A 57037-nucleotide genomic window follows, 5' to 3' on the forward strand; every position below is an offset into this window, starting at 1 on the left:
CCGAGCCCGGCCGCAGCTCCGCCATGGAGATCACCTGCCCGGGCCCGGAGGCCGCGCTCGCCCTCGTCGGCAGCGCCCGCCGCCTCGGCGTCGCCGCCAAGGCGCGCGAGGTCCGCGGGGTGGACCGGGTCGTCGTCCGCGACGGCGACGCCATCGGCGCCCTCCTCACCCGGCTCGGCGCGCACGACGCCGTCATGGTCTGGGAGGAGCGCCGCATGCGGCGCGAGGTGCGGGCCACGGCCAACCGCCTCGCCAACTTCGACGACGCCAACCTGCGCCGCTCCGCCCGCGCGGCCGTGGCGGCCGGCGCGCGCGTCGAGCGGGCGCTGGAGATCCTCGGCGACGACGTCCCGGACCACCTCCTCGTCGCCGGGCGGCTGCGGGTCGAGCACCGCCAGGCCTCGCTCGAGGAGCTGGGCGCCATGGCCGAGCCGGTCATGACGAAGGACGCGGTCGCCGGCCGGATCCGTCGGCTGCTCGCCATGGCCGACCGCCGCGCGGTCGAGCTCGGCGTCCCCGGCACGGAGGCCAACCTCACGCCGGACATGCTCGACGCCTGACGGCACCGCACCGACAGAGCCTGTGGCCCAGATCACAAACGGCGGCGGGTCGGCCAGCGGACGACGGGGCCGATGTCCTAGGCTCGGGGCTGCGAAGGAGCCGACCCCGGCCACCCGGCCGGGGGACGACGCCGACGGCCCGCCGCTCGCGGGCCCCCTCCGACCCCCCAGGGAGACCCTGTCGTGACGATCCGCGTGGGCATCAACGGCTTCGGCCGCATCGGCCGCAACTTCTTCCGGGCCGCCGCGGCCTCGGGCGCCGACATCGAGGTCGTCGGCCTCAACGACCTCGGCGACAACGCCGTGCTGGCGCACCTGCTCAAGTACGACTCGATCCTCGGCGTCCTGCCGGGCGAGGTCACCGCCGACGCCGACGGCATCACCGTCGACGGCAAGCACATCCGCGTCATGTCGGAGCGCGACCCCAAGGACCTCTCCTGGGGCGAGCTCGGCGCGGACGTCGTCGTCGAGTCCACCGGCTTCTTCACCAAGGCCTCCGCCGCCCGCGCCCACGTCGACGCCGGCGCGAAGAAGGTCATCATCTCGGCGCCCGCCACCGACGAGGACGTCACCGTCGTCATGGGCGTCAACCACGACGAGTACGACGCGGCGAAGCACACGATCATCTCGAACGCGTCCTGCACGACGAACTGCCTCGCGCCGATGGCCAAGGCCATCCACGACGCGTTCGAGATCAAGCAGGGCCTCATGACGACGATCCACGCGTACACGGCCGACCAGAACCTCCAGGACGGGCCGCACAAGGACCTGCGCCGCGCCCGCGCGGCCGCCCTCAACATCGTCCCCACGTCGACCGGTGCGGCGAAGGCCATCGGCCTCGTCCTCCCGGAGCTCAAGGGCAAGCTCGACGGCTACGCGCTCCGCGTCCCGGTCCCCACGGGCTCGGCGACGGACCTCACCGTCACGGTGGGCCGCGAGACCTCGGTCGACGAGGTCAACGCCGCCGTCAAGGCCGCCGCCGAGGGCGCCCTCGGCCCGTACCTGCGCTACAGCACCGCGCCGATCGTCTCCTCCGACATCACCCAGGACCCGGCGTCGTGCATCTTCGACGCGCCGCTCACCAAGGTGATCGGCGACCAGGTCAAGGTCGTCGGCTGGTACGACAACGAGTGGGGCTACTCCAACCGCCTCGTGGACCTCGTCGGTCTCGTCGGCGCCGACCTGTGAGGACGGTCGACGAGCTCGCCGCGGAGGTCGACGGCCTCCGCGGCAAGCGCGTCCTCGTCCGCAGCGACCTCAACGTCCCCCTCGCCGAGCGCGACGGGGGCCGCGAGATCACCGACGACGGCCGCATCCGGGCCTCGCTGCCCACCTGGCAGCGGCTGCTCGACGAGGGCGCGCGCGTCGTCGTGTGCGCCCACCTCGGCCGTCCGAAGGGCGCGCCGGAGGAGCGGTACTCGCTGGCACCGGTCGCCGAGCGGGTCCGCGAGCTGCTCCCCGGGGTCACGGTCCGCTTCGCCACCGACACGGTGGGGGAGTCCGCGCAGGAGCAGGCGGCCGCCCTGGCCGACGGCGAGCTGCTGCTGCTCGAGAACCTCCGGTTCGAGCCGGGCGAGACGAGCAAGGACGACGACGAGCGCGGCCGCTTCGCCCGTGACCTCGCCGACCTCGCCAGCGCCTACGTCGGCGACGGCTTCGGCGCGGTCCACCGGAAGCACGCGTCGGTCTACGACGTGCCGCGGCACCTGCCGTCGGCCGCCGGCGGCCTCGTGCTCGCGGAGGTCGAGGTGCTGCGGCGCCTGACGCAGGACCCGGCGCGGCCCTACGTCGTCGTCCTCGGCGGCTCCAAGGTCTCCGACAAGCTCGGCGTCATCGACGCCCTGCTCGGGACGGCGGATCGCATCCTCGTGGGCGGCGGCATGGTCTTCACCTTCCTCGCGGCGCAGGGCCACGACGTCGGCACGAGCCTCCTCGAGGCCGACCAGCTCGACACCGTCCGCGGGTACCTCGCGACGGCCGCCGAGCGCGGCGTCGACGTCGTCCTCCCGACCGACGTCGTCGCGGCCACCGCCTTCTCGGCCGACGCCGAGCACGGCGTCGTCGCCGCGGACGCCATCCCCGCCGACCGCATGGGCCTCGACATCGGCCCGGAGTCGGCGACCGCCTTCGCCGCGGCGCTGGCCGACGCGGGCACCGTCTTCTGGAACGGCCCGATGGGCGTGTTCGAGATGGCGCCGTACGCGGCGGGCACGCGGGCCGTGGCCGAGGCGCTGGCCGGGTCCTCGGCGTTCTCCGTCGTCGGCGGCGGCGACTCGGCGGCCGCGGTGCGGTCGCTCGGGCTCTCCGAGGACGACTTCGGGCACATCTCGACGGGCGGGGGAGCGAGCCTGGAGTACCTCCAGGGCGACGAGCTCCCCGGCCTCCAGGCACTGGAGGGCTGACGCGTGGCCACCACCACGAGCAGGACCCCGCTCATGGCGGGCAACTGGAAGATGAACCTCGACCACCTGCAGGCGGCCTCGACGCTGCAGAAGCTGGCGTGGACGCTCCAGGACGCGAAGCACGACGCCGCGGCCGTCGAGGTCGTCGTCCTGCCGCCGTTCACCGACCTGCGGACGGTGCAGACGCTCGTCGACGGCGACCGCCTCGAGCTGCGGTACGGCGCCCAGGACCTCTCCCCGCACGACAGCGGCGCCTACACGGGCGACGTGTCCGGGGCGATGCTCGCGCGGCTCGGGTGCTCCTACGTGGTCGTCGGCCACAGCGAGCGGCGCGACGGCCACGGGGAGACCGACGAGGTCGTGGCGGCGAAGGCCGCGGCGGCGCTGCGGCACGGCATCACGCCCGTCGTCTGCGTCGGCGAGGGCCTCGACGTCCGCCAGGCCGGCCGTCAGGTCGAGCACGTGCTCGCGCAGGTGGACGGGTCGCTCGCCGGCCTCGACGCCGACGCGGTCGCGGGCCTCGTCGTCGCCTACGAGCCCGTCTGGGCCATCGGCACGGGCGAGGTGGCGACCCCGGCGGACGCGCAGGAGGTGTGCGGCGCGATCCGTGCCCGCCTGCGCGAGACGCACGGCGACGCCGCGGCGGACGGCGTCCGCGTCCTCTACGGCGGCTCGGTGAAGCCGTCCAACGTCGCGGCCGTCATGGCCGAGGAGGACGTCGACGGCGCCCTCGTCGGCGGCGCGAGCCTCGACCCGGCGGACTTCGCCGCCATCGCGCGCTACCAGCACCACCACGGCGGCAGCTGACCGCCCGACGGACGGCCCTCCCGGGCGGCGCAGCGCCGTCGGGGAGGGCCGTCCGTCTGCCGGGACCCCCTCCGGGTGGCACCGGCCGGCCTCCGTCGGCCCGGTCTGCCCCCCGTGGGTGGCTCGTCCCTTACCCTGTGCAGGCGTCGTCCGCCACGCGGACCCCCGGCCGTCCCGGCACCCCGCCGACCGGCCCGACGCCCAGGTCGTCCGAACGTCCCCGAGATCCACCGAGGAGCCCGTCCCGTGATCGACGTCCTGAGGATCCTGCTCCTGGTCCTCCTCGGCATCACCGGCCTGTTCCAGGTGCTCCTGGTCCTGCTCCACAAGGGCAAGGGCGGTGGCCTCTCGGACATGTTCGGCGGCGGCATGTCCGCCAGCGTGGGCAGCTCCGGCGTGGCCGAGCGGAACCTCAACCGCCTCACGGTGGCCATGGCCCTCCTGTGGGCCGCCGTCGTGGTGCTGCTCGGCCTCGTCGAGCGCTTCGACCCGAGCATCTGATCCCCGCCGGCCCCGCGCCGGCACCCACCCGCACGCAGATCGAGCGGCGGCCGCCCCGGCGGCGCGTCGAGGAGGAGGACCCGTGGCAGGAGGCAACGCCATCCGCGGCAGCCGTGTCGGCGCCGGCCCGATGGGCGAGGCGGAGCGGGGCGACAGCGCCCCCCGTGTCGTCGTGCAGTACTGGTGCGCCAACGGCCACGAGACCCGCCCGAGCTTCGCGCAGGACTCCGGCAGCCCCGTCCCCGAGACCTGGGACTGCCCGCGCTGCGGCTTCCCGGCCGGCCAGGACCAGGCGAACCCGCCGCAGCCGCTGCGCAACGAGCCCTACAAGACGCACCTCGCGTACGTGAAGGAGCGTCGCAACGACGCCGACGGCGCCGTCATCCTCGAGGAGGCGCTCGCCTCCCTGCGCGCCCGGCGGCTCGTGCCCTGAGGCCCCGCCGGGAGCCCCGGCAGACGCCACGGGCCGGCAGCGACGTCGTCGCTGCCGGCCCGTCGTCGTCCGTGGTGGTCAGCCCTCGGCGGAGGCCCCCGTGAGCCGTGACGCCGCGGCCCGGTCGACCAGCCACGTCGTCGCCAGGCGACCGCGCGCCAGCACCGCCGGGGTCCGGGCGGCGTCCTCGGCGGGGTCGAGACCGCGGGCCACGGCCTGCGCCTTGTCGTCGCCGGCCACGACGAGCCAGACCCGGGCCGCGGCGCGGACGGCGTCCACGCCGAGGCTCAGCCGCAGCGGCGGCGGCTTGGGCGCGTCCGTCTCGACGACGACCGGCACGCCCCGCTCGCCGAGCGTGCTGCTGCCGGGGAAGAGCGACGCGACGTGGCCGTCGGGGCCCACGCCGAGCATCAGGACGTCGAAGGCGGGCACGCCCGCCGTGCCGGTCGTCCCGCCCTCGCCCAGGTCGTCCGCCGCCGCGGAGAGGTCGGCGGCGTAGCGGGCGGCGGCCTGCCCGGCCTGGTCGGCCGGGCTCCCCGCCCCGTCCACGGGCGCCGGGAAGCGGTGCCACCGGGCGCCGTGCAGCGCCGGCGCCGTGAGGAGTGCGCCCTCGGCGAGGACGTCGTTGCGCTCGTCGTCGCCGCTCGGGAGGAAGCGCTCGTCGCCGAACCAGAGGTGCACGCGCCCCCAGTCGAGGCCCGCCGCCTCGCCGTCGGCGGCGGCGGCCGCGACGGCCTCGAGCGTCTTCCCGCCGACGCGGCCGCCCGTCAGCACGACGTGCACCGGCGCCGGGGCCGGCCGCTCGTCGAGCGACGCGGCCACCTGCGCCAGGAGGAGCCCGGCGACGTGCCCGGCCAGGGCGTCGGCGTCGTCGAGGACGACGACCTCCGGCTCCGGCCGGCCCGTCGCGTCGTCCGCGGCCGTGCTCACGGCGTCACCCCGCCCTCGGTGGTACCGGTCGGGGTGCCGGCGGCGGGCAGCCGCGGCCCGTCGGTGACGACCTCGGAGTCGTCGGTCGGCTCGTGGACCGGGGGCGCGTCGGCCGGGGCGGCGCCCCGGTCGGGGGCGGGCGCCGTCGGGGACGGTGCCGCGTCGGCCGCGGCGGCGCGCGCGGCCGTCGCCCCGACACCGCCGGCGTCGGCCCGCGCCTCGGAGACCCGGCGGGAGCGGCCGAGCCGGGGGAGGCCCTGCGTCAGCACCTCCCCGTAGACCTCGTCGGGGTCGAGCCGGCGCATCTCCTCGGCCAGGCACTCCCGCACGCTGCGGCGGGGGAGGGCCACGCGGCGCTCCGGCTGCCCCGGGGCGGTGAGGACCGCCGTCGAGGCGCCGTCGGGCCGCACGAGCTCGACGTCGCCGCCGGGGCGGACGAGCCGCACCCCGACGACGCCCGTGCCGTCGTCCGTGCGGACGCGGGTGACGGGGCAGTCGAGCGCGGTGCCGAGCCACGCCGCGAGGAGGTCGGTGCTGGGGGAGTCCCCCGCCCCGGTGACGACCGCCTCGGTGACGCTCTCGAAGGGCGGCTGGTCGAGCGCCGCGGCGAGCAGCCCCCGCCACAGCGTGAGACGGCTCCACGAGAGGTCGGTGTCACCGCCGGCGTGGCCGGCGGCGAGGGCCTGCAGCGTCCGCGCGGGACGCCGGGCCGCGCCCGCGTCGGTGATGCGGCGCTGGGCCATCGCGCCGATGGCGTCCTGCGAGGGCACCGTCGGGGGCTCGCCCGGCCACCACGCCACGACGGGGGCGTCGGGGAGCAGGAGGGGCACGACGACCGCGTCGCCGTGGCGCGCCAGCTCGCCGTAGAGGCGGGCGACGACGACCTCGCTCGCGCCGGCGTCGCCGCCCACGCGGATCTGGCCGTCGAGGCGGCTGACGCCCCGGCGGGTCCCGGTGACGACGACGAGGACGCGGCACGGGTGCTCGCGGCTCGCGTCGTTGGCGGCCGCGATCGCCGCCTCCGCCTCCTCCTCGCCCGTGCAGATGACGAGCGTGAGGACGCGACCCAGGGCCACGGCCCCACCGGTCTCGCGGAGGTCGACGAGGCGCCGGTTGAGGGCGCTCGTCGACGTCGAGGGCAGGTCGATGATCACGGGCGCCTCCACTCCCGGCCGTCGCGGGCCATCATGGCGAAGGCGCTGGGCGGGCCCCAGCTGCCCGAGGGGTACGTCTCCGGCGGTCCCTGCGTCGCCCAGTGCTCGATGACGGGGTCGAGGATCTGCCAGGACAGGTCGACCTCCTCGTGCCGCGGGAAGAGCGGCGGGTCGCCCAGCAGGACGTCGAGGATGAGCCGCTCGTAGGCCTCCGGGCTGGACTCGGTGAAGGCGTGGCCGTAGCCGAAGTCCATCGTGACGTCGCGGACCTGCATGACCGTGCCCGGCACCTTGGAGCCGAAGCGGAGGGTGACCCCCTCGTCGGGCTGCACGCGGATGACGAGCGCGTTCTTGCCGAGCTCCTCGGTCGCCGTCTGCTCGAAGGGCAGGTGCGGCGCCCGCCGGAAGACGACGGCGATCTCGGTGACGCGGCGCCCGAGCCGCTTGCCGGCGCGCAGGTAGAACGGCACGCCCGCCCAGCGGCGGGTGTCGATCTCCAGCGCGACGGCGGCGAAGGTCTCCGTCGTGGAGTCCGGCGAGATGCCCTCCTCCTCGGCGTAGCCCTTGACCTCGCGGCCGCCCTGCCAGCCGGCGGCGTAGCGCCCCCGGGCCGTCGAGGCGTCGAGGCCGGCGGCCGGGTGGCGCACCGCGGACAGCACCTTCTCCTTCTCCGCGCGCAGGTCCGCGGCGTCGAAGGAGACGGGCTCCTCCATGGCCGTGAGCGCGAGGAGCTGCAGGAGGTGGTTCTGGATGACGTCGCGAGCCGCGCCGATGCCGTCGTAGTAGCCCGCGCGCCCGCCGATGCCGATGTCCTCGGCCATGGTGATCTGCACGTGGTCGACGTGCTGGGCGTTCCAGATCGGCTCGAACATCTCGTTGGCGAAGCGCAGCGCCAGGAGGTTCTGGACCGTCTCCTTGCCGAGGTAGTGGTCGATCCGGAAGACGGCGTCCGAGGGGAAGACCCGCTCGACGACGCCGTTGAGCTCGCGCGCCGAGGCCAGGTCGTGCCCGAAGGGCTTCTCGATGACGACGCGGCGCCACGAGCCGTCCTGCGCCCGGGCCAGGCCCGAGCGGTCGAGCTGCTCGCAGACGACGGGGAAGCTCGACGGCGGGACGGACAGGTAGAAGGCGACGTTGCCGCCGGTCCCGCGGCTCTCGTCGAGGTCGGCGACGGTGCGCGCGAGGGCGTCGAACGCCTCGTCGTCGTCGAAGGACCCGGTGACGAAGCGCAGGCCCTCGGCCAGCTGGCGCCAGACCTCCTCGCGGAAGGGCGTCCGGGCGTGCTCGCGCACGGCGTCGTGGACGACCTTGGCGAAGTCCTGGTCCTCCCAGTCGCGCCGGGCGAAGCCGACGAGCGAGAAGCCCGGCGGCAGCAGGCCGCGGTTGGCGAGGTCGTAGACCGCGGGCATGAGCTTCTTGCGCGCGAGGTCGCCGGTGACGCCGAACATCACGAGGCACGAGGGCCCCGCGATGCGCGACAGCCGCTTGTCGCGGGGGTCGCGCAGGGGGTTGACGGGGCCGGCGGCGCCCGCAGGACCGCCGACGGCGGTCCTGCGGGCCCCGGCGCGGGCCGCCGTCACGCCGTGCGGCGCGAGAGGACCTCGCGCACACGGGCCAGCGCCGCGCGGTCGGCCAGGTGCACGCGCAGGACCGGTCGGCCCTTCTCCGCGAGCACGGAGGCGTCGCCGGCCGCCTGCGCCCGCTGGAGGAACCCGAACGAGAAGGGGCGGTCGGGGATGTCGAGGTCCTCGCCCGCCGGCTCGCCGGTCACCTGGAGGTAGACCCCGGTCGCCGGCCCGCCCTTGTGGTACTGCCCCGTCGAGTGGAGGAAGCGGGGGCCCCACCCGAAGGTGGTCGGACGCCCGGTGCGGGCGGCGAGGTCCTCGCGGACCGCCTCGAGGTCGGCGTCCGCCTCGCGGTCGAGGTAGGCCATGACGGCGAGGTACGAGCGGTCCGCGACCTCGGGGTCGCCGAGGTGCGCGAGCAGCGCGTCCACGGCCGCGTCGAGCGTCGTCACGCCGTCGAGCAGGCCCGGCGTGCCGCGGAGCTCGACGTCGCCGTCGACGACGTCGGCGGGCTCGGCCTCCGGCCGGTCGTCGAGGAGGGCGCGGGTGGCCTGCTTGGCGCTCTCGACGTCGGGCTGGTCGAAGGGGTCGATGCCCAGCAGGCGCCCGGCGACGGCCACAGCCGTCTCCCAGAGCACCATCTGGCCGCCGAGGGAGCCGCTGACGCGCACCTCGGAGCCGCCGCCCGCGGGTGCGTCCTCCTCGGCGCCGCCCGTGAGGCGGACGACGAGGACGTCGCGCGCCGGGCCGGTGACCTCGGGCGAGCCCGGGCCGGCGACGACGACGGGCAGGAGGCCCTTGCCGCTCTTGCCGGTGGACTCGGCGACGAGCTGCTCGGCCCAGGCGCCGAGGCCGTGCACGGGCGTGCCGTCCTCGACGAGGACGACCTTGTCGCGCAGCGGGTCGGTGCCCCCGAGGGCGGCGGCGAGCTGCAGCGCGGGGTTGCCGTCGTCGTCCGCGGCGAGGAGCTCGAGCGCCTCGGCGCCCTCCTCCAGCAGCGCGCGCACGTCGGCACCGGCGAGGCCCGCCGGCACGAGGCCGAAGGCCGTCAGCGCCGAGTAGCGGCCGCCGACGTCCGGGTCGGCCTCGAAGAGGGCGCGGCAGCCCTCCTCCTGCGCCGTCCGCGACAGGGGCGAGCCCGGGTCGGTGACGACGACGAGCCGCTGCGCGGGGTCGACGCCCGCGGCGCGGAACGCCTCGACGAAGGCGCGGCGCTGGGAGTCGGTCTCCACCGTCCCGCCGGACTTGCTCGAGACGACGACGACCGTGCGGCCCAGGTGGTCGGCCAGCGCCCGGCGCACCTGCGCCGGGTCCGTGCCGTCGAGGACGACGAGCTCCACGCCCGCCGTCGCCGTGATGACCTCCGGCGCGAGCGAGGAGCCGCCCATGCCGCAGAGGACGACGCGGTCGACGCCCTCGTCGGCGAGCTCGGCGCGCAGCGCCTCCACCCGCGCGGGGACGTCGGCCGAGCGACGGGCCACGTCGACCCAGCCGAGCCGCCGCGAGGCCTCGTCGGCGGCGTCGGGGCCCCACAGGTCGGGCTCCTGCGCGGCCACCCGGCTCGCGACCCGGTCGGCCACGAGCGTCGGCACCGCGGCGGCGACGGCGCGGGCCGCGTCGCCCGTGGCGGCGACGGACAGGCCGCCCGCCGCCTCGGGGCCGGGGAGGGACCCGCCCGTCACTTCTGCGCCTCGGCGTCGTCGTCGGACGCCGACAGGCGCGCCATCTCGTCGGAGACCGTCTGCAGCAGCTCGGTCCAGCTGTCGGAGAACTTCTTGAGGCCCTCGGTCTCGAGCCCCTCGACGACCTCCGTGTAGGAGACGCCGAGCCGCTCGAGGTCGTCGAGGACCGCGGACGACGCGGCGGCCGTGCCGGTGACGGTGTCGCCGTGCACGACGCCGTGGTCGTACGTCTTGTCCATCGTGGCGCCCGGCATCGTGTTGACGGTGCCAGGGGCGACGAGCTCGGTGACGTAGAGGGTGTCGGGGTAGTCGGGGTTCTTCACGCCGGTCGACGCCCAGAGCGGGCGCTGCGGGCGGGCGCCGGCGTCGGCGAGGACCTGCCAGCGCGGCGTCGAGAAGACCTCCTCGTACGCGGCGTAGGCGAGACGGGCGTTGGCCAGGCCGGCCTTGCCGCGCAGCGCCAAGGCCTCGTCCGTGCCGATGGCCTCGAGCCGCGGGTCGATGTCGGTGTCGACCCGGCTGACGAAGAAGGACGCCACCGAGGCGATCTGCGAGAGGTCGCGGCCGGCCTCGCGGGCCTGCTCCAGCCCGGTGAGGTAGGCGTTCATGACGGCGCGGTAGCGGTCGAGGCTGAAGATCAGCGTGACGTTGACGCTGATGCCCTCGGAGATCGCCGTCGTGATGGCCGGCAGGCCCTCGACCGTCGCGGGGATCTTGACCATGAGGTTGGGGCGGTCGACGGCGGCCCAGATGGCGCGCGCCGCGGAGACGGTGCCCTCGGTGTCGTGCGCGAGGCCCGGCTCGACCTCGAGCGAGACGCGGCCGTCGAGGTGGCCCGTGCGCTCGTAGACGGGGGCGAAGAGGTCGCAGGCGCGGCGGACGTCCTCGGTCGTCAGCTGGAAGACGACCTCGTCGACGGAGGTGCCGGCGGCCGCGAGCTCGCGGGTCTGGTCGGCGTAGGCGTCGCCCTTGGCGAGCGCGCTGGCGAAGATCGTCGGGTTGCTCGTGACGCCGACGACGCCGCGGTCCTCGACCAGCCGCTGGAGCTCGCCGGAGCCGAGGAGCTCGCGGGACAGGTCGTCGAGCCAGACGGAGACGCCCTCGTCGCCGAGCTGGGCGAGGGGGTGGGTGGCGCTGCTGCTGGGGGTGGTCATGGTGGGTCCTCCCGTGCGGTGGGTGCGCCGCACGAGGCGGCGCGGTCTGCGGCCGTGGTCTGGGTGCCGTGCGTCGACCGGCCGGGCTGCGGCTGCTCAGGGCAGCGCCCTCCGACCGGTGCAACCCGCGCGAGGCGCGGGGTCATCCCGGGGGCGCGGGCCCGGGGAGAGGTCCCCGGGCCCGCGCCGACGGGTCAGCGGTCGCCTGTGCCGCCCTCGCTGGGCGAGGTGCCGCGGCCGCCGGGGGTGTCGCCGCCGCGCGCGGCGGCGATCGAGTCGCGGGCCGCCTGCGCGACGGCGTCGGCCGTGATGCCGAACTCGCGGTAGAGCCGCTCGTAGTCGGCGGACGCCCCGAAGTGCTCGAGGGAGACGGTGCGGCCGGCGTCGCCGACGACGTCGCGCCAGCCCATGGCCACGGCCGCCTCGACGGAGACGCGGGCCCGGACGGACGGCGGCAGGACCTCGTCGCGGTAGGCGTCGTCCTGCTCGTCGAACCACTCGCGGCACGGCATGGAGACGACGCGGGCGCGCACGCCCTCGGCCGCCAGCGCCTCTCGCGCCTCGACGGCCAGCTGGACCTCGGAGCCCGTGCCGACGAGGACGACGTCGGGCTGCTCGCCCTCGCCGAGGCCGTCGGCCTCCGCGAGGACGTAGGCGCCGCGCGCCGTCCCCGCCGCCGACGCGAAGGTCGCGCCCGAGGCCGCGCCCTCGCCGCGCTCGAAGGTGGGGACCTTCTGGCGCGTGAGGACGATGCCGGCCGGGTTCTTCGTGTTCTCGATGATCGTGCGCCACGCCCACGAGGTCTCGTTGGCGTCGGCCGGGCGGACGACGTCGAGGCCCGGGATGGCCCGCAGCGCGGCGAGGTGCTCGACCGGCTGGTGGGTGGGGCCGTCCTCGCCGAGGCCGATGGAGTCGTGCGTCCAGACGTAGATGGTCGGGACGGACATGACGGCGGCGAGCCGGACGGCACCGCGCATGTAGTCGGAGAAGACGAGGAAGGTGCCGCCGTAGGCGCGGGTGCCGCCGTGCAGCGTGATGCCGTTGAGGATCGACCCCATGGCGTGCTCGCGGATGCCGAAGTGCAGCGTGCGGCCGCCCTCGTCGCCCGGGAACTTCTTCGTGCCGCGGCTCGCGGGCACGAAGGAGCGCTCGCCGTCCATCGTCGTGTTGTTGGAGCCGGCCAGGTCGGCCGAGCCGCCCCACAGCTCGGGGAGGACCGGGGCGAGCGCGGACAGCACCGAGCCGGACGCCTCGCGGGTGGCGACGGCCTTGCCGGCCGGGAAGGCGGGCAGCGCGTCGGTCCAGCCCTCGGGCAGGCGGCGCTCGGAGATGCGGTCGAGGAGCTCGGCCCGCTCGGGGGCGGCCGTGCGCCACGCCTCGTAGCGCTCGTCCCAGGCCGCACGGACCTCGCGCGAGCGCTCGGAGAGGGTGCGGGTGACGCCGAGGACCTCGTCGTCGACCTGGAAGGTCCGGTCCGGGTCGAAGCCGAGGATCTCCTTGGTGGCGCGGATCTCCTCGTCGCCGAGGGCCGAGCCGTGCGAGCCGCCGGTGCCCTGCTTGGTGGGGGCGGGCCACGCGATGATCGTCGTCAGCTTGATGATGGAGGGGCGGCCCGTCTCGGCGCGCGCGGCGGTGATCGCGGCGTGCAGCGCCTCGACGTCCTCGGTGTACTCGCCCGAGGCGGTCCAGTCGACGTGCTGGGTGTGCCAGCCGTACGCCTCGTACCTCCCGAGCACGTCCTCGCTGAAGGCGATGTCCGTGTCGTCCTCGATGGAGATCTTGTTGTCGTCGTAGATGACGACGAGGTTGCCGAGCTCCTGGTGGCCGGCGAGCGACGACGCCTCGGCCGTCACGCCCTCCTGCACGTCGCCGTCGGAGGCGATGACGTAGACCGTGTGGTCGAAGGGGCTCTCGCCGGGCGCCGCGTCGGGGTCGAGCAGGTGGCGCTCGCGGCGGGCGGCCATGGCCATGCCGACCGAGCTGGCGAGGCCCTGGCCGAGCGGGCCCGTCGTGATCTCGACGCCGTCGGTGTGGCGGAACTCGGGGTGCCCCGGGGTCTTCGAGCCCCAGGTGCGCAGCTGCTGCAGGTCCTCGAGCGAGACGTCGTAGCCCGCGAGGAAGAGCTGGATGTAGAGGGTCAGGCTCGAGTGGCCGGCGGACAGCACGAAGCGGTCGCGGCCGTGCCAGTGCGAGTCCGACGGGTCGTGGCGCATGACCTTCTGGAAGAGGAGGTACGCCGCCGGGGCGAGGCTCATCGCCGTCCCGGGGTGGCCGTTGCCGACCTTCTGCACCGCGTCCGCGGCCAGCACGCGGACGGTGTCGACCGCCCTGCGGTCCGCGTCGGTCCAGGTGAACGCCTGCGGCGTCGTCTCGATGTCCATACGGGGGGACCCCTCGCGTCGCGGCCGCGCGCGGGCCCGGCCCGCCGACGGCCTGTTCTGGCGCGCGACCGCGGCGGCCGCGCGCGTCGGGACTTCTGCACGACCGGTCGCGCCGCCCGCCCTGCGGCGGTCCGCGGCTCGCGCCGGTCCCAGGACCGGACCCTAGTGGTCCAGGCCACATCGCGCCCCGCCTGCGGCCTCCCGGCGGGCCGCGCGTCGCGGCGCGTACGATCGGGACCGAACAGCCGACCGGCCGGCCCTCCCGAGGAGCCGCCGGGCCGCGGGCCCGCCCCGCGGGCCGCGCCGGCGCACCGCACCTGCACCCGCGACGAACGGACGAGAAGCCGCCGTGACTGCCCCCGAGCCGGTGCGCACCACCGCCGCCGCGGACCCGCGAGGCGGCCGGCCCAGCGGCCCGCTGCACCCCTCGGCCGACGGGGCGCCGCGTCGCTCGCGCGCCATGGCGTTCGTCGCGCTGACGAAGCCGCGCATCATCGAGCTCCTGCTCATCACGACCGTGCCGACGATGTTCCTCGCCGCGGGGGGCTTCCCGCCGCTCGCGCTCGTCCTCGCCACGCTCGTGGGAGGGGCCCTGGCGGCCGGCAGCGCCAACACGCTCAACTGCTACGTCGACCGCGACATCGACGCCAAGATGGACCGCACCCGCGAGCGCCCGCTGGTGACCGGCGAGGTGACCCCCCGCGAGGCCCTCGTCTTCGGCGTCGGCCTGGGCGTCGTCGCCACCGCCTGGCTCGCGCTGCTCGTCAACGTGCTCTCGGCCGTCCTCGCCCTCGCGGCGATCGCCTTCTACCTCTTCGTCTACACCCTCGGGCTCAAGCGCCGGACGTCGCAGAACATCGTCTGGGGCGGCGCCGCCGGCTGCATGCCTGTCCTCATCGGCTGGTCGGCCGTGACCGGCTCGCTGGGGTGGACGCCGCTCGTCCTCTTCGGCGTCATCTTCCTCTGGACGCCCCCGCACTACTGGCCGCTGTCGATGCGGTACGCCCGCGACTACAGCTCCGTCGACGTGCCGATGCTCGGCGCCGTCGAGCGCCCGGGCCTCGTCGCCCGGCGGATCACCGCCTACTCGTGGGCGATGGTGGCCTGCTCGCTCCTGCTCGTGCCCGTGGCCGGCACGGGCCCCGTCTACACGCTCGGGGCCGTCGTGCTCGGCGCCTGGTTCCTCGTCGAGGTCCACGGCCTGCGCCGCCGTGCCGCCCGCGCGGACTCCTCGTCGGAGCCGGTCGCCACGGCGGGGGCGATGCGCGTGTTCCACGTCTCGATCTCCTACCTCACCCTCCTCTTCGTCGCCGTCGGCGTGGACCCCTTCGTCCCCTGGTGGTGACGTGACGCCCGGCCCCGGCCGGCCGCCGACGTGACGACGCCGCCGCACCCCCTCGGGGTGCGGCGGCGTCGTCGTGCCGGGTGGTGCGGGGCCGTCAGCCGTAGAGGTCGACGACGACCCGGGGCGGGTCGCTGAGGCGGCTCACCGTGTACGGGACCTCCTCGGACAGGCCCACGACGACCTGCGCCTGGCCCTCGAAGACCCCGCCGACGTAGACCTCCTCGACGAAGGACGTCCCGGAGCCGGGGGTCGAGCCGACGAGCTCCTCGACGCCGGTGTCGAAGGGGTAGCCGAGGCCGCGCACGAAGAGGTCGAGGTAGACCTCGCCGTCGACGTCGAGCGGCTCCAGCGACGTCTCCTGGACGGCCTCGTCGGTGTACCGGGAGAACCAGCCCGGCGCGGCGTCCGCGGGGGCGTCGGGCCCGGCGGCGAGCTCGACGACGACACGGTCGAAGCCCTCGTGGCGCGCGGTGCGGACCTCCACGACGGACAGCGCCCCCCCGGTGCCGGAGGACTCCTGCTGCTCCGTCGTGGCCTCCTGCGGCACCTCGCCGCCGCCGCCGGGGGCGGGCGTCTCGTCCGCGGGGCCGTCCGTCGCGGACGGCTCCGGCTCCGGCTCCGTCGACGGCTCCGGGGAGGGCGACGGGGCGGAGGGGGACGGCGCCGGGCTCGGCGACGCCGAGGGGGACGGCGCGTCGGACGGGGTGACGACGGAGGGGGAGGAGGCGGGGCCGGCCGTGACCTCGTCGCCGCATCCGGCGACGAGGAGCAGGGCGGCGGCCGCGAGACCGGCGGCGGCGGCCCGGGCGGCGCGGCTCCCGGCGCGGCGCGCCGGTGCGGGGGAGGAGTTCTCGACCATGCCCCGATCTTCGACGCCCGCGGGGGCGCGGGTGACCACCTCGCGGTCACGATCTGCGCACATCACGTCACGATGTGCTCACGGCGGCGGCTCAGCGCGCGTCGGCACCCACGGCCGCGGGCGGGAGCCCGGCGGCGGCGTCCTCCGGCAGCCGCTCGCGCAGCCCCAGGACGAACGCCGTCGTCGCGACGACGAGCAGGGCCGCGCCGAGCATGTGGAGGCCCACGAGGAGCTCGGGCAGGCCCGTCAGGTACTGGACCCAGCCGACGACCCCCTGGCCGAGCACGACGCCGAGGACGACGAGGCCGCGGCGGCGCGCCCGGGCGGGCGCCCCCGTGCGCGCCAGGACGACGAGCAGCGCCACGAGCACGAGCACGAGGACGACGACGGCGTCGCCGTGGACCCGCGAGACGACGGCGGTGTCGAAGCCGAGGCGGGCGGGGTGCTCGGCGTCGCCCGAGTGCGGCCCGGACCCGGTGACCACGGTGCCGAGCGCGAGGACGAGGGCGACGAGCCCCACGAGCACGCCGGCCAGGCGGCGGGCGGCGGGCGCGACGAGGGGGCGCCGCGGGCCGTCGGCCCCCTCGCGCACGCGCAGCAGCAGGGCGGTGGAGGCGGCGACGAGCCCCATGGAGACGAGGAAGTGGACGGCCACGGTGGCCGGGTGGAGCTGCGTGAGCACCGTGACGCCGCCGATGGCCGCCTGCAGCACGACACCGACGAGCGGGGCGGCGCCGAGCGGCAGCAGCGTGGCCGGCCGCCGGTCGGTGAGCACGAGCCGGGCGACGACGACGAGGGCCGTCACGGCCGCCAGGCCGACGACGAAGGTGAGCAGCCGGTTGGCGAACTCGATGTCGTCGTGGAGGCCCATCTCCGGGTTGTAGACCGGCGTGTAGGAGCCGGCGACGCAGTGCGGCCAGGTGGGGCAGCCCAGCCCCGAGCCCGTCAGCCGGACGGCGCCGCCGGTGACGACGATGCCCACCTGGGCGACGAGGTTCACCACGAGCGGGACGACGACCCAGCGCGGGGCGGCCGACCGGGCCGGGCCGGTGCCGGCGGGGCGACCCGCCGTCGCGAGCGGGGGAGAGCTGGTCACCCGCCCAGGGTACGGCGGCGTCCCCGGCGCCCCGGCCGCCCCCACGACGTCCGCCCGCGGGCCCGCCGCCGCCGGCGGGTCAGTCCCAGCGGAACCAGCGGCGCGCCGCCAGCGTGGCGACGACCGCCCAGGCGAGCAGGACGCCGAGGGCCGCCAGGTCCAGCGACCCGTCGAGGGACGCCTGCCGCAGGCCCTCGCCGAGGGCCCCCGACGGCAGCACGTGGACGAGCACGCCCCACGCGCCGGGGAGGACGTCGGCGGGCACGACGACGCCCCCGCCGACGAGGAGCGCGGCCCACACGAGGTTGGCCACGGCGAGGACCGCCTCCGCGCGCAGCGTGCCGGCCAGGAGCAGCGCCAGCGCCGTCAGCGCGGCCGTGGCCACGAGGACGAGCAGCGCGCCCGGCAGCAGGCCGACCGGGTCGGGGCGCCAGCCGACCGCCAGCGCCACGCCGCCGAGGAGGACCACCTGGACCGCCTCGACGGCGAGGACCCCGAGCACGCGCCCGGCCAGCAGGCCGCCGCGGCCGAGCGGCGTCGTCGCCAGCAGCCGCAGCACGCCGCTGCGGCGGTCGAAGCCCGTGGCGATGGCCTGGCCCGTGAAGGCCGTCGAGAGGACGGCCAGGGCGAGGACGCCGGGGGCGACGACGTCGACCGGGCGCTCGCCGGGGGCCAGGCCCAGGTCGACGATCTCGGTGCGCGACAGGCCGACGAGGACCAGCGCGGGCAGGACGAGCGTCAGCAGGACCTGCTCGGCGTTGCGGAGCATCGTCCCCGCCTCCCAGCGGGCCTGCGCGAGCACCCGGGCGACCGGCGGGGCCGGGGCGGGCGCGGGCGCCGGGGCGGGGGCGGTCATCGCAGGCTCCGTCCGGTGAGGTCGAGGAATACCTCCTCGAGGCTGGGGCGCCCGACGACGAGCGCGTCCGGCATCACCCCCCGGGCGGCGCACCACGAGGTCACGCCCGCCACGACCTGCGGGTCGACGACCCCCGAGACGACGTAGCTGCCGGGCGTCGGCTCGCTGACGACGACGTCCTCCGACAGCGCCCGGCGCAGCGGGTCGAGGTCCATGCCCGCCCCGGCGGTGAAGCGCAGGGACGCCGCGGACCGGGCGACGAGGACCTGCGGCGGTCCCGCGGCGAGGGCCCTGCCCCCGTCGACGATGACGACGGACGTGGCGAGGCGCTCGGCCTCGTCGAGGTCGTGGGTCGTCAGCAGCACGCCGGTGCCCCCGGCGACGACCTCGCGGACGAGGTCCTGGACGACGAGGCGCGCCGCCGGGTCCATGCCCGCGGTCGGCTCGTCGAGGAAGAGGAGCCGGGGCCGGCCGACGAGGGCCGCCGCCAGCGCGAGGCGCTGCCGCTGCCCGCCGGACAGCCGCCGGACGGGCGTGCGGGCGGCGGCGTGGAGCCCGAGCCGGTCGGCGAGCTCGTCGACGTCCCGCGGGGCGGCGTGCAGCCGTGCGAGGTGGCGCAGCAGCCGCAGCGGCCGGGCGGAGGTGGGCAGGCCGCCGTCCTGCAGCATCGCCCCGACGGCGGCGCGGTGCTGCGGGTCCTCCCCGGCGCCGGGCATCTCCCGGCCGAGGACCTCGACGCGACCGGCGTCCGGGCGGCGCAGCCCGAGGCAGCACTCGACGGTCGTCGTCTTGCCGGCGCCGTTGGGACCGAGGAGCGCGGTGATGCCGCCCGGCTCCACGTCGAGGTCGAGGCCGTCCACGGCGAGGGCACGGCTGCCGCCGGCGTAGCGCTTGACGAGCCCGCGCACGCGCAGCGCGGCCCCGGCGGACGGGGAGCCGTCCGGAGGACCACCCACGGCGCCGGAGCCTACGTCGGCCGCGGCCCCCCGCCCGCCGCCGGGGCGGGGGACCCCCGGACGGGGACGACCCGCGGGAGGGCGGCCAGGCAAGGGCAGCCTCACTGGACGCGCCCCGAGATTTCGTCACACTGGCGTCATGAAACCCGCCGGGAGCACGCGCGCCACGGCGCCGTCCCCCGGTCGGGCCGACGGCGCCGTCCCCACCCGCGAGCGGGTCCTCGCCGTCGTCGTCGAGCACGGCCCCGTCACCGTGGGCCGTGTCGCCGAGGTCCTCGGCCTCACGCCCGCCGGCGTCCGGCGCCACCTGGAGGCGATGGCCCTCGAGGGCCTCGTCGCCGACCGGCGCGACCGCGGCGCCGCCCCCGGCGCCCCCGGCCGGCCCGGACGCCCGGCCCGCGCGTGGACGGCCACGCCGCCCGCGCCCGCCGCCGCCCCGGGCACGGGGGACGGCCACGGGGCCCTGGCCGTCGACCTCCTCGACCACCTGGCCGAGACCGACGGCCCCGAGGGCGTCCGCGCCTACGCCCGGCGCCGCGCGCAGCAGCTGCGGGAGCGGTACGCGCCCGCCGTGGCGGCCGCCGGACCGACCGTCCGCGAGCGGGCGGAGGCCCTGGCCGGCGCCCTGCGAGCCGACGGGTACGCCGGCAGCACCCGGCCCGTGGACACGGGAACAGGGGTCGCCGCCGTCCAGTTGTGCCAGGGGCGGTGCCCGCTGCACGCCGCCGCGACCGCCCACCCCGAGCTGTGCTCGGCCGAGGCGGAGGCGTTCTCCGACCTCCTGGGGGTCGGGACCCACCGCCTGGCCACCATCGGCGGCGGGGCCCACGCCTGCACCACGCACGTCCCGCTGGCAGCTCCGGCCCCCCGGCCGGCCGCCAGGGGAGCCCGGGTCCCCACCCGTCCCGGCACCCAGACCCGTACGACCTCGAGCAGTCCGGAGGGACACCGCCGATGAGCACCGACGTCGAAGCACTCAACCCCGAGCTGAAGGGCATCGGCACCTACTCCTACGGGTGGTCCGACTCCGACACCGCCGGCGCGACCGCCCGCCGCGGCGTCGACGCGGACGTCGTCGCCAACATCTCCGGGCTCAAGAACGAGCCCGAGTGGATGCTGCGCACCCGCCAGAAGGCGCTCAAGATGTTCGCCCGCAAGCCCATGCCGTCCTGGGGCAGCGACCTCGACGGCATCGACTTCGACAACATCAAGTACTTCGTGCGCTCCACGGAGAAGCAGGCCACGTCGTGGGAGGACCTGCCGGAGGACATCCGCAGCACCTACGACCGCCTCGGCATCCCCGAGGCCGAGAAGCAGCGCCTCGTCTCCGGCGTCGCCGCCCAGTACGAGTCGGAGGTCGTCTACCACCAGATCCGCGAGGACCTGGAGGAGAAGGGTGTCATCTTCGTCGACACCGACACGGGCCTGCGCGAGCACGAGGAGCTCTTCAAGGAGTACTTCGGCTCCGTCATCCCGCCCGGCGACAACAAGTTCGCCGCGCTCAACACCGCGGTGTGGTCCGGCGGCTCCTTCATCTACGTGCCCCCGGGCGTCCACGTCGACATCCCGCTCCAGGCCTACTTCCGGATCAACACCGAGAACATGGGCCAGTTCGAGCGGACGCTGATCATCGCCGACGAGGGCTCGTACGTGCACTACGTCGAGGGCTGCACGGCCCCCATCTACAAGAGCGACTCGCTGCACTCGGCCGTCGTGGAGATCGTCGTGAAGAAGGACGCCCGCGTCCGCTACACGACCATCCAGAACTGGTCGAACAACGTCTACAACCTTGTCACCAAGCGGGCCACCGCCGCCGAGGGCGCCACCATGGAGTGGGTCGACGGCAACATCGGCTCCAAGGTGACGATGAAGTACCCGGCGATCTTCCTCATGGGGGAGGGCGCCAAGGGCGAGACGCTGTCCATCGCCTTCGCCGGCGAGGGCCAGCACCAGGACGCCGGCGCCAAGATGGTGCACGCGGCCCCGCGCACGTCGTCGTCGATCATCAGCAAGTCCGTGGCCCGCGGCGGCGGCCGCACGTCCTACCGGGGCCTCGTGCAGGTCCTCGAGGGCGCGCACCACTCCGCCTCGACGGTCCGCTGCGACGCGCTGCTCGTCGACCAGATCAGCCGCTCGGACACCTACCCCTACGTCGACGTCCGCGAGGACGACGTGCAGATGGGGCACGAGGCCACGGTCTCCAAGGTGAGCGAGGACCAGCTCTTCTACCTCATGTCCCGCGGCATGGCCGAGGACGAGGCCATGGCGATGATCGTGCGCGGCTTCGTCGAGCCGATCGCCCGCGAGCTGCCCATGGAGTACGCCCTCGAGCTCAACCGGCTCATCGAGTTGCAGATGGAGGGCGCGGTCGGCTGACGCCGCCCCCTCCCGCGGCGCCAGCCGCACGCCCCGTGCGGGGCACCGCGCCCGGACCGGGCGGGTGCCCCGCACGGGCGCGGCACCACCTGATCGACCAGCACGCCCGTCAACCCCGCCCACCCCGCGAGGAGCACGCCATCAGCACCGCCGACACCCGCGACCACGCGACCACGACGAGCCCGTCCGCGACGTCCGAGCAGGGCGCCGCGCAGGTCGCCGACGCGGTCGACGCCCGGCAGGAGCACGCCGTCGACCACGCGGCCGACGCGCCCGCCGCCGTGACGCTGGACTCCTCCCGGACGCCGGGCCCCGGCTACGACGCGAGCGCCGCCGCGGTCGCCGCGGCCGGCGAGGCCGTCCTCGAGCCGACCCGCGGCGAGCGGCGCCGCTCCTTCGACGCCGCCGACTTCGCCGTCCCCACGGGCCGCGAGGAGGTGTGGCGCTTCACGCCGCTCGACCGGCTGCAGGGCCTCCTCGACGGCCTCGACGCGACGGACGACGCCCGCGAGGTGACCGTCGACGCCCCCGAGGGCGTCCACGTCGGCACGCTCGCCCGCGGCGAGGCCCCGCGCGGCACGGCCCTGGTCCCCGAGGACCGCGCGGCCGCGCTGGCCGACGAGGCCGCGACGGAGGCCACCCACGTGCGGGTGCCGAAGGAGCTCGAGCTCGACGTGCCCGTCCACGTCCGCGTCGTGGGCCGCCCCGGCAGCCGCGGCGCCGGCCACCTCGTCGTCGAGGCGGAGCGCCACTCGCGCGCCGTCGTCGTCGTCGAGCACACCGGCGGCGGCCTGCAGGCCGACGCCGTCGAGGTCGTCCTCGGCGAGGGCGCCCAGCTCACCGTCGTGAGCCTGCAGCTGTGGGACGACGAGGCCGTCCACGTCGCCCAGCAGGAGGCCCTGCTCGGCAAGGACGCCCGATACCGCCACATCGCGGTCACGCTCGGCGGCTCCCTCGTACGGCTGTCCTCGACCTCGCGGTACGCCGGCCCCGGCGGCGAGGCCGAGATGCTCGGCGTCTACTTCGCGGACGCCGGCCAGCACCTCGAGCACCGCTCCTTCGTCGACCACGCGCAGCCCCGCTGCACGAGCGACGTCCGCTACAAGGGCGCGCTGCAGGGCGAGACCGCCCGCACCGTCTGGGTCGGCGACGTCCTCATCCGCGCCGCGGCGCAGGGCACCGACTCCTACGAGCTCAACCGCAACCTCGTCCTCACCGACGGCGCCCGCGCCGACTCGGTCCCCAACCTCGAGATCGAGACGGGCGACATCGAGGGCGCCGGGCACGCCAGCGCGACCGGCCGCTTCGACGACGAGCAGCTCTTCTACCTGCAGTCGCGCGGCCTCCCCGAGGACGTCGCCCGCCGCCTCGTCGTCCGCGGCTTCTTCGCCGACGTCGTCCAGCGCATCGGTGTCGCCGAGGTGTCCGACACGGTCATGGAGCTCATCGACGCCGAGCTGGACCTCGCCGTCGGCCCGGCCGCGGTCGCGCCGGAGGCGCTCGCCGTCGCCGCCACGGGGACGGGCGCGTGAGCCTCGTCCGCGTGCTCGCCGAGCACGACCTCGAGCCCGGCTCCCTGCGGGCCGTCGAGGTCCGCGGCGAGGACGGCACGCTGCTGCCCGTCGTCGTCGTCCGCGCCGAGGACGGCGGCTACCACGCCCTCGGCGACGAGTGCTCGCACCAGAGCGTCCTGCTCTCCGAGGGCGACGACGACGCCGTCGAGGGCTGCAGCGTCGAGTGCTGGCTGCACGGCTCGCGCTTCGACCTGCGGACCGGGCGCCCGTCGGGCCCGCCGGCCGTCTCGCCCGTGCCCGTCTACCGCTGCGAGGTGAGCGACGGGGACGTCCTCGTCGACGTCGACCAGCGGCAGCAGGCCGGCGCGGCCTGAGCCGCCCGCACCACGCAGCGCACCACCCAGCACCACCCCACCGAGACCACCCGGGCGCCCTGCCGGCGCCCCCACAGCCCCCGAGGGCGAGGAGATGGCATGGCCACCCTGGAGATCCGCGACCTGCACGTCCGCGTCGAGACCGACGGCGAGCCCACCGAGATCCTCAAGGGCGTCGACCTGACCGTGGAGTCGGGCCAGACGCACGCGATCATGGGCCCCAACGGCTCCGGCAAGTCCACCCTGGCGTACTCCATCGCCGGGCACCCCAAGTACACGATCACCGGCGGCACGGTGACGCTCGACGGCGAGGACGTCCTCGCGATGAGCGTCGACGAGCGCGCCCGCGCCGGCCTCTTCCTCGCCATGCAGTACCCGGTCGAGGTGCCCGGCGTCACCGTCTCCAACTTCCTCCGCACGGCCAAGACCGCGATCGACGGCGAGGCGCCCGCGCTCCGCCACTGGGTCAAGGACGTCAAGCGGGCCATGGCCGACCTCAAGATGGACCCGGCCTTCGCGGAGCGGAACGTCAACGAGGGCTTCTCCGGCGGCGAGAAGAAGCGCCACGAGATCCTCCAGATGGAGCTCCTCAAGCCGAAGTTCGCCGTCCTCGACGAGACCGACTCCGGCCTCGACGTCGACGCGCTGAAGGTCGTCTCCGACGGCGTCAACCGCGTCCGCGAGGGCGGCGAGGTGGGCGTCCTGCTCATCACCCACTACACGCGGATCCTGCGCTACGTCCGCCCGGACGTCGTCCACGTCTTCGTCGCCGGCCGCGTCGCCGAGACCGGTGGCCCCGAGCTGGCCGACGAGCTCGAGGAGAACGGCTACGACCGCTTCGTCCAGGCCGTCACCCCGGCCTGACCGTCCGGCAGCACCGCACCGCCCGCCCGCACCGCAGGTCCAGGAGGACACCGTGAGCGACACCGTCAGCGAGAGCGCGCCGTCCGGCGCCGCGACCGCCCCCAGCCCGGCCGAGGTGGTCGAGGTCGAGGAGGCGCTGCGCGACGTCGTCGACCCCGAGCTCGGGGTCAACATCGTCGACCTCGGCCTCGTCTACGGCCTGACCGTCGACGAGGCCAACCACGCCGTCGTCGACATGACGCTGACGTCGGCGGCCTGCCCGCTGACCGACGTCATCGAGGACCAGATGTCGACCGCGCTGGCGGACGTCGTCGCGGGCCACAGCGTCAACTGGGTCTGGATGCCGCCGTGGGGCCCGGAGAAGATCACCGACGACGGGCGCGAGCAGCTGCGGGCGCTCGGCTTCAACATCTGAGCACCCCGCCGCCGTCGCGCACGGCGCTCGTGCCGCCCGCCCGGCTGGGCGGCTGGCTCGAGCGTCTGGCGCGCGGCCACGGCGGCGCCCCGCGCGGCGTCGCCGCGGCCGGGGGCGTCCTGCTCCTCGCGCCCGACGGCGCCACGGCCCACCTCACGGCGCCCGGCCTCGACCTCGCGGCCGGGACCGCCGAGGGCGGTGCCGTCGACGTGTCGGCCCTGCCGTCCACCGCCGGCGTGCCCCGCACCGCGGCCGTCCTGCTGCTGCGGCGCGGGGGAGCGGTCGTCGCCGTCGTGGACGTGGACGCCACCGGCTCCACGGTGCGGGCCTCCCGGGTCCGCACGGCGCACGTGCAGGCGCGGACCGCCGCCGGCGGGTGGTCGCAGCAGCGCTTCGCCCGCCGCCGGGCCGGCCAGGCGGCGGGCCTGGTGCGGGACGTGGCCGCCGCGACCGCCGACGTGTGGGGGCCGCACGCCGCGGACCTGCGCGGGGCCCGGGCCCTGCTCGTCACGGGCGGGGACGCCGAGCTCGTGGCGGCCGCGCTGGCCGACCTCCCGGCCGCCCTGCGCGACGTCGCCGGGCTGCCGCACCAGCACCTCGCCCTGCCGGCCGACCCGCGCCGCCGGGTCCTCGACGCCGTCGCCGGCGACGTGGGCGCCGTGCGGGCCGACGTCGTCGACGCGCCGCGGGACGACCGCACGACCCTCGCCCCACCGACGACGAGCCAGCACCCGTCGCCCCCCGAGACCCCGCACCCCCCGAAGAGGACCGCCCCGTGATCACTGCCACCGACGTCGAGCTGCGCGCCGGCGCCCGGCTGCTCCTGGGCGGCGCCAGCTTCCGGGTCGCCCCCGGCGACCGCGTGGGCCTCGTCGGCCGCAACGGCGCCGGCAAGACGACGCTGACCCGCACGCTCGCGGGGGAGACCCAGCCCGCGGCGGGCAGCATCACGCGCAGCGCCCCCGTCGGCTACCTGCCGCAGGACCCCCGGGTCGGCGACCCCGAGGTCCTCGCGCGGGACCGGATCCTCGCCGTCCGCGGCCTGGACCGCATCGTCGCCGGCCTCCGCACCGCGGAGACGGGCATGGCGAGCGAGGACGACGCCGTCCGCGAGAAGGCGATGGCCCGCTGGGCCCGCCTCGACGCCGACTTCACGGCCCAGGGCGGCTACACCGCCGAGAGCGAGGCCGCCTCCATCGCGGCCAACCTGGCCCTGCCCCCGCGCGTCCTCGACCAGCCGTTGAGGACGCTGTCCGGCGGCCAGCGGCGCCGCGTCGAGCTGGCCCGCGTCCTCTTCTCCGGGGCCGAGACGCTGCTCCTCGACGAGCCGACGAACCACCTCGACGCCGACTCCATCTCCTGGCTGCGCGAGCACCTCGCCCGGCACTCCGGCGGCCTCGTCGTCATCAGCCACGACGTCGACCTCCTCGAGGCCGTCGTGACGAAGGTCTTCCACCTCGACGCCAACCGCTCGGTCGTCGACGTCTACAACGTCGGCTGGAAGGCCTACCTCGCCGCCCGCGCGACGGACGAGAAGCGCCGCCAGCGCGAGCGCGCCAACGCCGAGAAGAAGGCGTCGACGCTCATGGCGCAGGCGGACAAGATGCGGGCCAAGGCCACGAAGGCCGTCGCCGCCCAGAACATGGCCAAGCGGGCCGAGCGCCTCGTCAGCGGCCTCGAGGACGTGCGCGCGCAGGACAAGGTGGCCAAGCTGCGCTTCCCCGAGCCGGCCCCGTGCGGCCGCACGCCCGTGACGGCCGAGAACCTCAGCAAGACCTACGGCTCGCTCGAGGTCTTCACCGGGGTCGACCTCGCCATCGACAAGGGCAGCCGCGTCGTCGTCCTCGGCCTCAACGGCGCGGGCAAGACGACGCTGCTGCGCATGCTCGCCGGGGTCGAGGAGAGCGACGGCGACGGCCGCGTCGTCCCGGGCCACGGCCTGCGCCTCGGCTACTACGCGCAGGAGCACGAGACGCTCGACCCCGACCGCACCGTGCTGGAGAACATGCGCACGGCCGCCCCCGACCTCGGGGACACCGAGGTCCGCAGCGTCCTCGGCTCCTTCCTCTTCCAGGGCGACGACACCGACAAGCCGGTGCACGTCCTGTCCGGCGGGGAGAAGACGCGCCTCGCGCTCGCGACCCTCGTCGTCTCCGCCGCCAACGTGCTGCTCCTCGACGAGCCGACGAACAACCTCGACCCGGCCTCGCGCGCCGAGGTGCTCTCCGCCCTGCACCGCTACGCGGGCGCCGTCGTCCTCGTCACGCACGACGAGGGCGCCGTGGAGGCGCTGGAGCCCGAGCGCGTCGTCGTCCTGCCCGACGGCACCGAGGACCTCTGGAACCCCTCGTACGCCGAGCTGGTCCAGCTGGCCTGAGGCCCCCCGCCCCGTCACCCGGCTCCGCGTCCCCCGGACGCGCGGCCCCGGGTCGGCGGGGTGATGATCGTCGGCGGGCACCCGCCCGGCCGCCCCGGCCGGACGACGCCCGCCGTCCCGCAGCACCCGAGCAGCACCCGACCGTCCGAGGAGGACCGCCGTGGCCACGACGCCCCCGACGCAGACGCCGCAGACCGCAGGGTCCGCCCCCGGCCCCGACGCCGGGACGCGCCGTCGGCTCGACCCCGCGCAGCGCAAGGAGCTCGAGCAGCGCCTCGGCGCCCGCTACGCCGAGGGCGCGAGCATCCGCGCCATCGCCGAGGAGGAGGGCTGCTCGTACGGCTTCGTGCACCGCCTCCTCACCGACGGCGGCACGGCCCTGCGCGGCCGCGGCGGCAGCACCCGCCGCCCGGACGCGTCCTGACGGGCCGCGCCACGACCTCCGCGCCCGGACGTGCCGGGCACCCCACCGCTCCCACCGGCCCCCTCGCCGCCGCCGTCGTGCGGGGACCGCGATGAGCAGCCACGGCGCCGGCTCGTGGACGGCGCTCCGCAGCCTCTCGCGCGACCCGTCGCTGCGCTCCGCGTCCGTCTCCCGCGACACCTGGCGCCGCATCGGCGTCCTCGCGCGGCCGCACCGCCGCCGGATAGCGCTCTTCCTCGTGCTCGTCGTGCTGGGCTCGGCGGCGGCCGTGGCGACGCCCCTGCTGCTCGGCGCGATCATCGACCGCGGCGTCGTCGCGGGGGACCGCCGGGCCGTCGTCCTCCTCTCGCTGTGCGTGGCCGCCCTCGCGCTCGTCGAGGGCGTCCTCACCCTCGTCCAGCGCTGGTTCTCCGCCCAGCTCGGCGAGGGGCTCATCTACGACCTGCGCACCGCGGTCTTCGCGCACGTGCAGCGCCAGCCCGTCTCCTTCTTCACCCGCACCCAGACCGGCGCCCTCGTGTCCCGGCTCAACAGCGACGTCGCGGGCGCCCAGCAGGCCTTCACGTCGACGCTGCAGCAGGTCGTCGGCAACGTCGTCCTCCTCCTGCTGGCGGGCGGCGTCGTGCTGAGCCAGGCGCCCCTGCTCCTCCTCGCCGTCCTCGCGCTGCTGCCGCTCTTCTGGGTACCGGCGCGGCGGGTCGGGCAGCGCCTCTCGGGCCTGACCCGGCGGCAGATGGAGCTCAACGCCGACCTCGGCACGCGGATGACCGAACGGTTCAACGTCGCCGGCGCGCTCCTCGTGACGCTCTTCGGGCGCCCCGAGGAGGAGGACGCCCAGTTCCGCGAGCGGGCCGACGGCGTCCGGCGCATCGGCATCTCCATCGCCATGGCCAACCGGGTCTTCTTCACGGCGCTCACGACGGTCACGGCGCTGGCCACCGCCCTCGTCTACGGCGTCGGCGGCCTCCTCGCCGTCGAGGGATCGCTGCAGGTCGGCACCGTCGTGGCGCTCGCGGCGCTCATGGGCCGGCTGTACGGGCCGATCACCTCGCTCGCCAACGTCCGGGTCGACGTCATGAGCGCGCTCGTCAGCTTCGAACGCGTCTTCGAGGTGCTCGACCTCCCCACGGCGCTCGCCGACGCCCCCGACGCGGTCGACCTGCCCGCGGGGCCGCTCGACGTCCGCCTCGAGGGGGTCGGCTACACCTACCCGCGCGCCGGGGACGGGCTGGCCTCGCTCGAGGGCGCGGCGGTCGGCGCGGCCCGCGACGACGCCCTGCCGGCCCGCGCGGACGACGCCGTCGACGGCCCGGCCGTCGAGGGCGTCGACCTCGTCGTCGGCCCGGGGCAGGTGCTCGCCCTCGTCGGCCGCAGCGGTGCCGGCAAGACGACGATCACCGCGCTCGTCGCGCGGCTCATGGACCCGACGGCGGGCGCCGTCCGCGTCGGCGGGCTGGACCTGCGGGACGTGCGGCTCGCGTCGCTGCACGACCGGGTGGGCGTCGTCACGCAGGACGCGCACATGTTCCACGACACCGTCCGGGCCAACCTGCTCTACGCCCGCCCGGGCGCGAGCGACGCCGAGCTCGTCGCGGCCCTCGAGGACGCCCAGGTCCTCGACGTCGTCCGTGACCTGCCGGAGGGGCTGTCGACCGTGGTGGGCGACCGCGGGCACCGGCTGTCCGGCGGGGAGAAGCAGCGCCTCGCCCTCGCGCGGCTCCTGCTCAAGGCGCCGGACGTCGTCGTGCTCGACGAGGCGACCGCGCACCTCGACTCGCGCTCCGAGGCTGCCGTCCAGGCGGCCCTGGCCCGCACGATGGCCGGGCGCACGAGCATCGTCGTGGCCCACCGGCTCTCGACGGTGCGGCGGGCCGACGTCATCGCCGTCGTGGACCGCGGGCGCGTCGTCGAGACCGGCACCCACGACGAGCTGCTCGAGCGCGGCGGCGCGTACGCCCGGCTGCACGCCGTGCAGGCGGGCACGGCGGCCGAGCGCGACGACCTGCTCGCGGGCTGAGGTCCGGCCCGCCGGTCGTCGCGCACGGGGTCAGGAGCGGCGCCGCTCCGCCGCGTCGACGAGCGCGTCCTCCTCGTCCTCGGCGGTGGGGCGGCGGCGGCGCGGCGGGGGCGGCGGCGGCACGCCCGCGGCCTCGTCGGCGTCGGCGCGCAGGTCGGCCGCGTGCCGCCGGGCGACGACGCCGTAGCCCACGAAGCCGCCGGCGGCGAAGACCCACCACTGGAACGCGTACGACAGGTGCGGCCCCTCGTCCACCGGCGGGGCCGGCAGCAGCCGCGGCGCCTCGGGGACCGAGGGCTCCTCCTGCGCGAGGACGCCGTAGGCCCCCTCGACGAGCGCCGTCCCGGTCGGTGCGAGCGCGTCGTCCACGGTCGGCGTCCCGGCGAGGGCCGGAAGGTCGATGCTGCGGGTCTGCCCCTCCGGCGCGTCGCCGTAGGCGGGCTCCGGCGGGCGCAGGTGCGCGACGACGTCGACCTCGCCGGCGGGCGGCGCGGGCACCTCGGGGCGGGCGGCGTCGTCGCCGAAGGGCACGAAGCCGCGGTCGACGAGGAGGGCGCGACCGGCGCCCGGTGTCCCGTCCGCCGCGTCGAGGACGAGCGGCACGAGGACGTGCACGCCGTTGGTGCCGTCGAGCGGGCGCTGCCGCAGGAGGACGGTCCCCTCGGGCGCGTACCGCCCGCTCAGCGCGACGGGACGCCACTCCTCGTCGCCGGGGAGCACGTCCCCGTCCGCCGGGAGGGCGTCGGCCCCCGCGGCGGGACGGTCGTAATTGGTCGTGATGACGACGTTGGCCGCGTGCCGGGCCGTGCGCCGGTCCCACTGCCAGAGGCCGAGCCCCACGCACACGACGGCGAAGGCCACGGCGAGGGCGAGCCCGCCCAGCCAGCGCCGCGTGAGGAGGAAGCGCACGCTCAGGACCGTCCGCCCGTGAGCTCGGCGGCGGGGACGACGTCGCGCAGGAAGCCCCGCACCTGGAGGTGGGTGGACAGGCGCTCGCGGTGCTCGTCGCAGGCCAGCCACGTCTTGCGCCGCTCGGCGTCGTGGAGGCGGGGGTTGTTCCACAGCAGGCCCCACGTCGCGGGGCGGCGGCAGCCGCGGCCGCTGCACACGAGGCCGGCGGGGCCGTCGCCGGGGGCGGGGGGAGGGAGCACGCCCCCATCATCCTCCGCGTCGGGGCGGGGGCGGCAGGCGGTCCGCACGTCACCGGGGAGCGGCACCGGCCGGGGACGCGGAAGGGCGCCGGGCGACGACGGGGGGACGCCGCCCGGCGCCCGGTGGCGCCGCCCGACGGGGGGACGTGCGGCGCCGTCGTCGAGTATGGCACGGCAGACCCCTGGTCCGCGGGTCGACGCGACGACGCGCCGAGGACCACCCGTCAGGGCCGCGAGGCCGCCCGCCGGGGGGAGGGGTCGTCGTCGAGCGGGCCGACGTCGGGCCCGCCGTGGTCGTCGTCGTCCCCGTCGGGCGGAGGGCCCTGCGACGGGTCGGTCACGGTGCCGACGAGCGGCTCGTCGGCGACGACGGGGCCCGTGGCGGCGGGGATCTGCACCGGCGTCGGCGGGACGTACGCCGTCGTCGTGGGCTTCACCGTCTCGCGGCCCGCGTTGGCGGCCAGGACGGCGACGTAGGGGAGGACGACGGCGCCGGCGAGCAGCAGCCACACGAGGACGAGGGCGACGGTGCGCGAGGTGCCCTCACCGCCGCGGACCCCCAGCTGCCACGCCAGGAGCGCCCCGATGAAGCAGCCGGTGCGGACGGCCATCGAGACGAGGTAGCGCCCGATCTGCTGCTGCTGGTGCTTCCGCTGCCCGACGGGCGCGGTGGTGATGCGGGGCACCTCGGGGCGGCGTGCCCGACCGGGGAGGGAGCGGTGCGCCGGGCCGCCCGGCCCGGGCGTCCGCGGTGCGCCTGCGGCGCGGCTGGATACCACACCCCCACGGTAGGTCGGGGTCCCCGGACCCGGCGCGCCGGGTGCCCCCCGCGCGGGCCACGTCCAGTAGCGTCCGCCCGCGAGGTCGCCGTGCGCGCCGCCCGGTCACGCCCGCCGCGGACCGCCGCGGGCGACCGGGCCGGGCCCGCCACCGCAGTTCCCGCAGCACAGCCACCGGAGGTACCGCGTGCCCGAGCCCCGCAGCGTCCTGGTCACGGGAGGCAACCGCGGCATCGGCCGCGCCGTCGCCGAGGCCTTCCTCGCGGCCGGGGACAAGGTCGCCGTGACGACCCGCACGGGCGAGGCGCCCGAGGGCGCGCTCGGCGTGCCGTGCGACGTCCGCGACGCCGCCTCCGTCGACGCCGCCTTCACGCAGGTCGAGGCCGAGCACGGCCCCGTCGAGGTCCTCGTCGCCAACGCCGGCATCACGCGCGACCAGCTGCTCCTGCGCCTCGGCGAGGAGGAGCTCGTCGAGGTGCTCGACACCAACCTCACCGGCGCCGTCCGCTGCGTCCGTCGCGCGACGAAGGGGATGGTCCGGCTGCGCCGCGGCCGCGTCGTCCTCATGTCGAGCGTCGTCGGCCTCTACGGCTCCGCGGGCCAGGTCGGCTACGCCGCCAGCAAGGCCGGCCTCGTCGGCGTCGCCCGCTCCGTCACCCGCGAGCTCGGCGGCCGCGGCATCACGGCCAACGTCGTCGCCCCGGGCTTCGTCGAGACGGACATGACCGCCGCGCTGGACGAGAAGACCCGCGCCGGCTACCTCGCCGCCATCCCCGCCGGCCGCCTCGCCCGACCCGACGAGGTCGCGTCCGTGTGCGTCTTCCTCGCCTCGGACGCCGCCGCCTACGTCTCGGGCGCCGTCGTGCCCGTCGACGGCGGCCTCGGCATGGGCCACTGACCGCACCGACGCCACGGCACCCGCACCACCCGACCGCACCCACCGCACAGACCGAGGAGACGTCCGCATGGGCATCCTGGACGGCAAGCGCCTGCTCATCACCGGTGTCCTCACGGACGCCTCCATCGCCTTCCGCGTCGCGCAGGTGGCCCAGCAGGAGGGCGCCACCGTCGTGCTCACCTCCTTCGGCCGGCAGATGCGCATCACGCAGGCCATCGCCCGCCGCCTGCCGCAGCCGGCGCCCGTCGTCGAGCTCGACGTCAGCAAGCAGGAGGACCTCGACGCCCTCGAGGGCCGCGTCCGCGAGCACGTCGACGGCCTCGACGGCGTCCTGCACTCCATCGGCTTCGCCCCCCAGGGCGCGTTCGACTTCATGAACGCCTCGTGGGAGGACGTCTCCACGGCGCTGCAGATCTCCTCGTACAGCCTCAAGTCGCTGGCCGTCGCCAGCCGCCCGCTGCTGTCGGAGCGCTCCAGCGTCGTCGGCCTCACCTTCGACGCGAGCTTCGCCTGGCCCGTCTACGACTGGATGGGCGTCGCCAAGGCGGCCTTCGAGTCGGTCTCGCGCTACCTCGCCCGCGACCTCGGCCCCGCCGGCACCCGCGTGAACCTCGTCTCCGCGGGGCCGCTGCGCACGATGGCCGCCAAGTCGATCCCCGGCTTCGCCGCCTTCGAGGACAGCTGGCCCAAGCGCGCCCCGCTCGGCTGGGACCTCACCGACACCGAGCCCGCCGCCCGCGCCTGCGTCGCCCTGCTGTCGGACTGGTTCCCCGCCACGACGGGCGAGATCGTCCACGTCGACGGCGGCGTCCACGCCATGGGGAGCTGACCTGGCCGTCCTCGTCGTCCTGCGTCACGGCGCCGCCGCCCCCGTGGGGCCGGGCGGCACCGACCACGCCCGCGCCCTCACGGCCGCGGGCGAGGACGAGGCGACCGCCGCGGGCGCGCTGCTGCGCGCCCGCGGCCTGGTCCCCGACCTCGTCGTCACCTCGGACGCCCTCCGCGCCCTCCGGACGACGGCCCTGCTCGTCGGCGACGACGGCTGGCCCGTCCGCGTCGAGCCCGACGTGTACGAGGCCAGCCCGCAGCGCCTCGGCGCCGTCCTCGGGCGCCTGCCCGCCGACGTCGCCACCGCCGTCCTCGTCTGCCACGAGCCGGGCGCCTCGGGCCTGTCCGTCGCCCTGGCCGGCCCGTCCGCCGACCCCGCCGCCGGCGCCCTGCGTGGTCGCCTGATGGCCGGCCTGCGGACGGCGGAGGCCGCCGTCCTGCGCTGGGACGGCGGCTGGGACGACCTCGTCGCCGCGACCGCCGAGCTCGTCGAGGTGCTGGGGCCGGACGGGGCCTGAGGGCCTGCGTCGTCCGGTCGCCTGCGTCGTCCGGTCGCCTCGCCGTGGTCGGGTCCGCGGGCGGCACCGGGGGCGCTCCGGGCACTGCCTCGGCGCGCGGTGGTCAGGTGCCGTGGGGGTCGGGGCGCCGGCCTGACGTGCCGCTCCGCGCCCCCGCCGCCACCCGCTCGTCCGGTCCCTCACCCGTACCGCCGGCACGTCGGCGGCGAACTGCCGACAAAGTGCGCCGGAGTAGGCACTTCGGCGACGAACTGCCGACAGAGTGCGCCCGAGAGGGCACTTCGGCGACCAACTGCCGACTGATTGCGTCTCAGAGGGCACGTCGGCGGCAAAGTGCCGACAAGGCGCAGAGGCCCGGGGGCGCGCCGGCCGCGGGGCCGGTCAGGGGACGAGCGGGGCGCCGACGAGGTGGACGACCGCCGTGAGGTCGCGGCGGGTGAGGACGACGTCGGCCGCCGCGGCGAGGACCGGCTTCGCGCAGAAGGCGACGCCCGTGCCGGCGGCCCGGACCATGTCGAGGTCGTTGGCGCCGTCGCCGACGGCCACCGTCCCGGCGAGGGGGACGTCGTGCCGCGCGGCGAGGGCGCGCAGGAAGCGCTCCTTCGCGGCGGCGTCGACGACGTCGCCCCGCACCCGGCCGGTGAGGTGGCCGCCCGAGACCTCGAGACGGTTGGCCTCCGCGTGCGGGACGCCGAGCGACGCCGCGAGCGGCTCGACCACCTCGGCGAAGCCGCCGGAGACGACGCCGACGGGGACGCCGGCCGCGGCCAGCGACCGCGCCATCGTCGCGGCGCCGGGGGAGGGGACCACCTCGGCGAGGACGTCGTCGAGCACGGTCGCCGGCAGCCCCTCGAGCAGCGCCACGCGACGGTGGAGGCTGCCGGCGAAGTCGACCTCGCCGCGCATCGCGGCCTCGGTGACCCGGGCCACCTCCCCCTCGACCCCGGCGCGGGCGGCGAGCATCTCGACCACCTCGCCGGTGATGAGCGTCGAGTCGACGTCGAGGACGACGAGCCGACGGCCCTCGCGCGCGGCGGCCGGCACGACGGCGACGTCGACCTCCTGCCCCGCGGGCAGGGTGGACGCCGCGTCGGCGAGGGCTCGGCGGACGGCGTCGCGCCCGCCGCGCACCCGCAGCTCCGCGACGCCGTCGCCGTCGTCCCGGACGTCGACGACGGCGGCCCCGGCGGCCACGAGGGCCGCCGGGGCACGTCCCGCGAGCCCGGCGGCGCCGGGACCGGTGAGGACGACGAGCAGGTCGGGCGCCTGGCTCAGCGGTCCACCCGGGCGTTCTTGCCGGCGACCGTGATGCCCGACGGCGTCACGGTGAAGCCGCGGGCACGGTCGGCCTCGGCGTCCACCCCGACGCTCGCGCCGTCGGGGACGACGACGTTCTTGTCGAGGATCGCGCGGCGGACGGTGGCGCCGCGGCCCACGTGGACGCCGTCCAGGAGCACCGAGCCGCTCACCGTGCTGCCCGTCTCGGCGCGGACGCCGGGGGACAGCACGGACTTGCTGACGGTCGCGCCGGAGAGCACGACACCCGGGGCGACGATCGAGTCGACGGCGGAGCCGGGGCTGCCGTCGTCGCCGTGCACGAACTTGGCCGGGGGCAGCGGCTGCTGCTGGGACAGGATCGGCCAGCGGCCGTTGTAGAGGTTGAAGACGGGCAGCGGCGAGATGAGGTCCATGTGGGCCTCGTAGTAGCTGTCGAGCGTCCCGACGTCCCGCCAGTACGCGCGGTCGCGGTCGGTCGTCCCCGGCACGTCGTTGCGCTGGAAGTCGTAGACGGCCGCGTCCCCGCGGGACACGAAGTCGGGGACGATGTCACCGCCCATGTCGTGCTTGGAGTCGGTGGCGGCGTCGCGCGTCACGGCGTCGACGAGGGCCGCGGCGTCGAAGACGTAGTTGCCCATCGACGCGAGGACCTCGCCGGGCGAGCCGGGGATGGTCGTCGGGTCGGACGGCTTCTCGCGGAAGGCGGTGATCCGGGGCGTGCCCGCCATGTCGACGTCGGAGCCGACCTCGATGACGCCGAACTGGTCGGCGAGCGAGACGGGCTGGCGGATCGCCGCGACCGAGCAGCCCGCGCCGGAGGCGACGTGCGCGTCGACCATCTGCGAGAAGTCCATCCGGTACACGTGGTCGGCGCCGACCACGACGACGATGTCCGGGCGGGCGTCGTCGATGAGGTTGAGCGACTGGTAGATCGCGTCGGCGCTGCCGAGGTACCAGTTCTTGCCCACGCGCTGCTGCGCGGGGACGGGGGTCACGTAGTTGCCCAGCATCGTCGACATCCGCCACGTCATGGAGATGTGCTTGTCGAGGCTGTGGGACTTGTACTGCGTGAGGACGACGACCTGCAGGTAGCCGGCGTTGGCCACGTTGGACAGGGCGAAGTCGATGAGGCGGTAGCTGCCGCCGAAGGGGACGGCCGGCTTGGCGCGGTCGGCGGTCAGCGGCATGAGGCGCTTGCCCTCGCCGCCGGCGAGCACGATCGCGAGGACCCGGGGGCTCGACATGGGCCGACCCTAGGGGTCACCGCCGCTGCGGCAAGGGGTGAGCCGCGGCGAGCCGCCGGGCGGACGGCGGGACGGCCGCCGCGCCGTGCGGGCGGGCCCGGGTGCGTGCGGTCCCCGGCCCGCTACGGTCCCCGCCATGGCCGACGACGCCCCTGCCAGCGCCCTGCGCGTGGACCTCCTCACCCGTGAGTACCCGCCGGAGGTCTACGGGGGCGCGGGCGTCCACGTCGCCGAGCTCGCGCGGGCCCTCCGGCCGCTCGCCGACGTCCGGGTGCAGTGCTTCGGCGCCCCGCGCGACGAGCCGGGCGTCACGGCCCACCCGGAACCGGCGACGCTCGAGGGCGCCAACGCCGCCCTGCGCACGCTGGGCGTCGACCTGTCGATGGCGGCCGCGACGGCCGGCACCGACCTCGTCCACAGCCACACCTGGTACGCCAACGTGGCCGGCGTCCTCGCGGCCCGGCTGCACGGCGTGCCGCACGTCGTCACCGCCCACAGCCTCGAGCCGCTGCGGCCCTGGAAGGCCGAGCAGCTGGGCGGCGGGTACGCCGTCTCCTCGTGGGCCGAGCACCAGGCCATGACGACGGCGGACGCCGTCGTGGCCGTCAGCGCCGGCATGCGCGCCGACATCCTCCGCAGCTACCCCGAGGTCGACCCCGCGCGGGTCCACGTCGTGCACAACGGGATCGACGCGGCGGACTGGCGACGGGACGACTCCGACGCCGCCCGCGAGCACGTCCGCACCCTCGGCATGGACCCGGACCGGCCGAGCGTCGTCTTCGTCGGCCGCATCACCCGCCAGAAGGGCCTGCCGCACCTGCTCCGGGCCGCCGCGGCGCTGCCCCCCGAGGTCCAGCTCGTCCTCTGCGCGGGCGCCCCGGACACGCCGGAGATCGCCGCCGAGGTGGACGGGCTCACGGCCGAGCTCGCGCAGCAGCGCGACGGCGTCGTGCGGATCGACCGCATGCTGCCGCGGGCCGAGCTCTGCCAGGTGCTGTCGCTCGCGACCGTCTTCGTGTGCCCGTCGGTCTACGAGCCGCTCGGCATCGTCAACCTCGAGGCGATGGCCTGCGGCACGGCGGTCGTCGGCACGGCGACCGGTGGCATCCCCGAGGTCGTCGACGACGGCCGCACCGGCTGGCTCGTGCCGATCGAGCAGGTCGACGACGGCACGGGGGCGCCCGTGGACCCCGAGCGCTTCGCCGCGGACCTCGCCGCCGTCCTCACCGAGGCGACCTCCGACCCGGCCGAGGCGCGCCGCCGCGGCGAGGCCGGCCGCGAGCGGGCCGTCGCCGAGTTCAGCTGGGACGCCATCGGCGAGCGGACGCTCGAGGTCTACCGGTCGGTGCTCGGGGGCTGAGCGCCCGGGTCCGCCCTCAGGGGCGGACCGGCTCCAGCACCGCGTTGACGGCGGCGACGACGGCGTGCCGCGCCACGACCTCGACGTCGCGCAGCGCCCCGGTCCGGGCGCGGGCCTCGTGGCCGGTGACGACGGCGCCGTCATCCTCGGTGGCCAGCGCCACGACGCCGCGCAGGCGCACGGCCGTGGCGAGCACCTGCTGCGCGCGGGGCGGGGTCGACGCGGGGACGGCGTCGCGGGGGAGCGCGCCGCTGCGGACGGCCGCGATCCGGTCGGCCGCGTCCTCGCGCCAGCGGGCGACGTCGAGGCGCTGCAGCTCGGCCAGCGCGCGGGACAGCGCCGTCTGCAGCTGCCGCTCGGCGTCCCGCAGCGTCGTCGACGGCGGCGCGGCCGGGCGGCGGACCGGGGTCGCGTGCCAGGTGACGAGCGCGCCGGGCTCGAGGGCCGAGCCGAACTCGGTGACCTCCGGCCACGCGCCCCAGCGCGCGCCGGCGGCGTCCTCGTCGTCGGTCGTCACGGCCTCGCCGACGTCGAGCGCCTCGACGTTGAAGGCGGCCGGGCCGGGCAGGCCGGAGACGTCGCCCGGGACGGGCAGGACGAGCCGGAGACCGCGGTGCCCGGCGGTGCGCCAGCCCGCGAGGAGCTCGACGAGGTCCGTGGCGGGCGCGTCGCCGGCCACCTCGTGCGGCTCGTCGTCGCGCTGGACGGCCCGGGCGGCGACGGCCACGGGCACCTCGCCGCGCAGGGCCGCCGTCCCCCAGGCGGCGAGGCGGGCGGAGCGGGGCAGGTCGATCACGCGGCCGAGCCTACGAGCCCGGCCGGCGGCTCCCCGCGGCTCCCGGCGGCTCGGGCGGAGCGGGCCCGGCCAGTAGGGTCGCGGCCATGAGCGAGGCCAGCCGTCCGACGCCCGCACGCCCGGCGGCAGGCCCCCGCGGCGACGCCCTCCCGACGACGAAGGGCACGCCCGACGAGCCCGTCCTCGACCTCGACGGCGTCACGGTCGTCCGCGACGGCCGGGCCCTGCTCGAGGACGTCTCCTGGGCCGTCGGCGCCGACGAGCGATGGGTCGTCCTCGGCCCGAACGGCGCGGGCAAGACGACGCTCCTCCAGATCGCCGGCGCCCGGCTCTTCCCCACCCGCGGCCGCGCCGAGGTGCTGGGCGAGGAGCTGGGCGCCGTCGACGTCTTCGAGCTCCGCCCGCGCATCGGCCTGTCGAGCGCCGCTCTCGCGGAGCGGGTCCCGCCCGCCGAGAAGGTCGTCGACGTCGTCCTCACCGCCGCCTACGGCATGGTCGGCCGCTGGCGCGAGGAGTACGAGGGGCCCGACCACGCCCGCGCGCTGGAGCTCCTCGACGCCCTCGGCGTGGGCGGCCTCGACCGCCGCACCTACGGCACGCTCTCCGAGGGGGAGCGCAAGCGCGTCCAGCTGGCCCGCGCGCTCATGGCGGACCCCGAGCTGGTCCTCCTCGACGAGCCCGCCGCGGGCATGGACCTCGGCGGCCGCGAGGACCTCGTCCGCCGCCTGTCCGGCCTCGTCGCCGACCCGGCCGCGCCCGCCGTCGTCCTCGTCACGCACCACGTCGAGGAGGTGCCGCCCGGCATCACCCACGGGCTCCTGCTGCGCGAGGGGCGGGTCGTGGCCCAGGGCCCGCTCGAGGACGTCCTCACCCCCGCGGCGCTCGGCGCGACCTTCGGCCTGGCCCTGCGCGTCGAGCGGTCCGGCGGCCGCTGGGCGGCGCGGGCCGCGTGAACGAGGCCCTGCTCGGCGACCTCACCGGCTGGCAGGTCGTCCTCCTCGCGCTGGCCGCGCTGTGGGCGGGCGCCGTCAACGCCGTGGTCGGCTCGGGGACCCTCATCACCTTCCCCACGCTCGTGGCGATGGGCGTGCCGCCCGTCTCCGCGACGATGTCCAACGCCGTCGGCCTCGTCGCGGGCGGCGTGTCGGGGACGTGGGGGTACCGCCGCGAGCTGCGCGGCCAGGGCGCCCGTGCCGCCCGGCTCATCCCGATGTCGGTGCTCGGCGCCCTCCTGGGGTCCTTCCTCCTGCTGCACCTGCCGGCCAGCGCGTTCGAGACGGTCGTGCCGGTCCTCGTGGTCCTGGCCATCGTCCTCGTCCTCCTCCAGCCGCGGCTCCAGGCGGCCACCCGCCGTCGCCTCGAACGGAAGGTCGCGGCCGGCGCCACCCCGGGCGCGCCCGGGACGTTGGACAGCCCCTCCGCCCCGCCGGCGGGCGGTCGCGGGGCGCAGGTCCTGCTGCTCGTCCTCACCTTCGTCATCGGCGTCTACGGCGGGTACTTCACGGCGGCGCAGGGCGTCCTGCTCGTCGGCGCCTTCGGGGCGGTCCTCGTCGAGAGCCTGCAGCGCATCAACGCGATGAAGAACCTGCTGTCCCTCGTCGTCAACGTCGTCGCGGCGGTCTCCTACACGCTCGTCGGCTTCGACCGCGTCCTGTGGGAGGCGGTGCTCGTCATCGCCGTCGGCTCGCTGCTCGGCGGCCTCCTCGGTGCGGCGGTCGGACGGCGGCTGCCGCCGGTCGTGCTGCGGGCGACGATCGTCGTCCTCGGCCTCGTGGCCCTCGTGTTCCTGGTGCTGCCGTGAGCGCCTCCGGGGCCGACGTCGCCGTGCCCGACGGCCTCGTCGTCGACCACGTCGAGGACCCGGCCGACCCCCGCCTCGGCGACTACACCGACCTCACCGACGTGGCTCTGCGCCGTCGTCGGGAACCCGCCGAGGGCCTGTACATGGCGGAGTCGAGCACCGTCCTCGAGCGGGCGCTGCGGGTCGGGCACCGGCCGCGCTCGGTCCTCCTCGCCCCGCGCTGGCTGCCCGAGGTGCTGCCGCTGCTCGCCGCGCACGACGTCGGCCGCCGTCCCGGCGAGGCGCCCGTCCCCGTCCACGTGGCCGAGGAGCCGGCGCTGCGCGCCATCACGGGCTTCCACCTCCACCGCGGGGCGCTCGCGGCCATGCAGCGCCCGGTGCTGCCGCCGCTCGCGGAGGTGCTCGAGGGCGCCCGCCGCGTCGCGGTGCTCGAGGACGTCGTGGACCACACCAACGTCGGCGCCGTCTTCCGCTCCGCGGCGGCCCTCGGCGTCGACGCGGTCCTCGTGACGCCACGCTGCGCCGACCCGCTGTACCGGCGCTCCGTGCGGGTGTCCATGGGCACGGTCTTCCAGGTGCCGTGGACGCGGCTGGACCCGTGGCCCGGGGGGCTCGACCTGCTGCGCGACCTCGGCTTCACGGTGGCGGCCCTCGCGCTGAGCGACGACAGCGTCTCCCTCGACGACCTCGCGGCCGACCCGCCGGAGCGCCTGGCCCTCGTCCTGGGGACCGAGGGGGACGGGCTGTCGCGCGCGGCCGTCGCGGGCAGCGACGTCGTCGTCCGCATCCCCATGGCCGGCGGGGTGGACTCGCTCAACGTCGCCGCGGCGGGCGCCGTGGCCTTCTGGGCCCTGCGCGCCCGCTGAGGCTCAGGCCGCGGGGCGCCCGAGCCCCTCGTGCACCTCGGCGCCCGGCAGGCGCGCGAGGAGCGCGCCCGGCAGCGCCAGCTTCGAGCGGCGGACGCCGCTGCCGACCACCGCGCGGGGGAGGGCCGCGACGGCGCCGTCGACGAGCACGCGCCAGCCGGCCGGCAGCCCGACCGGCGTGATGCCGCCGAACTCCATGGCCGAGACCTCGACGGCCTCCTCGCGGGGGAGGAACGACGCCTTGCGGACGTCGAGGGCCCGCTTGACGAGGCCGTTGACGTCGGCGCGGTCGCTGCCGCGGACGAGGGCGGCGGCCACGCGCTGCTCGCCGTCCCGCCTCCCCGCGACGAGGACGCAGTTGGCGCTCTCCTCGAGCGTGACGTCGCTGGTCGCGACGAGCGCTGCGGTGTCCGCGACGTCGGGGTCGACCTCGGCGACGAGCACCTGCGCGGCGTCGTCGGCCGGCAGCGCGCGCAGCGCGGCGAGCACGGGGTCGGCGAGGAGGTCGGGGCGGTCGAGGGCGGGCACCCACACGAGCGTCGTCGTCACGCCCCGAGGCTAGGAGACGGCCTGCCCGGCGGACGCCACCGCCACCTCGCCTCGCTCCGGGGCCCCTCCACCCCGGTCTTCGTGGCCATGCACCGCCTGAGGAGCCCGGGCAGGCGGTGCATGGCGACGAAGACCCGGTGCGACGACCCGGGAGAGGGTCAGCCGGTGTTGCGCATCCCCGCCGCGATGCCGTTGATCGTCAGCAGCAGCGCGCGGCGCAGGACCGGGTCGACGTCGTCGCCCGCCGCCCGCGAGCGGCGCAGCAGCTCGACCTGGAGGGCGTGGAGCGGGGCGAGGTAGGAGTCGCGCAGCTCCAGCGTGCGCCGCAGGACCGGCGAGCTCTCGAGCAGCTGCTCCTGCCCCGTCACGGCGAGGACCTCGGCGACGGTGCGGTCGTGCTCCTCGCGCAGCACCTCGAGCAGGGACGCCGTCCCGTCGGGGCACAGGCCCTCGACGTAGCGGGCGGCGATGGACAGGTCCGTCTTGGCCAGCGTCATCTGGACGTTGCCGAGGAAGCTGCGGAAGAACGGCCACTCCTCGACCATCCGGCGCATCCGCTCGGTGTGGCCCGCCTCGCGGGCCGCGGCCAGGCCGCTGCCGACGCCGAACCAGCCCGGCACGTTGATCCGCGTCTGCGTCCACCCGAAGACCCACGGGATGGCGCGCAGGTCCTCGAGGCCGCCGGTGCCGCCGGGGCGACGGGCCGGGCGGGAGCCGATGTTGAGGTGGCCGAGCTCCTCGACCGGCGTGGCGGAGAGGAAGAAGGGCACGAGGCGCTCGTCCTCGACGAGGGCCCGGTAGCGGTCGCGGCCGGCCGCGGCGACGACGTCCATCGTCGCGTCCCAGCCGTCGAGGACGGGGCGCGCGACGACGGGCTCGCTGCGCAGCGTCGACGCCTCGAGGACGGCCGACAGCGCGACGTCGAGGTTGTGCACCGCGAGGCCGTGGAGCAGGTACTTGTCGGAGATGACCTCGCCCTGCTCGGTGACCTTCATGGCGCCGTCGAGGCTGCCGGCGGGCTGGGCGAGGATCGCCTCGCCAGTGGGGCCGCCGCCGCGCCCGACCGACCCGCCGCGGCCGTGGAAGAGCCGCAGCTGGACGCCGTGGGCGCGCGCGACGTCGCGGAGCGCCCGCTGGGCCCGGTGGATCTGCCAGCGCGAGGCGGCGATGCCGCCGTCCTTGGAGCTGTCGGAGTAGCCGAGCATGATCTCCTGCACGTCCCCGCGGGCCGCGACGACGCGACGGTAGGACGGGTCGGAGAGCAGCTCGTCGAGCAGCGGGCCAGCGGCCTCGAGCTCGGTGATGGTCTCGAAGAGCGGCGCGACGCCGACCCGCGCCGTCGCGGGCAGCGACGGGTCGACGGGCAGGTCGACGAGGCCGACCTCGCGGGCGAGGACGACGACGGCGAGGAGGTCGTCGACGCCCTTGGTCATCGACACGACGTAGGTCTCGACGGCGTCGTCGCCGAAGCGGTCGAGCGCCGTGCGGACCGTGCGGACGAGCTCCACGACCTCGCCGGCCGTGCCGTCGAGCGCGTCGAGGGTCGCGGCGCCGGCCAGCGGGCGGCCGCCGCGGAGCTCGGCGGAGAGGAAGGCCGTCCGGTCGGCGCGGTCGAGCTCGGCGTACGGCCGGTCCGACGCCTGCGCGCGGTCGACGAGCGCGGCCAGCGCGGCGTGGTGACGCTCGGAGTGCTCGCGGATGTCGAGGGTGGCCAGCCCGAGGCCGGTGGCGGCGACGGTCCGCAGCGCGCGGGCGACGACGCCCTCGGCGACGAGGGCGCAGCCGTTGCCCGCGAGGGAGCGCTGCACGAGCTCGAGCTCGTCGAGGAGGCCGCCGACGTCGGCGTAGTCCTGGCCGGGCACGTGCGCGCCGCCCGTCGCCAGCCGACGCTGCGTGCCCTCGAGCCGGGCGCGGACGTAGCTGAGCTTGAGGCGGTACGGCTCCTCCGCGTTGAGCCGGTGCCGCAGCTCCCACACGGCCGGGAGCTGCTCGCGGTCGCGGTCGAGCGAGGCCCGCAGCTCCCCGGAGACGGTGACCACCTGGGTGGAGGAGGCGAGCTCGACGACGAGCTCGTCGACCGTGCGCAGGAGGACGCCGAGGCCGGTCTCGTGCTGCTGCGCGAGCACCTCGAGCGTGACGGCGGGCGTGACGTTGGGGTTGCCGTCGCGGTCGCCGCCTACCCAGCTGCCGAAGCGGAGCGGTCGGGCGCGCGGCGCCACCTCGACGCCGAGGGGCGCCAGGCGGTGGGACAGCTCCTCGAGCAGGTCGGGGAGCACGCCGGTGGCGAGCGACGAGAGGTAGTAGAGCGCCGAGCGGGCCTCGTCGGCCGGCGCGGGACGCTCGACGCGCAGCTCGTCGGTCTGCCACAGCAGGTCGACGAGCTCGACGACGCGGCGCTCGTCGGCGTCCGCGTCGGAGGCGCGGCGGCGCGGGTCGCCCGCCCGGTCGAGGGCGCCGGCGACGCGCGAGAGCAGGTCGAGGACCGAGCGACGGCTGGACTCCGTCGGGTGCGCGGTGAAGACGGGCCGCAGCTCCATCCGGTCGACGACCCGCTGCAGCTCCTCGCGGGTCAGCGAGCCCTCGTCGAGGGCGGCGGCGATGCGCGGGACGCTGTGCGCGAGACCGGCTCCCGGCCGCGAGGCGAGCTCGCGCGAGCGGTGCAGCTGCTCGGTGACGTTGGCCAGCTGGAAGTACGCGGTGAAGGCGCGGGCGAGGACGACCGCGGTGCCGTCCCCGACGCCGGACAGGACCCGGCTCAGCTCGGCGCCCTCGTCGGGGCGGCGCGCCAGGTGGCGCACCCGCTCGACGAGGTCGAGCAGGCCCCGGCCCTCGTGGCGCTCGAGCGCCTCGCCGAGCAGCGCCGCGAGCCGCCGCACCGTCGCGCGCAGCTGGGTGTGCGCCTCGTCGGAGGAGACGCCGTCGCCCAGCGGGGGGACGAGCCGCCCGCCCGCCACGGGGAGGGGGCCGGTGGCCGGGTCGCCACCGCCGCTGCCGGGGCCGTCGGCCGGGTCGGTGACGTCCGCTGCCGGGCTGGTGCTCATGGCGCTCCTCGCGGGAAGGGGCGGCCGGCCCGCCGCGGCGGTCCGGACGGCCGGTCCGGGTGTGACGGCGGCCAGTGTGCTGCAGACCACACCGCGGCGGGCCAGGGCGTCCGGCAGCCGGGCGGGCGGGGCCGCGCGGGGCGGGGCCGACGACGGCCCCCGGGGACGGGGGCCACGACGACGAAGGGCCGCTCCCCACGGGGAGCGGCCCTTCGTCGTGCTGGTGTCCGGAGGGGGACTTGAACCCCCACGCCCGATAAAGGGCACTAGCACCTCAAGCTAGCGCGTCTGCCATTCCGCCACCCGGACAGGTGCCGTGCGGCGCCGGGGCGCCGCGACGGGGAGAAAATTAGCACGCCCGGCGGGGTCGTCCGCCCGCCGCCCGCGACGGCGCCGCCCCGGGCGGCGGGCGACGGCGTCGCTACCGTCGGACCATGGCCGACACCGCAGCACCCTCGTCCGCCCAGCCGTCCGACCGGCCCTCCGCCCGCGGCCCCGTCGCCGCCGACGAGGTGGTGGACATCGCCGCCGACCTCATCCGCATCGACAGCTCGAACTACGGCGACGGCAGCGGGCCGGGGGAGCGGGCGGCGGCCGAGCACGTCGTCGGGCTGCTCGAGGAGGTCGGCCTGGCGGCCGAGCTGCTCGAGAGCGACCCCGGTCGCGCCAACGTCGTGCTGCGCCTGCCGGGCGAGGACCGCTCGCGGGACGCGCTCGTGCTGCACGGGCACCTCGACGTCGTGCCCGCCCGCGCGGCCGACTGGAGCGTCGACCCCTTCGGCGGCGAGGTGCGCGACGGCTGCCTGTGGGGCCGCGGCGCCGTCGACATGAAGGGGATGGACGCGATGATCCTCTCCGTCGTCCGCCAGATGACCCGCGAGGGCCGTCGCCCGGCCCGCGACGTCGTCGTCGCCTTCACGGCCGACGAGGAGGCCGGGAGCGTCAAGGGCGCGGGCTTCCTCGTCGAGACCCGTCCGGACCTCTTCGAGGGCGCCACCGAGGCGGTGAGCGAGGTCGGCGGCTTCTCCCTCGACGTCGCCGGGCAGCGCTGCTACCTCGTCCAGACGGCGGAGAAGGGCATCGCCTGGGTCCGGCTCGTGGCCCACGGCCGCGCCGGGCACGGCAGCCAGGTCAACGACGACAACGCCGTGACCCGCCTCGCCGGTGCGGTGGCCCGGATCGGGGCGCACCGGTGGCCGCTGGAGATCCGGCCGACGGTGCGCGCCTTCCTCGAGGGCGTCGAGGACATCACGGGTGAGCCCCTCGACCCGGAGGACTTCGACGCGCTGACCCGCGTCCTCGGGACGACGGCCAACTGGGTCGGCGCGACCCTGCGCAACACGTCCAACCCCACCCAGCTCGAGGCGGGCTACAAGCACAACGTCATCCCGGGCACGGCGACGGCCCTCGTCGACTGCCGCACCCTCCCGGGCCAGGGCGAGCACGTGCTCGACGTGGTGCGCGAGCTGGCCGGGCCGGGCGTCGACGTCGAGGTCGTCCACCAGGACACCGCGCTCGAGACCGACCTCACGGGCTCGCTGCCCGACGCCATGGTCGCGGCGCTGCTGGCGGAGGACCCGGGCGCGCGCGTCCTGCCGTACTGCCTGTCCGGCGGCACGGACAACAAGGCCCTCGCCCGGCTCGGCATCCGCGGCTTCGGCTTCGCGCCGCTGCAGCTGCCGGCGGACCTCGACTTCGCGGGCATGTTCCACGGCGTCGACGAGCGCGTGCCCACCGAGGCGCTGCGCTTCGGCACCCGCGTGCTCGACCGGCTGCTCGCGACCTGCTGAGCCGCCCCGGCGCCGGGGGCCGGCCGTCGGGGGGCCGCCCCGCGGCGGCCGGGGCCGTCAGGCGCTGCGCTGCATCCGGATGATGCGGCGGCGCAGGACGACCCGGCGCAGGCCGCCGACGTAGAGGCGCACGCCGGCGAGCTCCCAGCGGCCGTACTCGGCCTCCTCGGTGAGCTGCTCGCGGGCGGCGCCGCGCGACGTGCCGCGGGGCAGGGTGATCTCGCGGTACTCGAAGGCGGAGGCGCGGGGGGCGGCGGGGGGAGCGGTCCGACGGCCCTGGCCCGGGGTGTCCCGGCCGTCGGGGTGCACGGTGGCGTCCATCGTCGCCGATGGTGCCACGGGGCCCCGACGACGGGCCCCGCGACCGCCCGTCCGGGCCCGCCGACGACGCCGTCGGGACGCCCGGTGCCGACGCCCCGTCACGCGTCGCCGCACCACGTCGCGCAGGGCTACGGTCTGCCCATGAGCAGCGAGCCCCGTGTCGCCCTGGCCCGCCTCGTCGGGGCGCTGGAGGCCCACCTCGACGCCGTCGAGCGGCGCCGCTCCGACACCGACCCCGTCGTGAAGGACGCCTACTCCTCCCTCGCCGACGCCTTCGAGGGCTACGACGAGGCCCTCTACGAGGCCCACGACGAGGTGACGCCCTTCGTGCTCTTCGACGAGGACGCCGAGGACGACGAGGACGACGACGTGGAGGAGCTGGACGAGGACGACGACGACCTCGACGACGAGGACGACGACGAGCAGGACGACGACGGGGACGGGCCGGACGACCGGCACCCCCGCCTCTGAGGCGGGCCGGCCCACGGGGCCGGCCGGTCGGGCCCCGGGTCAGACGGGGCGGCCGACGTCCCGGCGGGACGTCGAGACCTCGTCGAGCGCCGCGGTGATCTGCGCGGGCAGCCGCAGGTCGGCCGCGGTCAGCGCCAGCCGCAGCTGCGCCGCGGTCCGCGCGCCCGTCACGGCGGCGGCCACGCCCGGACGGTCGGCGGCCCACGCCAGCGCCACGGCCAGCGGGGCCCGCTCGAGCCCGTCGGCGGCCGTGCACACGGCCTCGACGACGCCCCGCGCCGACGGGTCGAGGTGCGGCTGGACGACGTGGACGAGGTGGGGCGACGCCGCCCGGGAGTCGGCCGGCAGCGCGTGCCGGTACTTGCCGGTCAGGACGCCCCCGCCGAGCGGGCTGCGCGCGAGCACCCCGACCCCGGAGGCCTCCGCGGCGTCGAGCAGGTCGCCGTCGGCCCACCGGGCGACGAGCGACAGCTCCGCCTGGGCCGCGACGAGCGGCGTGCCCGCCGGGGCGAGGGCCGCGGCGCGGGCCAGCTGCCACGCGCCGTGCTCGGCCACGCCGACGTAGCGCGCCCGTCCGGAGCGGACCGCCTCCTCGAGGGCGGACAGCTGCTCCTCCACGGGCGCGTCGCCGGACCCCTCGAGGAGGAGCAGGTCGACGTGGTCGGTCCGCAGCCGCGCGAGGGAGAGGTCGAGGTCGGCGAGGACGGTCCGTCGCGAGCCGTCGGGCCGACGGTCGCGGCCGGTGCCGCGGGCGCCGACGCGCAGCGCGAGGACGACGTCGCGCCGCGGCACCTCCTCGTGGAGCAGCGCCCCGAGCAGCTCCTCCGACTCGCCGGCCGGCGTCGCCGCCGTCTCGACGAGGGTCCCGCCCGCCCGCGCGAAGTCCCGCAGCAGCTCGGCGGCCTCGTGCTCGTCGGTGTCGCGCCCCCACGTGAGGGTGCCGAGGCCGAGCCGCGAGACGCGCAGCCCGGAGCGTCCGACGCGCCGGGTCTCCATGCCCGCGAGGGTATCCACGCGCCGTCGACGCCCCGGGACGTCACCGGGAGCGGCGGCCGCCGTCGGGAGGCCGACCGTCCAGCACCCATCGGCGGCCAAGTGCCGACAGGGTGCGCCCCGGGGCGGCACATCGGCGACGAACTGCCGACACAGTGCGCCCCGGACGGCACATCGGCACCCAACTGCCGACACAGTGCGGCACTGACGGCACATCGGCGACGAAGTGCCGACAGGGTGCGCCCCGGGCGGCACATCGGCGGCCAACGGCCGACACGGTGCACGCAGGGCGGCACATCGGCGGCCAACTGCCGACACAGTGCGGCACGGCGGACGACGGCGCGCGCACGGGTGAGCCGGGGGCGTCGTCGCCCGAGGTGGGGGCCGGCGGGCGCCGCGGTGGCTAGGGTGCCGCCGACAGCGGCGGAGGGGCCGGCGGGCCGTCCGTCCGTCGGGACCCGCCCGCCCACGCACCGCCCGGGCGCGCCCGGGCCCGAGCGGGAGGCCTCCGCCGTGCCCCAGCCGCCCCAGCCCCGCCGCCCCCGGCCGACGCGCCGCCCGACGACGGCGGTCGCCTGATGGGGTGGCTCGAGGCGCTCGTCCTCGGCCTCGTCCAGGGCCTCACGGAGTTCCTGCCGATCTCCTCCAGCGCCCACGTGAGCATCGTCGGCCAGCTGTTCTTCGAGGGCCGCGACCCGGGCGCCGCCTTCACGGCGATCATCCAGCTCGGCACCGAGGCCGCCGTCCTCGTGTACTTCTGGGGCGACGTCGTCCGGATCATCAAGCAGTGGTCGCTGTCGCTGGTCGGCCGTGTCCCGCGCGACGACCCCGACGCCCGGATGGGCTGGCTCGTCATCCTCGGCTCGATCCCCATCGGCGTCCTCGGCCTCGTCTTCCAGGACGCCATCGAGACCCAGCTCCGCAGCCTCTGGATCACCGCGGCCGCGCTCGCCGGCTTCGGCCTCCTGCTCGCCTTCGCCGACGCCACCGCCTCGCAGCGGAAGTCGCTCCGGGACCTCACCTGGCGGGACGGCGTCCTCTACGGCCTGGCGCAGGCGCTGGCCCTCATCCCCGGCGTCTCGCGCTCCGGCGGCACGATCACCATGGGCCTGCTGCTGGGCTACCGCCGCGAGGACGCCGCCCGGTACGCCTTCCTCCTCGCCATCCCCGCCGTCGTCGCCTCCGGCGGCTACCAGCTCGTCTCGGAGCTCGGGGAGGGCGGCGCCGGCTCCGTCGACTGGGGCCCCACGATCCTCGCGACCGTCGTCTCCTTCGGCGTCGGGCTGGCCGTCATCGCGTGGCTGCTGCGCTACATCAGCACCCACACCTTCCGGCCGTTCGTCTACTACCGGCTGGGCCTCGCGCTCGTCCTCGTGCTGCTGCTCTCCTTCGGCGTCGTCGACGCCACGCCGGTCGTCGACCCGCCGCTCGCGCCGACGACCGCTCCCTGACCCGCCCCCTCGGGCGGGGCGGCTCAGAGCCAGCCGGAGCGCCGGAAGGCGCGGTGCAGCAGCAGGCAGGCGACGACCATGAGCAGCAGGGCGCCCGGGTACCCGTAGCGCCACTGGAGCTCGGGCATGTGGACGAAGTTCATGCCGTAGACGCCCGCGACGAGCGTGGGGACGGCGAAGAGGGCCGCCCACGCCGAGATGCGCCGGGCGTCCTCGTTCTGCTGCAGCCCGACCTGGGCCAGGTGCGCGCTGTGGACGTCGCCGAGCTGGCGGTCGCTGCCGTCCGCGGACTCGGCGGCCTGGAGGACGTGGTCGGCGACGTCGCGGAGGAAGACCCGGGCGCCGTGCGGCACCAGCTCGAGGTCGCCCTGCCACAGCCGTCGCGTCGGCTCGACGAGCGGGCGCACCGCCCGCCCGAGCTCGAGCACCTCCCGCTTGAGGGCGTAGATGTGCGCCGTCGTCCCGGCGCCGCGGTCGGTGCTGAAGACCCGCTCCTCGAGCCGTTGGACCTCGTCCTCGAGCGCCACCGCGACGGCGACCGCGTCGTCCGCGACGACGTCGACGACCGCGTGCAGGACGGCGACCGGCCCCAGGTCCGGCCCCGGCCCACCCGCGGCCCGGCCCTCCTCGCCCAGCCGGGCCGCGGCGCGGGGCACGACGTCCGCGTCGTCGCCGCGGCTCACCGACAGCACCCACGCGTCGCCGACGACGACGAGCGCCTCGCCCGTCTCCACGGCGGCGTGCGGGCTCCCCGGCCGGTCGAGCGTGACGGGGCGCAGGCTGAGCACCAGCGACCCGCCGTGCTCGCCGAGGTAGCGCTCGAGCTTCGGCCGCTGGCGGCCGGCCGTGAGGTCCTCGACCGCGAGCGGGTGGACGCCGAGGGCGGCGTCGACGCCGGCGAGGTCGTCGGGGCCCGGGTCGTCGAGGTGGACCCACACGTAGCCGCCGTCCCGCCGGTGCGCCTCGACCGCGGCCGCCAGCGCCGAGCGGGCCGCCTCCGGACCCTCGGGGGGCCGGGCGTCGCGCGGGGGCGACAGCGTCGACCCGTCGCACGTGCGGACCACGGCGGTGACGGCCACGGCGTCTCCTCGCGACGGCGGTGCGGCGGCCCGTCCGGGACGGACGGCGGCCGCGCCCGGGGCGGTCGGCGACGGCGCCCTATGGTGACGGGCGTGCCGACGCTGCTGCTGGTCCGACACGGCCGGACGGCCGCCAACGCCACCGGGGTCCTCGCCGGCCGGAGCCCCGGGGTCGGCCTCGACGAGAGCGGGGCCGCCCAGGCCGCGGCCCTCGGACGCCGGCTCGCGGCCGTCCCCCTCGCCGCCTGCGTCGCCAGCCCGCTGGAGCGGACGGTCGCCACCGCGGAGGCTCTCCTCGCCGAGGGCGGCACGGCGCGCCGGCCGCGCCCCGCGCTCGTGCACGAGCCGCGCCTGCTCGAGTGCGACTACGGCGCGTGGACGGGGCGGAAGCTCGCCGACCTGGCCAAGGAGCCGCACTGGAAGGTCGTCCAGGGCCACCCCAGCGCCGCGCAGTTCCCGGGCGGGGAGTCGCTCCGCGACGTCCAGGCCCGCGCGCTGGCCGCCGTCCGCGAGCACGACGCCCGGGTGGCCGACGAGCACGGCGCGGACGCCGTGTGGGTGGCCGTCTCCCACGGCGACGTCATCAAGGCCGTGCTGGCCGACGCCCTGGGGCTCCACCTCGACGCCTTCCAGCGCGTCGTGGTGGACCCGGCGTCGGTGTCCGTCGTCCGCTACACCCCGCTGCGCCCCTTCGTCGTGCGCACCAACGACACCGGCGGCGACCTCTCCGGGCTCGCGCCGCCGCCCCGGCGCCGTCGGCGGGCGGCCTCCTCGGACGCGGCGGTCGGCGGCGGCGCCGGCGCCTGAGCCCGCCCGTCCGTGCGCCCCGGCGGACCGGTCCCGCCGCGTCACGGGGCGGCCGCGCCGGGGCCGGTTAGTCTCGGCGGCATGGCGCAGGTCTTCGACTACGACCCGCCGGACCGCTTCGTCGCCGGCACCGTCGGCCCCGCCGGCTCCCGCACCTTCTTCCTCCAGGCGCGCGGGCGCGGCAGCGGCCCGGTCCCCGTCGTCGTCTCCGTCTCGTTGGAGAAGCAGCAGGTCGCCACGCTGGCCGAGAAGGTCGAGGAGCTCCTCGACGAGGTCGTGCGGCGCAGCGCCGGCGAGGCCCCCGTCCCGGCCGTGGCCCCGCTCGGCGCGGCGGACACCGACCCCCTCGACACCCCCATCGAGGAGGAGTTCCGGGTCGGCACGATGAGCCTGCAGTGGGACGGCGACCGCGGCGTCGTCATCATCGAGTGCTTCTCGGTCGAGGGAGAGGACGACGAGGTGGACCCCGTCGCCGACGAGCCCGGGGCCCGGAGCCTCCTGCGCGTCAGCCTCTCCGGCGCCGGCGCCCGGCACTTCGCCCGTCGCGCCCTCGCCCTCGTGGCCGCCGGCCGCCCGCCGTGCCCCTTCTGCTCGGGCCCGCTGGACCCCGAGGGCCACGTCTGCCCGCGCGCCAACGGCTACCGCCGCTGAGCACCGCCGACGCCGCGCGGCCCCGCGCCCCGCGGCTGCCCCCCGACGGCGACGACCTCGCCGCGCTCCTCGCCCGCGGCGAGCTCGAGGTGCTCGGCCGCATCACGGGCTCCTCCAACGTCACGCTCCTCGCCGTGTGCCGCGCCGACGGGCTCGAGGTGCGCTGCGTCTACAAGCCCGTCCGCGGCGAGCGGCCGCTCCACGACTTCCCCGACGGCACGCTCGCGGCGCGCGAGGTCGCGGCCCACCTCGTCTCCCGCGGCGGCGGCTGGGGCGTCGTCCCCACGACGGTCCTGCGCGACGGTCCGCTCGGCCCCGGCTCCGTCCAGCGCTGGGTGGAGCCGCCCCGCGGCGCCCCCCTGGACCCGGAGGCCGCCCGGGACGGCGTCCTCGAGGACGAGGACGAGGAGGACGACGGGCTGCTCCTCGGCGAGCCGGGCGCCGGGCTGGTCGACGTCGTCCCGCTCCACGCGGTGCCCGACGGCTTCACCGGGGTCCTCGACGCCTGGGGCCGCGACGGCGAGCCGGTGACCCTCGTCCACGCCGCCGACCCGCGGCTGCTGTCCGTCGCCGTGCTCGACGTCGTCGCCAACAACGCCGACCGCAAGGCGGGGCACCTGCTCCTGGGCCGGCCGGAGGCCGTCGACCCCGGCACCGAGGTGGAGCGGGGACGCGACGGCGGCGACCCGCCGGTCCACGGCATCGACCACGGCCTCGTGCTGCACGCCGAGGGCAAGCTGCGGACCGTCCTGTGGGGCTTCGCGGGGGAGCCGCTGCCCGACGACCAGCTCGCGGCGCTCGACCGGCTGGCCGGGGCCCTCCGCGGGTCGCTCGGCGAGGCGCTCGCGCCCCTGCTGACCGCGCGGGAGGTGCGGGCCCTGCGGACCCGGACCGACCGGCTGCTCCGCGGGGCCGTCATGCCGCAGCCGCCCCAGCACCGCAGCGCGGTGCCCTGGCCCGTCTTCTGACCGCCGGGCCCCGCGGCCCGGCCGGGCCGGCGAGCGGGTCGGCCGCCCCCTCCGGCGGCGGTTAGGGTCGCGGACGTGAAGTCCTGGTCGTCCCCGCACCTGCCACACCTCCCGGGACGGGGCGGCCCGGTCCGGCTCCACGACACGGCGAGCCGCGAGCTTCGCCCCGCGGGGCCCGGCGAGGACGAGGACGGCCGCGCCGCCGGGCTCTACGTCTGCGGCATCACGCCGTACGACGCCACGCACATGGGCCACGCGTCGACGTACCTGGCCTTCGACCTGCTCGTCCGCGCCTGGCGCGACGCCGGGCACCGGGTGCAGTATGTGCAGAACGTCACCGACGTCGACGAGCCGCTGCTCGAGCGCGCCGCGGCGACGGGCGAGGACTGGCGCGACCTCGCCGTCCGCGAGACGGACCTCTTCCGCGAGGACATGACGGCGCTCGGCGTCGTCCCGCCGGACGTGTACCTCGGTGCGGTGGAGACCGTCCCGCGCGCCGCGGAGGCCGTCCGCCGGCTCGTTGCCGCGGGCGCGGCCTACTCGCCCGAGGGCTCCGCCGACGTGTACTTCGACGTCGCCTCCGACCCCCGCTTCGGCGAGGTCTCCGGGTACGACGCCGCCACGATGGCGCGCCTGTTCGCCGAGCGAGGGGGAGACCCCGCCACGCCGGGCAAGCGCTCGCCGCTGGACCCCGTCCTCTGGCGCGCCGAGCGGGAGGGGGAGCCGTCGTGGGACGGCGGCGACCTCGGACCCGGCCGGCCCGGCTGGCACGTCGAGTGCGTGGCCATCGCCCTCGACCACCTCGGCGTCGGCTTCGACGTCCAGGGGGGCGGCTCGGACCTCGTCTTCCCCCACCACGAGATGGGCGCCTCCCACGGCCAGGTGCTGACCGGCGACGCCCCGTACGCCCGCCTGTACGCCCACGGCGGGATGGTCGCGCTCGACGGCGAGAAGATGAGCAAGTCGCGCGGCAACCTCGTGCTCGTCTCGACGCTGCGGCGGGCCGGCGAGGACCCGTCCGCGATCCGCCTCGCCGTGCTGGCGCACCACTACCGCTCGGACTGGTCCTGGACCGACGAGGGGCTCGCCACCGCCCGCGAGCGGCTCGACCGCTGGCGAGCCGCCGTCGCCCTCCCGACCGGTCCCGACGCCGGACGCGTGCTCGACGGCGTCCGCAGCCGCCTGGCCGCCGACCTCGACGCGCCGGGCGCGCTGGCCGTCGTCGACGCGTGGGCGGACGCGGCGCTCGCCGCGGACCCTGGGGCGGGCAGCGGCTCGGCCACGGCGCCCGGGCTCGTCGCCGACGTCGTCGACGCCCTCCTGGGCGTCCGCCTGCGCCGGGGCTGACCAGCCGCACCGCGCTCGCGAGCCGTCGCGAGCAGGCGCCCGTCCGCGCTCCAGGAACCGTCCCGGCCACGAACAGACGCCCGTTCGCGCTCCAGGAACCGTCCCGGCGACGAACAGGCGCCCGTTCGCGCTCCAGGAACCGTCCCGGCCACGAACAGACGCCCGTTCGCGCTCCAGGAACCGTCCCGGCCACGAGCAGGCGCCTGATCGCGACCGCGGGGTACCCCTGACCGCGCGCGGGCGTCTCTGCTCGTGTCCCTGCGCGCGTCCCCGTCGGCCGTCCGCGCAGGCCTCCGTGTCACCGGCCCTCACCGGCTGTTGACACGGAGCAGTTTCCACGTTGTATGTTCACGCTCACACCGGACAGATCCGACGGCGGTCCCACCACGTGCCGCCGCCGCGCCGGTGCCCTGGCCGCACCGCGGCGGCTCGGGCGACCGTTCCACGGCACCGCCGACCGTGCCCCTCGCCGCGCCCGCGCCACGCCGGCGCCCCGACCCGACCCCACCCCCGGAGGGACGATGACGACCCCCACCCGTGCAGGCCTCGGCCTCGCCGCGAGCGCCGTGCTGGCGCTGACGCTGCTGCCCGGCTCCGCCGGTGCCGCGGCGCCCGCCGCGCCGCCGCTCGACTACACGATCACCGTCGAGGAGGGTGCCACGGGCCCCGCCATCGACGACACGATGTACGGCGTCTTCTACGAGGACATCAACAACGCCGCCGACGGCGGGCTGCACGCCGAGCTCGTGCGCAACCGCTCCTTCGAGTTCAACGGCGCGGACCGGGCGGGCTGGACCGGGACGACCGGCTGGGAGCTCGTCGACGGCGGGGGAGCGGCGCCGCCCGCGCTCGTCGTGGACGACGACACCCGCCTCAACGAGAGGAACCGCAACCACTTCCGGCTCGTCGCCGACGGCGCGGGCGACGGCGTCCGCAACACCGGGTCCGGCAGCGGTGTCGCGCTCAAGGCCGGTGCCACGTACGACTTCTCGGTGTGGGCCCGCACCTCGACCGCGCAGACGATGACGGTCGCCCTCCAGGGGCCGGGCGGCCGCGCCCTCGGCACCGCCGCGGTGGCCGTCGACGGCAGCGACGAGTGGAAGCAGTACCGGGCGACCCTCACCGCGAGCGGGACGACCGCCGCCGGCCGCCTCGTCCTGACGGCGGGCGCCGCGTCCGTGGTCGGCCTGGACATGGTCTCCCTCATGCCGACCGACCGGTGGGTGGGCAAGAACGGCGTCTCGCCCCTGCGCAAGGACCTCGCCCAGAAGATCGCCGACCTGGAGCCCGGCTTCGTGCGCTTCCCCGGCGGCTGCATCGTCAACGTGGGCAGCATGTACTCCTACGACGCGGAGAACGGCTACCCGCGGGCGCGCTCCTACCAGTGGAAGGACACCGTCGGGCCGGTCGAGGAGCGGCCGACGAACGCCAACTTCTGGGGCTACAACCAGAGCTACGGGATCGGCTACTACGAGTACTTCACCTTCGCCGAGGACATCGGGGCGATGCCGCTGCCCGTCGTCCCGGCCCTCGTGACCGGCTGCGGCCAGAACCGCGCCACCGACGACCCCGAGCTCCTGCAGCGCCACATCCAGGACACGCTCGACCTCGTCGAGTTCGCCAACGGCGGCGTCGACACCGAGTGGGGCGGCCTGCGGGCGGAGATGGGGCACCCCGAGCCCTTCGGGCTCACCCACATCGGCGTCGGCAACGAGGAGAACCTGCCGCGGGAGTTCGGCCGGAACTTCCTGCAGTTCGAGGCGGCCATCAAGGCGAAGTACCCGGACATGGTCGTCATCAGCAACTCGGGCCCGGACGACGAGGGCGCCACCTTCGACGCGCACTGGGACTTCAACCGCGCCAACGACGTCGACATGGTCGACGAGCACTACTACAACAGCCCCGCCTGGTTCCTCCAGAACAACGACCGCTACGACAGCTACGACCGCGAGGGGCCGGAGGTCTTCCTCGGCGAGTACGCGTCGCTCGACAACCGGTGGCAGAACAGCCTCGCCGAGGCGGCGTACATGACGGGTCTCGAGCGCAACGCCGACGTCGTCAAGCTGGCCTCGTACGCGCCGCTGCTCGCCGACGTCGACTCCGCCCAGTGGCGGCCGGACATGATCTGGTTCGACGGGCAGCGCTCGTGGGGCAGCACGTCCTACGAGGTGCAGAAGCTCTTCATGACCAACGTCGGCGACGAGGTGGTCCCGTCCGCGGCCACCGGGGCCGTCGTGGAGCCGAAGCCGATCACCGGGGGCGTCGGGCTGTCGACGTGGGCGACCACCGCCGCCTACGACGACGTCCGCGTCACCACGCCGGGCGGCGGGACGCTCCTGGCGGACGACTTCTCCGACGGGGACGCCGCCGGCTGGGAGCGGCTCGCGGGCGGCACGTGGTCGGTCGAGGACGGCCGGTACGTCCAGAGCGACGTCCGCGCCGAGAACACGCTCGTGCGCAGCGGGGACATCACGGCCACGGACTACGACATCTCGCTGACGGCGACGAAGACGGCCGGGGCCGAGGGCTTCCTCGTCGGCTTCGGCGTGCAGGGCAGCGGCGACTACTACTGGTGGAACATCGGCGGCTGGGGCAACACCCGCAGCGTCGTCGAGAAGGCCACGGGCGGCGCCAAGCAGATCGTCCACGAGGGCGCGCACCAGCGCGTCGAGGACGGCCGGACCTACGACGTCGAGGTCCAGGTGCGGGGCACCACGGTCACGCTCCTGCTCGACGGCCAGGAGTGGGGCAGCTTCACCGACGACGCGGTGAGCGAGCCCTTCGCCCACGTCGTCACGGAGGACGCCGCGACGGGCGACCTGCTCGTCAAGGTCGTCAACGCCCAGGACCGCGCCGCCCGCACGACGCTCGACCTCGGCGACGACCGACGCCTGGCCCGCCGCGCGCAGATGACCGTCCTCCAGGGCGACCCGCTGCAGCAGAACACCCGCTCGGCGCAGCCGATCAAGCCCGTCACCACGACGGTGAGCCGTATCTCGAGCACCTTC

General features: G+C 76.5%; 53 protein-coding genes and 1 tRNA gene (2 of these 54 only partly in view). 32 read left to right on the forward strand and 22 right to left on the reverse strand.

The window, feature by feature from the left end:
- From whiA to EDC03_RS00240, 6 genes are all read left to right on the forward strand, one after another.
- On the forward strand, nucleotides 1–560 hold the 3' portion of the coding sequence (whiA, locus tag EDC03_RS00215) for a DNA-binding protein WhiA (RefSeq protein ID WP_123378223.1). Its footprint begins 421 nt before the window's first position; 560 of the gene's 981 nt are visible here — the last part of the coding sequence; the start codon falls outside the window, past its left edge; its stop codon occupies nucleotides 558–560.
- A 183-nt stretch (nucleotides 561–743) separates the two neighbouring features.
- Nucleotides 744–1748 carry a type I glyceraldehyde-3-phosphate dehydrogenase gene (gene gap / locus EDC03_RS00220; RefSeq protein ID WP_123378224.1) on the forward strand — a complete coding sequence of 335 codons (1005 nt, stop codon included), beginning with the start codon at nucleotides 744–746 and terminating at the stop codon, nucleotides 1746–1748.
- On the forward strand, nucleotides 1745–2962 hold the full coding sequence (locus tag EDC03_RS00225; RefSeq protein WP_123378225.1) for a phosphoglycerate kinase: 1218 nt from the start codon (nucleotides 1745–1747) through the stop codon (nucleotides 2960–2962). Before gap ends, EDC03_RS00225 begins: the two co-directional genes overlap by 4 nt.
- Before the next feature lie 33 nt (nucleotides 2963–2995).
- Nucleotides 2996–3769 (forward strand): triose-phosphate isomerase, encoded by a 774-nt coding sequence (gene tpiA, locus EDC03_RS00230; protein WP_199719879.1) that lies wholly within the window; start codon nucleotides 2996–2998, stop codon nucleotides 3767–3769.
- A gap of 249 nt (nucleotides 3770–4018) precedes the next feature.
- Nucleotides 4019–4270: a preprotein translocase subunit SecG gene (gene secG / locus EDC03_RS00235; protein WP_123378699.1), complete on the forward strand. Its 252-nt coding sequence runs from the start codon at nucleotides 4019–4021 to the stop codon at nucleotides 4268–4270.
- An 82-nt stretch (nucleotides 4271–4352) separates the two neighbouring features.
- A complete protein-coding gene (locus EDC03_RS00240; RefSeq protein ID WP_123378227.1) occupies nucleotides 4353–4703 on the forward strand; it encodes an RNA polymerase-binding protein RbpA in 351 nt (116 codons plus the stop codon).
- A gap of 78 nt (nucleotides 4704–4781) precedes the next feature.
- On the opposite strand, the gene pgl is transcribed toward EDC03_RS00240, so the two are convergent.
- The 6 genes from pgl to tkt all read right to left on the reverse strand — a co-directional run bounded on the left by pgl (nucleotide 4782) and on the right by tkt (nucleotide 13569).
- Nucleotides 4782–5633: a 6-phosphogluconolactonase gene (gene pgl, locus EDC03_RS00245; protein WP_123378228.1), complete on the reverse strand. Its 852-nt coding sequence runs from the start codon at nucleotides 5631–5633 to the stop codon at nucleotides 4782–4784.
- Entirely contained in the window at nucleotides 5630–6787 is a 1158-nt protein-coding gene (locus EDC03_RS00250) for a glucose-6-phosphate dehydrogenase assembly protein OpcA (RefSeq protein ID WP_123378700.1), read from the reverse strand. Before EDC03_RS00250 ends, pgl begins: the two co-directional genes overlap by 4 nt.
- On the reverse strand, nucleotides 6784–8292 hold the full coding sequence (gene zwf, locus EDC03_RS00255) for a glucose-6-phosphate dehydrogenase (protein WP_422393777.1): 1509 nt from the start codon (nucleotides 8290–8292) through the stop codon (nucleotides 6784–6786). Before zwf ends, EDC03_RS00250 begins: the two co-directional genes overlap by 4 nt.
- A 71-nt stretch (nucleotides 8293–8363) precedes the next feature.
- Nucleotides 8364–10034 (reverse strand): hypothetical protein, encoded by a 1671-nt coding sequence (locus tag EDC03_RS00260; protein WP_206749988.1) that lies wholly within the window; start codon nucleotides 10032–10034, stop codon nucleotides 8364–8366.
- The gene (gene tal / locus EDC03_RS00265; RefSeq protein ID WP_123378230.1) at nucleotides 10031–11188 is read right to left on the reverse strand and encodes a transaldolase; all 1158 of its coding nucleotides are present in this window, start codon (nucleotides 11186–11188) and stop codon (nucleotides 10031–10033) included. Before tal ends, EDC03_RS00260 begins: the two co-directional genes overlap by 4 nt.
- A gap of 194 nt (nucleotides 11189–11382) precedes the next feature.
- A complete protein-coding gene (gene tkt, locus EDC03_RS00270) occupies nucleotides 11383–13569 on the reverse strand; it encodes a transketolase (protein ID WP_123378231.1) in 2187 nt (728 codons plus the stop codon).
- A 460-nt stretch (nucleotides 13570–14029) separates the two neighbouring features.
- On the opposite strand from tkt, the gene EDC03_RS00275 reads away from it, so the two are divergent.
- A complete protein-coding gene (locus EDC03_RS00275; RefSeq protein ID WP_123378702.1) occupies nucleotides 14030–14914 on the forward strand; it encodes a heme o synthase in 885 nt (294 codons plus the stop codon).
- A gap of 94 nt (nucleotides 14915–15008) precedes the next feature.
- Here EDC03_RS00275 and EDC03_RS00280 read toward each other — a convergent pair whose 3' ends face one another.
- The 4 genes from EDC03_RS00280 to EDC03_RS00295 all read right to left on the reverse strand — a co-directional run bounded on the left by EDC03_RS00280 (nucleotide 15009) and on the right by EDC03_RS00295 (nucleotide 18681).
- Nucleotides 15009–15836, reverse strand: coding sequence for an AMIN-like domain-containing (lipo)protein (locus EDC03_RS00280; RefSeq protein WP_148057964.1), 828 nt, complete (start codon nucleotides 15834–15836; stop codon nucleotides 15009–15011).
- 28 nt (nucleotides 15837–15864) lie between these two features.
- Nucleotides 15865–16869 (reverse strand): COX15/CtaA family protein, encoded by a 1005-nt coding sequence (locus tag EDC03_RS00285; RefSeq protein ID WP_123378233.1) that lies wholly within the window; start codon nucleotides 16867–16869, stop codon nucleotides 15865–15867.
- A gap of 79 nt (nucleotides 16870–16948) precedes the next feature.
- A complete protein-coding gene (locus EDC03_RS00290) occupies nucleotides 16949–17725 on the reverse strand; it encodes an ABC transporter permease (protein WP_123378234.1) in 777 nt (258 codons plus the stop codon).
- Nucleotides 17722–18681 (reverse strand): ABC transporter ATP-binding protein, encoded by a 960-nt coding sequence (locus EDC03_RS00295; protein WP_123378235.1) that lies wholly within the window; start codon nucleotides 18679–18681, stop codon nucleotides 17722–17724. The genes EDC03_RS00290 and EDC03_RS00295 overlap by 4 nt, the downstream gene beginning before the upstream one ends.
- Nucleotides 18682–18820: 139 nt before the next feature.
- Between EDC03_RS00295 and EDC03_RS00300 the strand changes: the two genes are divergently transcribed.
- The 10 genes from EDC03_RS00300 to EDC03_RS00345 all read left to right on the forward strand — a co-directional run bounded on the left by EDC03_RS00300 (nucleotide 18821) and on the right by EDC03_RS00345 (nucleotide 29042).
- Nucleotides 18821–19639 carry a helix-turn-helix transcriptional regulator gene (locus EDC03_RS00300; protein ID WP_123378236.1) on the forward strand — a complete coding sequence of 273 codons (819 nt, stop codon included), beginning with the start codon at nucleotides 18821–18823 and terminating at the stop codon, nucleotides 19637–19639.
- Nucleotides 19636–21057, forward strand: a complete 1422-nt coding sequence (gene sufB, locus EDC03_RS00305) for a Fe-S cluster assembly protein SufB (RefSeq protein WP_123378237.1) — start codon at nucleotides 19636–19638, stop codon at nucleotides 21055–21057. Before EDC03_RS00300 ends, sufB begins: the two co-directional genes overlap by 4 nt.
- A 287-nt stretch (nucleotides 21058–21344) precedes the next feature.
- Nucleotides 21345–22589: a Fe-S cluster assembly protein SufD gene (sufD, locus tag EDC03_RS00310; protein WP_123378703.1), complete on the forward strand. Its 1245-nt coding sequence runs from the start codon at nucleotides 21345–21347 to the stop codon at nucleotides 22587–22589.
- A complete protein-coding gene (locus EDC03_RS00315; RefSeq protein ID WP_123378238.1) occupies nucleotides 22586–22945 on the forward strand; it encodes a non-heme iron oxygenase ferredoxin subunit in 360 nt (119 codons plus the stop codon). The genes sufD and EDC03_RS00315 overlap by 4 nt, the downstream gene beginning before the upstream one ends.
- Before the next feature lie 99 nt (nucleotides 22946–23044).
- Nucleotides 23045–23809, forward strand: a complete 765-nt coding sequence (sufC, locus tag EDC03_RS00320) for a Fe-S cluster assembly ATPase SufC (protein ID WP_123378239.1) — start codon at nucleotides 23045–23047, stop codon at nucleotides 23807–23809.
- 115 nt (nucleotides 23810–23924) lie between these two features.
- Nucleotides 23925–24224 carry a metal-sulfur cluster assembly factor gene (locus EDC03_RS00325; protein WP_241966999.1) on the forward strand — a complete coding sequence of 100 codons (300 nt, stop codon included), beginning with the start codon at nucleotides 23925–23927 and terminating at the stop codon, nucleotides 24222–24224.
- A 29-nt stretch (nucleotides 24225–24253) separates the two neighbouring features.
- Nucleotides 24254–25003: an acVLRF1 family peptidyl-tRNA hydrolase gene (locus EDC03_RS00330; RefSeq protein ID WP_123378241.1), complete on the forward strand. Its 750-nt coding sequence runs from the start codon at nucleotides 24254–24256 to the stop codon at nucleotides 25001–25003.
- Nucleotides 25000–26601, forward strand: a complete 1602-nt coding sequence (locus tag EDC03_RS00335) for an ABC-F family ATP-binding cassette domain-containing protein (protein ID WP_123378242.1) — start codon at nucleotides 25000–25002, stop codon at nucleotides 26599–26601. The genes EDC03_RS00330 and EDC03_RS00335 overlap by 4 nt, the downstream gene beginning before the upstream one ends.
- Before the next feature lie 160 nt (nucleotides 26602–26761).
- Entirely contained in the window at nucleotides 26762–27025 is a 264-nt protein-coding gene (locus EDC03_RS00340) for a helix-turn-helix domain-containing protein (protein ID WP_199719811.1), read from the forward strand.
- A gap of 91 nt (nucleotides 27026–27116) precedes the next feature.
- The gene (locus tag EDC03_RS00345) at nucleotides 27117–29042 is read left to right on the forward strand and encodes an ABC transporter ATP-binding protein (RefSeq protein WP_123378243.1); all 1926 of its coding nucleotides are present in this window, start codon (nucleotides 27117–27119) and stop codon (nucleotides 29040–29042) included.
- 30 nt (nucleotides 29043–29072) lie between these two features.
- Here the strand turns inward: EDC03_RS00345 and EDC03_RS00350 are convergent, their stop codons facing one another.
- The 3 genes from EDC03_RS00350 to EDC03_RS00360 form a co-directional block, all read right to left on the reverse strand.
- Nucleotides 29073–29951, reverse strand: coding sequence for an SURF1 family cytochrome oxidase biogenesis protein (locus EDC03_RS00350; RefSeq protein WP_123378244.1), 879 nt, complete (start codon nucleotides 29949–29951; stop codon nucleotides 29073–29075).
- Between the two features lie 2 nt (nucleotides 29952–29953).
- Entirely contained in the window at nucleotides 29954–30193 is a 240-nt protein-coding gene (locus tag EDC03_RS00355) for a hypothetical protein (RefSeq protein ID WP_123378245.1), read from the reverse strand.
- Between the two features lie 224 nt (nucleotides 30194–30417).
- On the reverse strand, nucleotides 30418–30972 hold the full coding sequence (locus EDC03_RS00360; protein ID WP_199719812.1) for a DUF3099 domain-containing protein: 555 nt from the start codon (nucleotides 30970–30972) through the stop codon (nucleotides 30418–30420).
- 187 nt (nucleotides 30973–31159) lie between these two features.
- On the opposite strand from EDC03_RS00360, the gene fabG reads away from it, so the two are divergent.
- The 3 genes from fabG to EDC03_RS00375 all read left to right on the forward strand — a co-directional run bounded on the left by fabG (nucleotide 31160) and on the right by EDC03_RS00375 (nucleotide 33216).
- Nucleotides 31160–31870 carry a 3-oxoacyl-ACP reductase FabG gene (gene fabG, locus EDC03_RS00365; protein ID WP_123378247.1) on the forward strand — a complete coding sequence of 237 codons (711 nt, stop codon included), beginning with the start codon at nucleotides 31160–31162 and terminating at the stop codon, nucleotides 31868–31870.
- 67 nt (nucleotides 31871–31937) lie between these two features.
- Complete coding sequence (gene fabI / locus EDC03_RS00370) at nucleotides 31938–32699, forward strand: enoyl-ACP reductase FabI (protein ID WP_123378248.1); 762 nt, start codon at nucleotides 31938–31940, stop codon at nucleotides 32697–32699.
- Between the two features lie 19 nt (nucleotides 32700–32718).
- Nucleotides 32719–33216, forward strand: a complete 498-nt coding sequence (locus EDC03_RS00375; RefSeq protein ID WP_277872058.1) for a SixA phosphatase family protein — start codon at nucleotides 32719–32721, stop codon at nucleotides 33214–33216.
- 381 nt (nucleotides 33217–33597) lie between these two features.
- Here the strand turns inward: EDC03_RS00375 and serB are convergent, their stop codons facing one another.
- Both serB and glgC read right to left on the reverse strand, forming a co-directional pair.
- Nucleotides 33598–34410, reverse strand: coding sequence for a phosphoserine phosphatase SerB (gene serB / locus EDC03_RS00380; RefSeq protein ID WP_241966940.1), 813 nt, complete (start codon nucleotides 34408–34410; stop codon nucleotides 33598–33600).
- 77 nt (nucleotides 34411–34487) lie between these two features.
- A complete protein-coding gene (glgC, locus tag EDC03_RS00385) occupies nucleotides 34488–35738 on the reverse strand; it encodes a glucose-1-phosphate adenylyltransferase (protein WP_123378251.1) in 1251 nt (416 codons plus the stop codon).
- Between the two features lie 163 nt (nucleotides 35739–35901).
- On the opposite strand from glgC, the gene glgA reads away from it, so the two are divergent.
- On the forward strand, nucleotides 35902–37098 hold the full coding sequence (gene glgA / locus EDC03_RS00390; RefSeq protein WP_199719882.1) for a glycogen synthase: 1197 nt from the start codon (nucleotides 35902–35904) through the stop codon (nucleotides 37096–37098).
- A gap of 16 nt (nucleotides 37099–37114) precedes the next feature.
- Here glgA and EDC03_RS00395 read toward each other — a convergent pair whose 3' ends face one another.
- Nucleotides 37115–37894 carry a hypothetical protein gene (locus tag EDC03_RS00395; protein ID WP_123378253.1) on the reverse strand — a complete coding sequence of 260 codons (780 nt, stop codon included), beginning with the start codon at nucleotides 37892–37894 and terminating at the stop codon, nucleotides 37115–37117.
- Nucleotides 37895–37980: 86 nt separating this feature from the next.
- Between EDC03_RS00395 and EDC03_RS00400 the strand changes: the two genes are divergently transcribed.
- The 3 genes from EDC03_RS00400 to EDC03_RS00410 are packed head-to-tail and all read left to right on the forward strand — an operon-like array spanning nucleotide 37981 to nucleotide 40561.
- Nucleotides 37981–38847: an ABC transporter ATP-binding protein gene (locus tag EDC03_RS00400; protein ID WP_123378254.1), complete on the forward strand. Its 867-nt coding sequence runs from the start codon at nucleotides 37981–37983 to the stop codon at nucleotides 38845–38847.
- Nucleotides 38848–38855: 8 nt separating this feature from the next.
- Nucleotides 38856–39695 carry a sulfite exporter TauE/SafE family protein gene (locus EDC03_RS00405; protein WP_123378704.1) on the forward strand — a complete coding sequence of 280 codons (840 nt, stop codon included), beginning with the start codon at nucleotides 38856–38858 and terminating at the stop codon, nucleotides 39693–39695.
- The gene (locus tag EDC03_RS00410; RefSeq protein ID WP_123378255.1) at nucleotides 39692–40561 is read left to right on the forward strand and encodes a TrmH family RNA methyltransferase; all 870 of its coding nucleotides are present in this window, start codon (nucleotides 39692–39694) and stop codon (nucleotides 40559–40561) included. The genes EDC03_RS00405 and EDC03_RS00410 overlap by 4 nt, the downstream gene beginning before the upstream one ends.
- A 3-nt stretch (nucleotides 40562–40564) precedes the next feature.
- Here EDC03_RS00410 and EDC03_RS00415 read toward each other — a convergent pair whose 3' ends face one another.
- The 3 genes from EDC03_RS00415 to EDC03_RS00425 form a co-directional block, all read right to left on the reverse strand.
- A complete protein-coding gene (locus EDC03_RS00415) occupies nucleotides 40565–41110 on the reverse strand; it encodes a YbaK/EbsC family protein (protein WP_123378256.1) in 546 nt (181 codons plus the stop codon).
- A gap of 158 nt (nucleotides 41111–41268) precedes the next feature.
- Nucleotides 41269–44151 (reverse strand): phosphoenolpyruvate carboxylase, encoded by a 2883-nt coding sequence (gene ppc / locus EDC03_RS00420; protein WP_123378257.1) that lies wholly within the window; start codon nucleotides 44149–44151, stop codon nucleotides 41269–41271.
- A 221-nt stretch (nucleotides 44152–44372) separates the two neighbouring features.
- Nucleotides 44373–44460: transfer RNA gene (locus tag EDC03_RS00425), tRNA-Leu, on the reverse strand.
- Nucleotides 44461–44585: 125 nt separating this feature from the next.
- Between EDC03_RS00425 and EDC03_RS00430 the strand changes: the two genes are divergently transcribed.
- Nucleotides 44586–45941, forward strand: coding sequence for a M20/M25/M40 family metallo-hydrolase (locus EDC03_RS00430; RefSeq protein WP_123378258.1), 1356 nt, complete (start codon nucleotides 44586–44588; stop codon nucleotides 45939–45941).
- Nucleotides 45942–45998: 57 nt separating this feature from the next.
- Here EDC03_RS00430 and EDC03_RS00435 read toward each other — a convergent pair whose 3' ends face one another.
- Nucleotides 45999–46262 (reverse strand): DUF5703 family protein, encoded by a 264-nt coding sequence (locus EDC03_RS00435; RefSeq protein ID WP_123378259.1) that lies wholly within the window; start codon nucleotides 46260–46262, stop codon nucleotides 45999–46001.
- Nucleotides 46263–46403: 141 nt separating this feature from the next.
- Here EDC03_RS00435 and EDC03_RS00440 point away from each other — a divergent pair, with 141 nt between their 5' ends.
- On the forward strand, nucleotides 46404–46733 hold the full coding sequence (locus EDC03_RS00440) for a primosomal protein (RefSeq protein WP_123378705.1): 330 nt from the start codon (nucleotides 46404–46406) through the stop codon (nucleotides 46731–46733).
- Between the two features lie 39 nt (nucleotides 46734–46772).
- Here the strand turns inward: EDC03_RS00440 and EDC03_RS00445 are convergent, their stop codons facing one another.
- The gene (locus EDC03_RS00445; RefSeq protein ID WP_123378260.1) at nucleotides 46773–47729 is read right to left on the reverse strand and encodes an aldo/keto reductase; all 957 of its coding nucleotides are present in this window, start codon (nucleotides 47727–47729) and stop codon (nucleotides 46773–46775) included.
- Nucleotides 47730–48304: 575 nt separating this feature from the next.
- On the opposite strand from EDC03_RS00445, the gene EDC03_RS00450 reads away from it, so the two are divergent.
- The gene (locus tag EDC03_RS00450; protein ID WP_123378261.1) at nucleotides 48305–49177 is read left to right on the forward strand and encodes an undecaprenyl-diphosphate phosphatase; all 873 of its coding nucleotides are present in this window, start codon (nucleotides 48305–48307) and stop codon (nucleotides 49175–49177) included.
- Between the two features lie 23 nt (nucleotides 49178–49200).
- Here EDC03_RS00450 and EDC03_RS00455 read toward each other — a convergent pair whose 3' ends face one another.
- Nucleotides 49201–50256: a magnesium and cobalt transport protein CorA gene (locus tag EDC03_RS00455; protein WP_158674152.1), complete on the reverse strand. Its 1056-nt coding sequence runs from the start codon at nucleotides 50254–50256 to the stop codon at nucleotides 49201–49203.
- A gap of 93 nt (nucleotides 50257–50349) precedes the next feature.
- Here EDC03_RS00455 and EDC03_RS00460 point away from each other — a divergent pair, with 93 nt between their 5' ends.
- From EDC03_RS00460 to EDC03_RS00480, 5 genes are all read left to right on the forward strand, one after another.
- Nucleotides 50350–51063, forward strand: coding sequence for an MSMEG_4193 family putative phosphomutase (locus EDC03_RS00460; protein ID WP_199719813.1), 714 nt, complete (start codon nucleotides 50350–50352; stop codon nucleotides 51061–51063).
- A gap of 81 nt (nucleotides 51064–51144) precedes the next feature.
- Nucleotides 51145–51714: a DUF3090 family protein gene (locus EDC03_RS00465; protein ID WP_123378263.1), complete on the forward strand. Its 570-nt coding sequence runs from the start codon at nucleotides 51145–51147 to the stop codon at nucleotides 51712–51714.
- Nucleotides 51642–52682: an SCO1664 family protein gene (locus tag EDC03_RS00470; protein ID WP_241966942.1), complete on the forward strand. Its 1041-nt coding sequence runs from the start codon at nucleotides 51642–51644 to the stop codon at nucleotides 52680–52682. Before EDC03_RS00465 ends, EDC03_RS00470 begins: the two co-directional genes overlap by 73 nt.
- A gap of 75 nt (nucleotides 52683–52757) precedes the next feature.
- Complete coding sequence (gene mshC, locus EDC03_RS00475; protein ID WP_123378264.1) at nucleotides 52758–54029, forward strand: cysteine--1-D-myo-inosityl 2-amino-2-deoxy-alpha-D-glucopyranoside ligase; 1272 nt, start codon at nucleotides 52758–52760, stop codon at nucleotides 54027–54029.
- A 521-nt stretch (nucleotides 54030–54550) separates the two neighbouring features.
- Nucleotides 54551–57037: the 5' portion of an alpha-L-arabinofuranosidase C-terminal domain-containing protein gene (locus EDC03_RS00480; RefSeq protein WP_123378265.1), read on the forward strand. It continues 54 nt past the right edge of the window; 2487 of the gene's 2541 nt are visible here — the first part of the coding sequence; it begins with the start codon at nucleotides 54551–54553; its stop codon lies off the right edge, out of view.

The organism is Pseudokineococcus lusitanus, from assembly GCF_003751265.1.
Taxonomy (GTDB): domain Bacteria; phylum Actinomycetota; class Actinomycetes; order Actinomycetales; family Quadrisphaeraceae; genus Pseudokineococcus; species Pseudokineococcus lusitanus.

Bases quoted from the DNA above. Each gene is read 5' to 3' on its own strand.
- tpiA (WP_199719879.1), top strand. From the start codon at position 2,996: ATGGCGGGCAACTGGAAGATGAACCTCGACCACCTGCAGGCGGCCTCG.
- tal (WP_123378230.1), bottom strand. From the start codon at position 11,188: ATGACCACCCCCAGCAGCAGCGCCACCCACCCCCTCGCCCAGCTCGGC.
- tkt (WP_123378231.1), bottom strand. From the start codon at position 13,569: ATGGACATCGAGACGACGCCGCAGGCGTTCACCTGGACCGACGCGGAC.
- EDC03_RS00275 (WP_123378702.1), top strand. From the start codon at position 14,030: ATGGCGTTCGTCGCGCTGACGAAGCCGCGCATCATCGAGCTCCTGCTC.
- EDC03_RS00280 (WP_148057964.1), bottom strand. From the start codon at position 15,836: ATGTGCGCAGATCGTGACCGCGAGGTGGTCACCCGCGCCCCCGCGGGC.
- EDC03_RS00290 (WP_123378234.1), bottom strand. From the start codon at position 17,725: ATGACCGCCCCCGCCCCGGCGCCCGCGCCCGCCCCGGCCCCGCCGGTC.
- EDC03_RS00300 (WP_123378236.1), top strand. From the start codon at position 18,821: ATGAAACCCGCCGGGAGCACGCGCGCCACGGCGCCGTCCCCCGGTCGG.
- sufB (WP_123378237.1), top strand. From the start codon at position 19,636: ATGAGCACCGACGTCGAAGCACTCAACCCCGAGCTGAAGGGCATCGGC.
- sufC (WP_123378239.1), top strand. From the start codon at position 23,045: ATGGCCACCCTGGAGATCCGCGACCTGCACGTCCGCGTCGAGACCGAC.
- EDC03_RS00345 (WP_123378243.1), top strand. From the start codon at position 27,117: ATGAGCAGCCACGGCGCCGGCTCGTGGACGGCGCTCCGCAGCCTCTCG.
- fabI (WP_123378248.1), top strand. From the start codon at position 31,938: ATGGGCATCCTGGACGGCAAGCGCCTGCTCATCACCGGTGTCCTCACG.
- glgC (WP_123378251.1), bottom strand. From the start codon at position 35,738: ATGTCGAGCCCCCGGGTCCTCGCGATCGTGCTCGCCGGCGGCGAGGGC.
- EDC03_RS00400 (WP_123378254.1), top strand. From the start codon at position 37,981: ATGAGCGAGGCCAGCCGTCCGACGCCCGCACGCCCGGCGGCAGGCCCC.
- ppc (WP_123378257.1), bottom strand. From the start codon at position 44,151: ATGAGCACCAGCCCGGCAGCGGACGTCACCGACCCGGCCGACGGCCCC.
- EDC03_RS00430 (WP_123378258.1), top strand. From the start codon at position 44,586: ATGGCCGACACCGCAGCACCCTCGTCCGCCCAGCCGTCCGACCGGCCC.
- EDC03_RS00435 (WP_123378259.1), bottom strand. From the start codon at position 46,262: ATGGACGCCACCGTGCACCCCGACGGCCGGGACACCCCGGGCCAGGGC.
- EDC03_RS00440 (WP_123378705.1), top strand. From the start codon at position 46,404: ATGAGCAGCGAGCCCCGTGTCGCCCTGGCCCGCCTCGTCGGGGCGCTG.
- EDC03_RS00445 (WP_123378260.1), bottom strand. From the start codon at position 47,729: ATGGAGACCCGGCGCGTCGGACGCTCCGGGCTGCGCGTCTCGCGGCTC.
- EDC03_RS00450 (WP_123378261.1), top strand. From the start codon at position 48,305: ATGGGGTGGCTCGAGGCGCTCGTCCTCGGCCTCGTCCAGGGCCTCACG.
- EDC03_RS00465 (WP_123378263.1), top strand. From the start codon at position 51,145: ATGGCGCAGGTCTTCGACTACGACCCGCCGGACCGCTTCGTCGCCGGC.